The 57,671-nt window shown below is 39.7% G+C and carries 53 protein-coding genes and 1 pseudogene (1 of these 54 running past the window's edge); 23 read left to right on the top strand and 31 right to left on the bottom strand.

Annotated features, from left to right (window positions below; translation table 11 throughout):
• Window positions 1-476: the 5' portion of a type 1 glutamine amidotransferase gene (locus tag G9371_RS13695; RefSeq protein WP_000835293.1), read on the bottom strand. The gene continues 253 nt to the left of window position 1, outside the view; 476 of the gene's 729 nt are visible here — the first part of the coding sequence; its start codon is at window positions 474-476; its stop codon lies off the left edge, out of view.
• Between the two features lie 167 nt (window positions 477-643).
• On the opposite strand from G9371_RS13695, the gene G9371_RS13690 reads away from it, so the two are divergent.
• From G9371_RS13690 to G9371_RS13660, 7 genes and pseudogenes are all read left to right on the top strand, one after another.
• Window positions 644-1,834: a PLP-dependent transferase gene (locus tag G9371_RS13690; protein WP_029424135.1), complete on the top strand. Its 1,191-nt coding sequence runs from the start codon at window positions 644-646 to the stop codon at window positions 1,832-1,834.
• Window positions 1,835-1,877: 43 nt separating this feature from the next.
• Window positions 1,878-3,425 carry a helicase HerA-like domain-containing protein gene (locus G9371_RS13685; protein WP_000537113.1) on the top strand — a complete coding sequence of 516 codons (1,548 nt, stop codon included), beginning with the start codon at window positions 1,878-1,880 and terminating at the stop codon, window positions 3,423-3,425.
• A 21-nt stretch (window positions 3,426-3,446) separates the two neighbouring features.
• Window positions 3,447-3,568: pseudogene (locus tag G9371_RS13680) on the top strand (hypothetical protein).
• A gap of 2 nt (window positions 3,569-3,570) precedes the next feature.
• Window positions 3,571-4,335, top strand: a complete 765-nt coding sequence (locus tag G9371_RS13675; protein ID WP_000188888.1) for a globin domain-containing protein — start codon at window positions 3,571-3,573, stop codon at window positions 4,333-4,335.
• Between the two features lie 85 nt (window positions 4,336-4,420).
• Complete coding sequence (locus tag G9371_RS13670; RefSeq protein ID WP_001176606.1) at window positions 4,421-4,858, top strand: RrF2 family transcriptional regulator; 438 nt, start codon at window positions 4,421-4,423, stop codon at window positions 4,856-4,858.
• A gap of 108 nt (window positions 4,859-4,966) precedes the next feature.
• Entirely contained in the window at window positions 4,967-5,743 is a 777-nt protein-coding gene (gene yihA / locus G9371_RS13665) for a ribosome biogenesis GTP-binding protein YihA/YsxC (protein ID WP_001254462.1), read from the top strand.
• A 123-nt stretch (window positions 5,744-5,866) separates the two neighbouring features.
• Window positions 5,867-6,817 (top strand): metal-dependent hydrolase, encoded by a 951-nt coding sequence (locus G9371_RS13660; protein ID WP_016653507.1) that lies wholly within the window; start codon window positions 5,867-5,869, stop codon window positions 6,815-6,817.
• A gap of 42 nt (window positions 6,818-6,859) precedes the next feature.
• On the opposite strand, the gene G9371_RS13655 is transcribed toward G9371_RS13660, so the two are convergent.
• Together G9371_RS13655 and G9371_RS13650 are read right to left on the bottom strand one after the other, a co-directional pair.
• Window positions 6,860-8,125 (bottom strand): dicarboxylate/amino acid:cation symporter, encoded by a 1,266-nt coding sequence (locus tag G9371_RS13655; RefSeq protein ID WP_002000599.1) that lies wholly within the window; start codon window positions 8,123-8,125, stop codon window positions 6,860-6,862.
• Between the two features lie 106 nt (window positions 8,126-8,231).
• Window positions 8,232-9,104, bottom strand: a complete 873-nt coding sequence (locus G9371_RS13650) for an acyl-CoA thioesterase (RefSeq protein WP_000993136.1) — start codon at window positions 9,102-9,104, stop codon at window positions 8,232-8,234.
• A gap of 275 nt (window positions 9,105-9,379) precedes the next feature.
• On the opposite strand from G9371_RS13650, the gene plsB reads away from it, so the two are divergent.
• The gene (plsB, locus tag G9371_RS13645; RefSeq protein WP_000045408.1) at window positions 9,380-11,953 is read left to right on the top strand and encodes a glycerol-3-phosphate 1-O-acyltransferase PlsB; all 2,574 of its coding nucleotides are present in this window, start codon (window positions 9,380-9,382) and stop codon (window positions 11,951-11,953) included.
• 43 nt (window positions 11,954-11,996) lie between these two features.
• Here the strand turns inward: plsB and adeT2 are convergent, their stop codons facing one another.
• Window positions 11,997-12,983, bottom strand: a complete 987-nt coding sequence (gene adeT2 / locus G9371_RS13640) for a putative multidrug efflux protein AdeT2 (RefSeq protein ID WP_000712907.1) — start codon at window positions 12,981-12,983, stop codon at window positions 11,997-11,999.
• Window positions 12,984-13,062: 79 nt separating this feature from the next.
• Window positions 13,063-13,878, bottom strand: a complete 816-nt coding sequence (locus tag G9371_RS13635) for an NAD-dependent epimerase/dehydratase family protein (RefSeq protein WP_000547774.1) — start codon at window positions 13,876-13,878, stop codon at window positions 13,063-13,065.
• Window positions 13,879-13,898: 20 nt separating this feature from the next.
• Between G9371_RS13635 and recG the strand changes: the two genes are divergently transcribed.
• On the top strand, window positions 13,899-15,944 hold the full coding sequence (gene recG, locus G9371_RS13630) for an ATP-dependent DNA helicase RecG (RefSeq protein WP_000204961.1): 2,046 nt from the start codon (window positions 13,899-13,901) through the stop codon (window positions 15,942-15,944).
• Complete coding sequence (locus G9371_RS13625) at window positions 15,937-16,572, top strand: ComF family protein (RefSeq protein WP_017815938.1); 636 nt, start codon at window positions 15,937-15,939, stop codon at window positions 16,570-16,572. Before recG ends, G9371_RS13625 begins: the two co-directional genes overlap by 8 nt.
• A gap of 2 nt (window positions 16,573-16,574) precedes the next feature.
• Here G9371_RS13625 and G9371_RS13620 read toward each other — a convergent pair whose 3' ends face one another.
• Both G9371_RS13620 and G9371_RS13615 read right to left on the bottom strand, forming a co-directional pair.
• Window positions 16,575-16,976 carry an NUDIX hydrolase gene (locus tag G9371_RS13620; protein ID WP_000849701.1) on the bottom strand — a complete coding sequence of 134 codons (402 nt, stop codon included), beginning with the start codon at window positions 16,974-16,976 and terminating at the stop codon, window positions 16,575-16,577.
• A gap of 14 nt (window positions 16,977-16,990) precedes the next feature.
• On the bottom strand, window positions 16,991-17,572 hold the full coding sequence (locus G9371_RS13615) for a TIGR00730 family Rossman fold protein (protein ID WP_001084310.1): 582 nt from the start codon (window positions 17,570-17,572) through the stop codon (window positions 16,991-16,993).
• A 157-nt stretch (window positions 17,573-17,729) separates the two neighbouring features.
• Between G9371_RS13615 and G9371_RS13610 the strand changes: the two genes are divergently transcribed.
• Entirely contained in the window at window positions 17,730-18,743 is a 1,014-nt protein-coding gene (locus G9371_RS13610; protein WP_000888321.1) for a CorA family divalent cation transporter, read from the top strand.
• 69 nt (window positions 18,744-18,812) lie between these two features.
• On the opposite strand, the gene G9371_RS13605 is transcribed toward G9371_RS13610, so the two are convergent.
• The 9 genes from G9371_RS13605 to dxs form a co-directional block, all read right to left on the bottom strand.
• Window positions 18,813-19,100: a lipid asymmetry maintenance protein MlaB gene (locus G9371_RS13605; protein WP_000250997.1), complete on the bottom strand. Its 288-nt coding sequence runs from the start codon at window positions 19,098-19,100 to the stop codon at window positions 18,813-18,815.
• Window positions 19,101-19,111: 11 nt separating this feature from the next.
• Window positions 19,112-19,753 carry a phospholipid-binding protein MlaC gene (locus G9371_RS13600; RefSeq protein WP_001093907.1) on the bottom strand — a complete coding sequence of 214 codons (642 nt, stop codon included), beginning with the start codon at window positions 19,751-19,753 and terminating at the stop codon, window positions 19,112-19,114.
• A gap of 26 nt (window positions 19,754-19,779) precedes the next feature.
• A complete protein-coding gene (locus tag G9371_RS13595; protein ID WP_000842362.1) occupies window positions 19,780-20,460 on the bottom strand; it encodes an outer membrane lipid asymmetry maintenance protein MlaD in 681 nt (226 codons plus the stop codon).
• Window positions 20,460-21,236 carry a lipid asymmetry maintenance ABC transporter permease subunit MlaE gene (gene mlaE, locus G9371_RS13590; RefSeq protein WP_001091949.1) on the bottom strand — a complete coding sequence of 259 codons (777 nt, stop codon included), beginning with the start codon at window positions 21,234-21,236 and terminating at the stop codon, window positions 20,460-20,462. The genes G9371_RS13595 and mlaE overlap by 1 nt, the downstream gene beginning before the upstream one ends.
• Window positions 21,233-22,051: an ABC transporter ATP-binding protein gene (locus G9371_RS13585; RefSeq protein WP_002019647.1), complete on the bottom strand. Its 819-nt coding sequence runs from the start codon at window positions 22,049-22,051 to the stop codon at window positions 21,233-21,235. Before G9371_RS13585 ends, mlaE begins: the two co-directional genes overlap by 4 nt.
• A 126-nt stretch (window positions 22,052-22,177) precedes the next feature.
• On the bottom strand, window positions 22,178-22,363 hold the full coding sequence (locus tag G9371_RS13580) for a hypothetical protein (protein ID WP_000471151.1): 186 nt from the start codon (window positions 22,361-22,363) through the stop codon (window positions 22,178-22,180).
• A gap of 91 nt (window positions 22,364-22,454) precedes the next feature.
• On the bottom strand, window positions 22,455-24,302 hold the full coding sequence (locus G9371_RS13575; RefSeq protein ID WP_000047395.1) for a DEAD/DEAH box helicase: 1,848 nt from the start codon (window positions 24,300-24,302) through the stop codon (window positions 22,455-22,457).
• 409 nt (window positions 24,303-24,711) lie between these two features.
• The gene (locus G9371_RS13570) at window positions 24,712-25,542 is read right to left on the bottom strand and encodes an inositol monophosphatase family protein (protein WP_000433617.1); all 831 of its coding nucleotides are present in this window, start codon (window positions 25,540-25,542) and stop codon (window positions 24,712-24,714) included.
• A 122-nt stretch (window positions 25,543-25,664) separates the two neighbouring features.
• Window positions 25,665-27,569 carry a 1-deoxy-D-xylulose-5-phosphate synthase gene (dxs, locus tag G9371_RS13565; protein ID WP_000967377.1) on the bottom strand — a complete coding sequence of 635 codons (1,905 nt, stop codon included), beginning with the start codon at window positions 27,567-27,569 and terminating at the stop codon, window positions 25,665-25,667.
• A 303-nt stretch (window positions 27,570-27,872) separates the two neighbouring features.
• Here dxs and ribA point away from each other — a divergent pair, with 303 nt between their 5' ends.
• The 3 genes from ribA to aroE all read left to right on the top strand — a co-directional run bounded on the left by ribA (window position 27,873) and on the right by aroE (window position 30,515).
• Entirely contained in the window at window positions 27,873-28,475 is a 603-nt protein-coding gene (ribA, locus tag G9371_RS13560; RefSeq protein WP_001121174.1) for a GTP cyclohydrolase II, read from the top strand.
• A 127-nt stretch (window positions 28,476-28,602) separates the two neighbouring features.
• The gene (gene hemF, locus G9371_RS13555) at window positions 28,603-29,553 is read left to right on the top strand and encodes an oxygen-dependent coproporphyrinogen oxidase (RefSeq protein ID WP_001164616.1); all 951 of its coding nucleotides are present in this window, start codon (window positions 28,603-28,605) and stop codon (window positions 29,551-29,553) included.
• Window positions 29,554-29,726: 173 nt separating this feature from the next.
• Window positions 29,727-30,515: a shikimate dehydrogenase gene (gene aroE, locus G9371_RS13550; RefSeq protein WP_000166005.1), complete on the top strand. Its 789-nt coding sequence runs from the start codon at window positions 29,727-29,729 to the stop codon at window positions 30,513-30,515.
• A 47-nt stretch (window positions 30,516-30,562) separates the two neighbouring features.
• Here aroE and G9371_RS13545 read toward each other — a convergent pair whose 3' ends face one another.
• The gene (locus G9371_RS13545; RefSeq protein WP_029424134.1) at window positions 30,563-32,866 is read right to left on the bottom strand and encodes a hypothetical protein; all 2,304 of its coding nucleotides are present in this window, start codon (window positions 32,864-32,866) and stop codon (window positions 30,563-30,565) included.
• 256 nt (window positions 32,867-33,122) lie between these two features.
• Between G9371_RS13545 and G9371_RS13540 the strand changes: the two genes are divergently transcribed.
• The gene (locus G9371_RS13540; RefSeq protein ID WP_001112080.1) at window positions 33,123-34,946 is read left to right on the top strand and encodes an acyl-CoA dehydrogenase C-terminal domain-containing protein; all 1,824 of its coding nucleotides are present in this window, start codon (window positions 33,123-33,125) and stop codon (window positions 34,944-34,946) included.
• Window positions 34,947-35,017: 71 nt separating this feature from the next.
• Here G9371_RS13540 and G9371_RS13535 read toward each other — a convergent pair whose 3' ends face one another.
• A complete protein-coding gene (locus tag G9371_RS13535) occupies window positions 35,018-35,665 on the bottom strand; it encodes a hypothetical protein (RefSeq protein WP_025470149.1) in 648 nt (215 codons plus the stop codon).
• A 253-nt stretch (window positions 35,666-35,918) separates the two neighbouring features.
• On the opposite strand from G9371_RS13535, the gene G9371_RS13530 reads away from it, so the two are divergent.
• Window positions 35,919-36,173 carry a PspC domain-containing protein gene (locus G9371_RS13530; RefSeq protein WP_000013717.1) on the top strand — a complete coding sequence of 85 codons (255 nt, stop codon included), beginning with the start codon at window positions 35,919-35,921 and terminating at the stop codon, window positions 36,171-36,173.
• 69 nt (window positions 36,174-36,242) lie between these two features.
• Here G9371_RS13530 and G9371_RS13525 read toward each other — a convergent pair whose 3' ends face one another.
• From G9371_RS13525 to G9371_RS13510, 4 genes are all read right to left on the bottom strand, one after another.
• On the bottom strand, window positions 36,243-37,343 hold the full coding sequence (locus G9371_RS13525) for an HPP family protein (protein WP_000111462.1): 1,101 nt from the start codon (window positions 37,341-37,343) through the stop codon (window positions 36,243-36,245).
• 132 nt (window positions 37,344-37,475) lie between these two features.
• Window positions 37,476-38,273, bottom strand: a complete 798-nt coding sequence (locus G9371_RS13520) for a TIGR03915 family putative DNA repair protein (protein WP_029424133.1) — start codon at window positions 38,271-38,273, stop codon at window positions 37,476-37,478.
• Window positions 38,274-38,275: 2 nt separating this feature from the next.
• Window positions 38,276-39,538 carry a putative DNA modification/repair radical SAM protein gene (locus G9371_RS13515; protein WP_165471281.1) on the bottom strand — a complete coding sequence of 421 codons (1,263 nt, stop codon included), beginning with the start codon at window positions 39,536-39,538 and terminating at the stop codon, window positions 38,276-38,278.
• Between the two features lie 173 nt (window positions 39,539-39,711).
• A complete protein-coding gene (locus G9371_RS13510; protein WP_029424131.1) occupies window positions 39,712-40,896 on the bottom strand; it encodes a TCR/Tet family MFS transporter in 1,185 nt (394 codons plus the stop codon).
• Window positions 40,897-41,265: 369 nt separating this feature from the next.
• Here G9371_RS13510 and glyQ point away from each other — a divergent pair, with 369 nt between their 5' ends.
• The 3 genes from glyQ to G9371_RS13495 all read left to right on the top strand — a co-directional run bounded on the left by glyQ (window position 41,266) and on the right by G9371_RS13495 (window position 45,366).
• A complete protein-coding gene (gene glyQ / locus G9371_RS13505) occupies window positions 41,266-42,243 on the top strand; it encodes a glycine--tRNA ligase subunit alpha (protein WP_000085212.1) in 978 nt (325 codons plus the stop codon).
• The gene (gene glyS, locus G9371_RS13500) at window positions 42,243-44,312 is read left to right on the top strand and encodes a glycine--tRNA ligase subunit beta (RefSeq protein ID WP_029424130.1); all 2,070 of its coding nucleotides are present in this window, start codon (window positions 42,243-42,245) and stop codon (window positions 44,310-44,312) included. Before glyQ ends, glyS begins: the two co-directional genes overlap by 1 nt.
• A gap of 223 nt (window positions 44,313-44,535) precedes the next feature.
• Entirely contained in the window at window positions 44,536-45,366 is an 831-nt protein-coding gene (locus G9371_RS13495) for a hypothetical protein (RefSeq protein ID WP_002116648.1), read from the top strand.
• A 58-nt stretch (window positions 45,367-45,424) separates the two neighbouring features.
• On the opposite strand, the gene G9371_RS13490 is transcribed toward G9371_RS13495, so the two are convergent.
• The gene (locus tag G9371_RS13490) at window positions 45,425-45,709 is read right to left on the bottom strand and encodes a YciI family protein (RefSeq protein WP_002116836.1); all 285 of its coding nucleotides are present in this window, start codon (window positions 45,707-45,709) and stop codon (window positions 45,425-45,427) included.
• 35 nt (window positions 45,710-45,744) lie between these two features.
• Window positions 45,745-46,647, bottom strand: coding sequence for a DMT family transporter (locus G9371_RS13485; protein ID WP_029424129.1), 903 nt, complete (start codon window positions 46,645-46,647; stop codon window positions 45,745-45,747).
• A gap of 108 nt (window positions 46,648-46,755) precedes the next feature.
• Here G9371_RS13485 and G9371_RS13480 point away from each other — a divergent pair, with 108 nt between their 5' ends.
• The 3 genes from G9371_RS13480 to G9371_RS13470 all read left to right on the top strand — a co-directional run bounded on the left by G9371_RS13480 (window position 46,756) and on the right by G9371_RS13470 (window position 48,716).
• Window positions 46,756-47,622, top strand: coding sequence for a LysR family transcriptional regulator (locus G9371_RS13480; protein ID WP_000355656.1), 867 nt, complete (start codon window positions 46,756-46,758; stop codon window positions 47,620-47,622).
• A 148-nt stretch (window positions 47,623-47,770) separates the two neighbouring features.
• The gene (locus G9371_RS13475) at window positions 47,771-48,190 is read left to right on the top strand and encodes a hypothetical protein (protein ID WP_000644154.1); all 420 of its coding nucleotides are present in this window, start codon (window positions 47,771-47,773) and stop codon (window positions 48,188-48,190) included.
• 94 nt (window positions 48,191-48,284) lie between these two features.
• Window positions 48,285-48,716 (top strand): hypothetical protein, encoded by a 432-nt coding sequence (locus G9371_RS13470; protein WP_001088069.1) that lies wholly within the window; start codon window positions 48,285-48,287, stop codon window positions 48,714-48,716.
• Between the two features lie 99 nt (window positions 48,717-48,815).
• Here the strand turns inward: G9371_RS13470 and G9371_RS13465 are convergent, their stop codons facing one another.
• Window positions 48,816-50,171, bottom strand: a complete 1,356-nt coding sequence (locus G9371_RS13465) for a S8 family serine peptidase (RefSeq protein ID WP_029424128.1) — start codon at window positions 50,169-50,171, stop codon at window positions 48,816-48,818.
• Window positions 50,172-50,206: 35 nt separating this feature from the next.
• Complete coding sequence (locus G9371_RS13460) at window positions 50,207-50,515, bottom strand: hypothetical protein (protein ID WP_000691034.1); 309 nt, start codon at window positions 50,513-50,515, stop codon at window positions 50,207-50,209.
• 593 nt (window positions 50,516-51,108) lie between these two features.
• Here G9371_RS13460 and G9371_RS13455 point away from each other — a divergent pair.
• Window positions 51,109-51,870: a hypothetical protein gene (locus tag G9371_RS13455; protein WP_000783286.1), complete on the top strand. Its 762-nt coding sequence runs from the start codon at window positions 51,109-51,111 to the stop codon at window positions 51,868-51,870.
• Window positions 51,871-51,932: 62 nt separating this feature from the next.
• Here G9371_RS13455 and astE read toward each other — a convergent pair whose 3' ends face one another.
• The 5 genes from astE to G9371_RS13430 form a co-directional block, all read right to left on the bottom strand.
• Complete coding sequence (gene astE, locus G9371_RS13450; RefSeq protein WP_001150823.1) at window positions 51,933-52,907, bottom strand: succinylglutamate desuccinylase; 975 nt, start codon at window positions 52,905-52,907, stop codon at window positions 51,933-51,935.
• Window positions 52,908-52,919: 12 nt separating this feature from the next.
• A complete protein-coding gene (gene astB, locus G9371_RS13445; protein WP_002058255.1) occupies window positions 52,920-54,263 on the bottom strand; it encodes an N-succinylarginine dihydrolase in 1,344 nt (447 codons plus the stop codon).
• A gap of 17 nt (window positions 54,264-54,280) precedes the next feature.
• Window positions 54,281-55,750, bottom strand: coding sequence for a succinylglutamate-semialdehyde dehydrogenase (gene astD / locus G9371_RS13440; RefSeq protein WP_002133684.1), 1,470 nt, complete (start codon window positions 55,748-55,750; stop codon window positions 54,281-54,283).
• The gene (gene astA, locus G9371_RS13435; protein WP_000973732.1) at window positions 55,750-56,781 is read right to left on the bottom strand and encodes an arginine N-succinyltransferase; all 1,032 of its coding nucleotides are present in this window, start codon (window positions 56,779-56,781) and stop codon (window positions 55,750-55,752) included. The genes astD and astA overlap by 1 nt, the downstream gene beginning before the upstream one ends.
• Window positions 56,782-56,798: 17 nt before the next feature.
• A partial coding sequence (locus G9371_RS13430) for an aminotransferase class III-fold pyridoxal phosphate-dependent enzyme (protein ID WP_165471280.1) occupies window positions 56,799-57,671 on the bottom strand: 873 nt, incomplete at its 5' end.

Raw genomic sequence — 57,671 nt, 5'->3', positions numbered from 1 at the left:
GCACCTTTAGGAATCTCAAAAGTTTCACTATGCCACTGCATTACATTTATTTTTTCTGGTAATAAAAAGCTTTCTTTAGGTAAATTCGGCACCCTTTGTACGGTCGACCATCCCAATTCTTGATAACGGTTTCTACTAACGGCGGCTCCTAGTGCATTGGCAATAAGTTGGCCTCCGAGACAAAGTCCTATCGCAGGCTTTCCCGCCGCCAAATAACGACGTATCCATCTTTTTTCTATTTTTAACCATGGATAATTTGCCTCATCATTTACACTCATAGTTCCCCCCATAATAAGTAGCAAATCCACATCTTCAATATGTGGCAATGCTTCTATTTCCAAAGGGAGATCAACTGGAAGTGCAAAAAACTCTGTAGCTGTTATCGTTGCATGGTGTGCTTTTAAGAATGAATAGCAGCTTCCAAAACCTTCGCCAGCAATATGTTGAAAATAGTGAACACGTAAATGCGACTTCATGCGCTTAAACCTATTGTTGTTAGAATGTTGGTTTGATCTTTGCAAAAATAAAGCCAAGTTTTAGTGAATGTTACACTAGTAACGAAACATCTTAGAAATAATCATAAATCTAGCAGTTAAGTAAGTTTTCTCTTAATCTAATCTCATTATGTAAAGTATAGCGCCCCATGAAAAAGCATAACAATTTCCAAACCCAACTCATTCATGCACCACGAAAAGCACCTCAATTTATTGAAACCGTGCAACCTCCCTTATTTCGTGCATCAACTATTATTTTTAAATCGACTTCGCACCTTTTTGACCGTCATTGGACCGATCCTTATGACTATAGTTATGGCACCCACGGTACGCCTACGACATTTACACTAGGCGACAATATTGCTCAAATTGAGGGTGGTTTATACTGCCTACTTGCTCCAAGCGGGTTATCTGCGATTAATCTCGTAAATTCTGCTGTGTTAGCAACAGGTGATGAAGTTTGGGTGCCAGACAACATATATGGTCCGAATCTGGAACACCTAAACTACTTAAAAGATCAATATGGAATTAATGTTCAAGTTTATAACCCGATCGATGTCTCAAGTTTCCAGCCTTCTGATAAAACCAAGTTGCTATGGTTAGAAGCAGCAGGTTCTGTCACTCTTGAATTTCCAGATCTCAAAGCGCTAGTAAAAAAAGCAAAAGTACATGGCGTTTTAACTGCACTCGATAATACTTGGGGAGCTGGCCTCGCCTTTAATGCTTTTGATTTTTCCGATGAGCATTTATCAGTGGATTTAACCATTCATGCGCTTACCAAATATCCAAGTGGTGGTGGCGATATTTTAATGGGAAGTGTGGTAACTCGTGATGAGAAGTTACATCACCGTTTGTTCCGAATGCATGCCATTTTAGGGATTTCGGTATCTGGTGATGATACCGCCCAAATTCAACGCAGTCTTGCGCATATGTCATTAAGGTATGAGCAACAATCGAATAATGCTAAAACCCTACTGACATGGTTAAAAGAACAATCTCAGTTTGCACAAGTTCTACATCCAAGCGATAAAGCTTCACCTGGTCATCAATACTGGCAAGAAATTTGCTCAACAGGTAGAAGTGCAGGCTTAGTGAGTGTTGTGTTCAAATCTGATTATGATATTTCAGCAGTACGCCGTTTTTGTGATGCTCTTAAGCTATTCAAACTTGGTTTTAGTTGGGGAGGACCGGTGAGTCTCGTCATGCTTTATGATTTAAAAATGATGAGAAAACTTGAAAATACACATTTACAACAAGGTTTGTTGGTTCGCTTCTGTATAGGGCTAGAAGATCCACAAGATTTAATTCAAGATATCGAAAATGCTCTGAAACAAATGTAAAACGACAACATCAATAGTGGCTCACACTAAGGGATAAAAATATATGGGTACACCGATTGTTATTGCAAAAAATATTAACGACACATCAAAAGAAATTGTTTTACTTTCCCAATTTGCCAACCGGCACGGCCTGATTGCAGGTGCGACCGGTACAGGTAAAACAGTCACCCTAAAGGTGCTCGCAGAGAGTTTTTCTCGAATCGGCGTTCCCGTCTTTCTTGCCGACGCAAAAGGTGATGTTTCAAGCCTCGCAAAAGCTGGTGAAGCTTCGGATAAATTTAATGAACGCTTAAAGCTTTTACAGATCGACAGTGTTCCATTTGCAGCCAATCCAGTTGTTTTCTGGGATTTATTTGGTCAGCAAGGCCACCCTATTCGAACCACTATTTCTGAAATTGGACCAATTTTATTAGCACGTATACTCAACTTAAATGACACCCAAGAAGGTGTTTTATCTGCCGTATTCCGTATTGCAGACGACCAAGGGTTACTTCTGGTCGACTTTAAAGATTTAAAAGCCATGATCACTTTTGTAAGTGAACATGCAGCTGAGTTTAAAGCCGAATATGGCAACTTATCTCCAGCCAGCTTAGGCGCTATTCAACGTAATCTCCTTGCTCTTGCCGACCAAGGTGGAGAACAGTTTTTCGGAGAGCCAGCTTTAAATATTCTGGACTTTATACAAACCGACGCAAATGGGCATGGTTATATCAATATTCTTGCGGCTGACAAGCTCATGAATACACCTAAGCTATATGCTACTTTCCTGTTATGGATGCTTTCAGAATTATTTGAACAGCTTCCAGAAGTTGGTGATATGGATAAACCTAAACTCGTGTTTTTCTTTGATGAAGCTCACCTGTTATTCGACAACGCCAGTCAAGCTTTACAAGAAAAAATTGAACAAGTTGTACGTTTAATTCGTTCTAAAGGTGTGGGAATTTATTTTATTACCCAAAACCCGCTCGACTTACCAGAAAGTGTTTTAGGGCAACTCGGCAACCGTGTACAACATGCTTTACGTGCCTTTACTCCTAAAGATCAAAAAGCAGTAAAAACAGCAGCAGACACATTCCGCTCTAATCCCGATTTTAAAGTAGATGAAGCAATTACCGAGCTCGGTGTAGGTGAAGCACTGATTAGTTGTCTAGATGAACAAGGTACACCTCAAATTGTAGAACGTGGTTGGGTTATGCCTCCTTACTCTTCATTTACGCCTATCACTCCAGAAGAGCGTCAGACCTTAATTTCGCAAAGTATTATTGCCGGGGTTTATGAACAAGCTGTAGATCGTGATAGTGCCTATGAAATGCTCCAAAACAAAGTGGCTGAACGGGAACAGCAAAAACAAGATGCAGAACTCGCAAAACAGCAAGCGAAAGAACAGGAAACCTTAGCGAAACAACAAGCCAAAGAACAAGAGCGTCTAGCACGTGAACAGCAAAAAGAAGAGGAACGTGCGGCGCGTGAAAGAGCTAAACTTACTCAAGATATTGTCGGAACTTTTGCAAAAAGTGCTGCTCGCAGCTTAGGTGGTAGTACTGGCCAAAAATTAGTACGGGGGCTACTCGGCTCATTATTTGGAAAATAAAATTTATTTTTAAATCAGTATATTAATTTAGGGGATTTTATATCCCTTAAATTTTTTAAGGTTTTTATTAAAAAGCTATTGCTACAATTATTTTAAAGATGTATTTTAAATACATCTTATATAGCCAGATAATTAAGGTCTAGCCATGACTCCACAACAAATTGAACTCGTTAAATCTACTGTACCTGTATTGCGTGAACATGGTGTTACTCTAACTACATACTTCTATAAGCGTATGTTGAATAACAACCCAGAATTAAAAAATGTTTTTAATCTTGATGATCAGACCAGCCTGCGCCAACCTCGTGCTCTTGCAGCAGCTGTACTCGCGTATGCTGAAAATATTGAGAATCCTACGGTGCTTGCCAAAGCGGTTGAACGTATTACCACTAAACACGTGAGCTTAGATATTCAACCAGATCAATATGCAATTGTGGGCGACAACTTGCTTCATTCAATTAGTGAAGTTTTAAATGTTCCATTTGAATCAGAACTCATTGAAGCGTGGAAACAAGCTTATTTACAGTTGGCAGATATCTTAATTGGTGTTGAAAAACAAAAATATGAACAACTTGAAAGCTTGAAAGGTGGATGGGCTGGCTGGCGTTCATTTGAAATTACGCAAATTGACCCACTTGAGTCTGGCAAACGCTTTACTTTAAAGGCAACTGATCATGAAGATGTACTCACCAGCCCAGCAAATGCTTTTATCTCTGTAAAAGTTCAAGTACCTAACCAACAGCTTGAACAACCAAAAGCATTTAAGTTCACAGAGGCTCAAGAGGACAATACTTATCATTTTGATGTTCAACCAGAAGAAGACCATACAGAGTTCTCTGTTTCAAACATTTTGCTTGAGCACTATAGAGTTGGTGATCAAGTACAAGTTTCAGCTCCTTTAACGCTGTAACTTAAAAAGCTCTAGCCTGAAAGTTTTATTCTTTAGACTTTCAGGCTAAGATGATCAACCTCTTAACCTTTAGTTTTTGGTGATCATGCAACTTAATAAATTTACCGATTATGCTTTGCGAATATTAATGTATGTCGCTCGTCCAAGTGATGCGCCGTACACGATTGCAGAAATCGCTCAAGATTTATATGTTTCGCAAAATCATCTTGTGAAGGTTGTCCATTTTATGGGTAAACAAGAGTGGATTATTACCATTCGCGGCAAAGGTGGTGGAATTCGATTAAATCCAAAAGCTTTAGATTTAAAACTTGGAACAATTGTCCGAATTTTACAAGGTGACCACCAAATTGTTGAATGCAATACACCGCCTTGTGTTTTGCGCTCCCATTGCGGTTTAAAAGGTATTCTTGATCAAGCTTTGGAAAGCTTTTATCAAAGTTTAGATCAATATACGTTAGGTGAAGTTTTACAACAGCCAAAATCTGCTTCAGATCATTCCCCTATCGCCTTTTTGCAACTCTAGAGCCCGTAATTCTATTTATCTTTTTAAGCAAGCTTACTGAACATTAGCAAGAATAACCAAGCTCCTTTATACTAGGCGCGAGCCCTCTCATTTAAAAAGTTATTTTTTATGCGTCGTAGTGAAAAATCGAAAGACACCAAAGCCAGACTCGCACCCAAGCAAAAGATCAGTTATGAAAAGAAACCGGATCCAGCGATTACAGCTTATGCTGTGCAATCTCTAAACTGGTTACGCCAAGCTGAATTTTTAATGAGTGCTCCGAAATTGGCACTATGTGTTGAAGATAGTGGCTACGAGATTGCGTTTGCCGGACGTTCAAATGCAGGAAAATCTAGCGCAATTAATGCATTAACAAACCAGAAACAGCTTGCACGTGCCTCCAAAAAACCTGGGCGCACACAAATGATTAACTTTTTCAGCCTAGGTAATCCAGATCAACGCTTAGTTGACCTTCCTGGTTATGGTTATGCAGCCGTACCAGAAGATATGAAACGTGTATGGCAAAAAGAATTAGAAAACTATCTAATCCATCGTAAAAGCTTACAAGGTTTGGTTTTACTCATGGATATTCGCCACCCTTTACAGCACTTTGACATGATGATGCTAGAGTGGGCTTATTCACGCCATTTATTTGTTCATATTCTTTTAACTAAAGCAGATAAACTGAACCGCGGTCCAGCGAACAAAGTCTTGCTCGAAGTTAAACAGCAACTGAAAAAAATGAAGCTTGATTTCTCGATTCAGCTTTTTTCTTCATTAAACAAACTAGGTTTAGAAGAGCTAGCAAGCGTGATGGCTGGACGTCTGCACTTTACGCTTAATCAAGAGCCAGAATTTGACGTAGATGCAATCCCAGAAGCAAGCGATGAGGATGCAGAAGAGTAAATCGTCAAAACAGATACAATTTCTTCATTAAATTTATATTCAATTGGCCCCTATTGCTAAACACAAATGTAGGGGCTTTTTTTATACTCATCATAACTTCATCGAGTTAAAAATCAGGACTAAATGATGAAATTGCTATCTTTTTTGAAGAATAAGGCTTTAGGTTCTTCTATTGATTATAAAATTCTTCCACGCAAGGTAAAATTTGACTGGAAAGATACCCCTGTAGACTGGATTCCAAACCAACCATTTGCAAGTTATTTTATTAATGAAATTAACAATATCTTGCCTGCTGGAGAGTTCTGGTTTTGCCGGCTCTATAACAAGGTTTTACCTCGTATTACTGATGAAAAACTTAAACAGGATGTACAAGCATTTATTCGCCAAGAAGCAATGCATGCAAACGCACACACTTCTGCCAATAAAGAATATTTAAGTGCACGCAATATTGATATCCAGAGAAATCTGGACATTATGAATTATCTATTTACTACTGCTTTGGCAGATAAGCCTTTTGACAAAGAAGTTCCGCAATTCCTGCAAGAGCAATGGGATTTATTTCGTTTAGGTGTTATCGCGACAGTTGAGCACATGACATGTGTTCTAGGTAAATATGCGCTTTATAACAAACGCTGGGAAGAGTTAGGTGCAGATCCAGAAATGGTAGACTTGGTAAAATGGCATGGTTCAGAAGAAATTGAACACCGCACGGTTGCTTTCGATTTATATCGCCATTTAGGAGGCGGTTATATTCCACGCTATTATTTAAGTCTTGCGGTGATTGTGCTTGTGTTAGGGCTATGGGTAGACGGCGCTGCACATATTATGAAGCAAGATCCACGTTTTGCTGATGCTGCCAAATCTAGATTTTTCCCAGCTTGGGTTGCTCTAGAATGGTATAAAATTAGCCGAAAAGATAATCAAGTTTTACCAAACCCAATCTGGCTTATTGCTCAGCAAATTGACTACCTCATGCCGTGGTATGATCCAGTTAAAGAAGGTAGCACTGAAGATGCGGTAAGTTATTTATCGCAGTCGCCAGCAGCCAAAAGAGCTGAATTACAAGCAGCTTAAAATAAAAAAGCAGGATATAAATCCTGCTTTTTTATTTAGAGATTAGATACTGATATCTTTATCTTTGGTATATCGATCTACTACCACACTAATCATCATATCTCCCTGCACATTTACAACCGTTCTTACCGTATCGAGTAAACGATCGATTGGAAGTAAAATCGCAATTGCTTCGGCAGGTAAACCCACAGACTGTAATACCATAATCATGGTAACCATACCCGCACTTGGAATTCCTGGTGCTCCAAGTGATGCGATCATTGCGGTTAGGCACACTACAATTTGTTGTGTCAGGTTTAAGTCTAGTCCAACTAGATTTGCCACAAAGAGCGCGGCAGCAGCTTCATATAAAGCTGTGCCATCCATGTTGAGCTGTGTACCCAATGGAATCACAAAACCCGCGGTTTGAGGACGAACGCCTAAGTTTTCCTGTGCGCATTTCATACTCAGCGGCATAGTGGCAGAGCTAGAGCTCGTTGCGAATGCGGTAATTAAAGCTGTACGTGTGCCTTTGAAGAAAGTCCAAGGGCTCATACGACCAAAAATCCAAAGCAGTAGCGGTAAAACAACAGCGCCATGAAAAATAGTAGTACCTGTTACCACAGCAGCAAACTCCGCCAATCGGCTTAATACTGAAATGTCTTCGGTAGCCATTAATTTAGCGAGTAAGGCAAAAATACCTAACGGCGCCAATTTCATTACCCAACCTACTAACATCATCATCATTTCAAAAAACTGATGACTCAATACCCGAATACTTTTAAAACGTTCGCCACCATGAACTAAAGCAACACCCACAAATAGAGCAAACACGACGACAGCTAAAACATTCCCGTCACTAAAAGCTTTAAATGGGTTAATTAAAGTATTTTGAATAAAATTAGTGAAGAAAGTTGCCGGGTTTAAACTATCTGGTGTTTGATAGCTTTGCATAGATGCCTGAAAAATTGAAATATCTACACCTCGCCCGACCTCAAACAAATGAGCACAGCTAATACCTAAAATTAAGGCCAAGGTGGTGGTGGTGATACAACACAAGAATGTGATTTTCCAAACTGGGCCTAATTGTCCACCTGCCTGCAAATTTGAAACTCCAACCACAATGGAACTAAAAATTAATGGCACCAACAACATTTTAAGTAGCCCAATAAAAACACTACTTAATATGCCTAATCCATATAAACTGTGCTTTACAAAAGCAGTGTCCGGATACATGGTAAGTAGGAAGCCAAAGGCTAAACCTAAAATGGCAGCAATCAGAATTTGTGTATTTAAGTTCATATCAACATTATTTTTTTCAGTAGGCAATCCTTTTGTAAATATGACATGAGCTTGCTTTTCATTCGAGCAATTTTTTGTCACATCGTTTCAATTAAAAATAAAAAAGCCATCTTTTCAGATGGCTCATCGTTATTTATTGAGTTTCAATTTCCCGTAAACGCATCAAACCCTCTTGCACCGTACTACATACGAGTTGGCCATTTTGCCACATACGGCCAAAGTTTAAACCGCGAGAAGCCGCACTAACTGTAGCTTCCATGTCATAGAGCATCCATTCATCAGCACGAAGTGGGCGATGGAAATAAATCGCATGATCAATACTGGCACATTGCAAACTTGGAGAAATATAACTTAAGCCATGTGGTCTTAAAGCTGTTGTCATCAAAGTAAAGTCTGAGTAAAACGCTACAATTGCTTGATGCAATGAAATGTCATCCAGCTGTTTTGGAATACGGTCATGGGTACGGATATAGTGCGCATTAAAAGGCGCTTCCGGTTGTGGTTGAAATGGATTGACTGGATCAATCGGACGGATTTCAACATGACGCTCACGCATAAAACTTGCACGAACATTTTCCGGTACAAAATTCAGGATACCTTCTTTCAACTCACTTTCCGATTTTAGCGCTTCAGGAGCTGGGTAATCTGGTTCTGGATGCTGATAGTTCAAGCCTTCTTCAGGGTTAGCAAAAGACACCATTGCCGAGAAAATAACTCGTCCATGCTGAATTGCCCGAACTTGACGGCTGACAAAGCTTTTGCCATCACGCAAACGGTCTACTTCATAGATGATTGGAGCATTAATATCACCACCATATAAAAAGTAGGCATGCAGAGAATGCGCAGGACGATCAGTTGTGTAAGAAGCAGCACGTAATGCTTGACCGAGAACCTGACCTCCAAAAACACGTTTACCGACCAAATTACGGCTAATTCCACGGTAAATATTTTCTTCAAGCTTTTCTAAAGTGAGCAGCTCAACCAGTTCTTGGGTTAACGCATTCATGAGAGATACCTTCATATTGCAGGCAAAATTGGTATTAAAGGACAGATGTGTAGAATCTATTGTGCCATAAAAAACTATTTGTACATGGAACAATCAGTCAACTTCTGACAAACATTGCCTTTAAAACAGCTAAAAATACGATTTTTAACGATAAAAAATGCCAAAAGAATTATAATTTATCAGAAAATAGCATATTGTTTTTTTTAATAAATACCGCAAAATATTTACCCTCTGCCTTTGGTGCCGGGATTTGTCTTTAAGAAGTAGGAGTTCTTATGTCCAAGAGTGGGTTTGGTCAAATGTATCGTCGGCTTTCGAGTAAACTACTTGACCTCGTGGTAACACCACATGTTCTTGGGGAAGTTCCTACTGAACCAGTATCAGAAACAACAGAAACAGAAGCAAAGACCGAGCGCCAAAAAGTAGTGTGCTATGTCTTGCAAAATCATTCTCGCAGTAATGCTTTAGTGGTGGATGGAGAAACTCGTCGCTTAAATTTAAAGCCAGCGCTAGATCCATTAGTCATCGGTACTCATCAGGAAAAAGCTTCAGTTTTATTTTTACAACACAATGATGAAAATAACCTACTGAATCCCCCTCCTCATGCTTTTCCGCCACGTTTAATTAAACTGATCGAAGTTTTACAAGCAAATCCTGAACTCGACATAGAACTGGTTCCGGTAACCGTTTTATGGGGCCGTTCTCCAGATAAAGAAGACTCTTGGTTTAAGTTGTTATTCTCAGATACATGGGCAACACCAAGTACAGTTAAACAGCTTGTAAATATTGGTTTGCATGGTCGCCAATCTTATTTGGAATTCCATGAACCACAGTCTTTACGTGACCTCGTTGAATATGCTCAGAAGCATTATCCGAACCTTTCGCCAGCGACTTATATTGTTAGCACTTTAAATGACTACCTTGATCGTCAACGTGAAGTTGTTTTAGGCCCTGACTTATCTGACCGCCGCAATGTCATGCAGTCGGTATTAAAGTCTCGTGATGTTCAAGAAGCCATTCGACGCGAAAGTATTCGCGGTAAAATCAGCATGCTTGAAGCAGAGCGCCGTGCGATTGGTTATGTGAATGAAATCGTATCTGATTATTCTCACTCAGCAGTACGTTTTGCAGATTTGGCATTAACACGTCTATGGACTCAGCTTTATGACGGCGTAGAAGTTCATAACTTCAGTACTGTCCGAGAGCTTGCAAAAGACTATGAAATTGTTTACACACCATGTCACCGTAGCCACATTGACTACTTACTACTGTCTTATGTGATTTATAAACGTGGCTTGATGGTTCCGTATATTGCTGCGGGCGACAACCTAAACTTACCTTTCGTTGGTCAGCTTTTACGTGGTGGCGGTGCCTTCTTTATTCGCCGCTCTTTCCGTGGTAATGGTCTCTATACTTCTGTATTTAAAGAATATTTATATAGTATTCTTTCTCGCAACACACCACTTGAATACTTTATTGAAGGTGGACGTTCGCGCACAGGCCGCTTATTACCACCGAAAACCGGCATGCTCGCAATGACAGTCCATAGCCATTTACGTGGCCGTGCCAAACCAATTGTATTTGTGCCAACTTATATTGGTTATGAGCGCCTTATGGAAGGTTCCACCTATGTAGGCGAAATGCAAGGTAAGCCAAAAGAAGCTGAGTCTATTTTTGGTATTTTAAAAACACTCCGAAAAATTGAACGTATTTTCGGTAAAGTACACGTTAACTTTGGTGAACCTGTTTTTCTAGATGACTTGCTTAAACAGCATAATGCTGAGAACGTTTATATTGAAAAGAACGATGACCCAGTGCCACCGGCTGTTTCAGAAGCAGTAAACAGTTCTGCAAATGCGATTTTAGAAAATATTAACCGTGCGGTAGTGATTAATCCGGTTTCTTTACTCTCAATTATTTTGCTTGCAACACCAAAGCATACGCTTGATGAAGAAATCTGTATTAAGCAGCTTGAAGCTTACCGCAATTTAGCATCAAATTTCCCTTACGATCAGCGTACAGAAGTGACGCCGCTCTCTGGTAAGGAAATTATTGCTTATGGCTTAAAGCTTAAATTGATTAAGCGTGTACAGCATGCCCTTGGTGACATTATTGCGATTGAAGATAACCAAGCGGTTCTCCTCACCTATTTCCGTAATAACATTTTGCATGCATTCGTTTTACCTTCATTGATTGCATCTCTTGTTGAACATAACGGGAAAATTAGCCGTGCTGACTTAAGCAATGTTATCTATACGCTTTATCCATTCTTAAAAGCCGAACTATTCCTTAAATGGAAAAGTAGCGAACTTAAAGAACAGATTGAGCAATATGCAGATGCATTAGTTCAATCAAATCTTATTCAACAAGATGACGAAGGCAATTTAATTAGCTCTGCACCAAATACTGAAGAGCATAATCAGCTTGTTGTATTAGCAACACCTGTTAAACAAAGCCTTGAACGTTATTACATGACTTTAGCTTTAATCACTCAGCGTGGTTCAGGCAATATTTCAGCAAAACAAGTTGAAGAATTAAGTCATTTATTAGGACAACGTTTATCAGTTCTATATGAGTTTAACTCTCCTGAATTCTTTGACAAAGCATTGTTCCAAAGCTTTATCAAAGTTTTAACTCAACAAAACTACATTCGAACGAATGACCAAGGCCAAATCGAGTTTGATGATAATTTCCGTCAAATGGCAGCAGGCGCACAGTTGGTGCTTGATGAAGTGACATTACAAATGTTGCAACACATCACAACCTTTACTGATGAAGAGTTAAAAGAAGCTCTTGAAGCAATGGCTTCTCAGCAAGCTAAACGCCGTTTAAAACGTAAAAAAGCTTAAAATCTTCATGCAAAATAAAAGGCAACTTAAGTTGCCTTTTATTTTATCTACTCATTGGACATTCAAAGTAACGCGGATCATCAATACAACGTAAGCGTTTCATTAGCTCCACAAAGTAGGCATCGTAATAACCGGAGCGAACATATTGATTGCGTATTTTTGCTACCATAATGTCATAGCTCTGCTTTTCGTAAAAAGAAACGTCAACCCAATAATAGGCTGGTAAATGATTTTCCCATTGTATAGCTCGATTTGTTAATAATTGACTATTTTGGACAAACCAAGCCCGAATTTTTCGTCCAAAGTTGGCTGGATAAGCTTGGGGCTTAATAATTATATTTACCCCGAAATACGCCAAAGGAAAATTAATCACCTGAGTATCTGGCCCAAAATCTTTCTGTAGGTTATAAGGCAAAAGACCATAAACAGGCGCTGGCATAATATCGATTTTATTTTGTTGAAACTGCGCAATCGCATTCGATAAATCAACATATACTGGCTGCGCACCTACACTTCTCACCAAAGCTTGTTGTGGCGGATTATTGGCCAGAACTCCAATTCGTTGACCTCTAAGCTGTGCCACTTTTGATATTTTTTTGGTTTTCATGACCATATTTGCAGTTCCAACCGGAATCATACCGACTGCTTCATAGTCTTTATTAATTAATCTTTTCTCAATTGTAGGATGATTTAAAAGCTGCAATAGATTTCGTGCAGTCCGGTTATTGGGTATAAGACCAATACCTGAGGTACTACCCATAAAATGATTATACTGATAAGTATTAAAGTTACTGGCTGCTAAGCCTGAGCATTTACCCTCATCAAAGGCTTGAATGGCTTGCTGCTCTTTTTGATAACTAACGACTTTGAATTTGACTTGATATTGCTGAGCATATAAACGAATGTCATTTAGTCGACGCGTAATATCCCCTTGGGTACCCGCTGGATCATATGCACACCACACCTGATCCCCAGCCCAACTCGTAACTGACGTTACACTCAAAAAGAGAGCTAAACAAAATTTTTTCACTTTTAACCTTTTTATCTTTATCGGCAATTTAACTGCCTCATCAGGTATTTCTGTTGTTATTTAAAGTTTAGTCTAAATTTTAATTTGTACCATGAGCATTTAAACATAATAAATAGTCATTAAAGCAAATTGGATGCTCAAGTTGAAAACCCGTCTCAAACAAATGTTTCGCATAAATTTTTTTGCCTGAAACATGAGCTGAATCTAAGGTAAGTAGCGGTAAATCTAACTGACTTTGAAACCACAGTAAGACTTCATGCAAAGGTACAGGTGCATTATTAGCAACAAGATAACTTTTATGGGGTTTTTCAAAATCGGCTAAAAATGCCAAAAACCTTGCCAAATCATCAATATGAATACGGTTACTATAGTGAATATTTGGATAGGTTTGCGTGTGCTCAGCCATTCGTTTTAGGCGATCAATAGAAGCCCCATAAATCCCTGTAGGACGCACAATCACGCACTGTGACGGAAAATACTTTTGCCATAGCAATTCCATATTGTGCAAGATATGCCCTTGGGCATCGTTTGGGTGAATCTCACTATGGTCATCAATTGTTTCACCAGAATTTTCACCATATACCCGCGTAGATGACACCACAATTAATCTTTTAACCGGATGCGATTTTAAAGCCTGACGAATAGGCTCAATACTATCCACATAAGTATGCTGATAACCTTCAACAGTACTATCGTCTGGAGAAAGTAAAATATACACTACATCTACAGGTGCAATTTCGCTTAAATCGAGCGTAAAAATATCCTGTACGAGATGTGTCCCATAAGGATCTGTCTTTTCACTACGGCTAATTGTGGTAATTTGATGTCCTTTCTCAAATAGTTGTTTAGCAACACGCTGAGATGTTTTACCATAACCGATAAATAATATATGCATAGAGAACTCGTTGAGGGGACATGACTTCAGTCCATCAGTTACAAGGCGTTGGATCGGCTTCAGCAGCCCTACTCGAAAAACTAAATATTTTTACCACAGATGATTTGCTGTTTCATCTGCCCCGTGATTATGAAGATCGCAGTACCATTATTCCTATGAATCAATTGGTGGTTGGTCGTAGTTATTTACTCGAGGGTGAAGTCAAATCTGTTGATTTCCCTCCAGGTAAACGTAAATCTATGGCCGCATTAATACAAGATGAATTTGGTAAGGTGACTTTACGCTTTTATCATATTTATAAAAATTTAACCGACAAAATAAAACCTGGTAACCGTTTACGTATTTTTGGTGAAGTTCGCGTAGGTGCGCGAGGGCTTGAGCTTTATCATCCAGAAATTCAACTTATTAATGAACATACACCACTACCAAAAACACAGCTCACTGCAATTTATCCAAGTACCGATGGCCTAACACAGGCTAAATTACGCGAATATGTTAAACAAGCGTTGAAGCATCATAGTGATGCTTTACCCGAGTTACTCCCTAAACAATATACAAATGGGTATGTACTCAAAGAAGCTTTACATTACATTCACGAGCCGCCAGTTGATGCCAATATGATCCAACTGGCTCAAGGCTCTCATCCGGCGCAGCAACGTCTTATTTTTGAAGAGCTGGTCGCACATCAAATTAGTCTTCTCACTCGACGTGCTTATATTCGTCAAATTGCTTCACCTGCTTTTCCGAGTAGTAAAGTGCTTGCAAAAAAGCTGCTAGAAGCTTTACCTTTTCAAATGACCAACGCACAAAAACGTGTATCAAAAGAAATTTTAAACGACTTAAAACAACATCAACCTATGCTGCGTTTGGTACAAGGTGATGTAGGGGCTGGAAAAACTTTAGTTGCAGCGGTTGCAGCATGTCACGCATTGGAAGCAGATTGGCAAGTTGCGTTAATGGCACCCACCGAAATTTTAGCAGAGCAGCATTATTTAAATTTTAAACGCTGGTTTGAACCTTTAGGTATTACGGTAGCTTGGTTGTCGGGTAAACAAAAAGGGAAAGCGCGGGCACACGCTGAGCAACAAATTAAAGAAGGCCATGCTGAACTGATTGTGGGTACTCATGCCTTATTTCAAGATAACGTTGAGTTTGCAAAACTAGGACTCGTGATTATTGATGAGCAGCACCGATTCGGGGTCGATCAACGATTAGCCTTACGTAATAAAGGCGCCGAACAGCTCACCCCACATCAACTGGTCATGACTGCAACGCCAATTCCTAGAACACTGGCAATGAGTGCTTATGGCGATTTAGATACATCAATTATTGATGAATTACCGCCAGGTCGAACTCCAATTCAGACCGTCACGATTCCGCTAGATCGTCGTGAAGAAGTACTGCATCGAATTGCTTCAAACTGCCGAGAAGGTAAACAAGCCTACTGGGTATGTACTCTGGTTGAACAGTCCGAAACTTTAGATGCTCAAGCCGCCGAAGCCACTTATCAAGAAATGAAAGAGCGCTTTCCTGAACTTAATATTGGTTTGGTTCATGGCAAAATGAAAGCCGATGAAAAACAGGCTGTCATGCAAGCATTTAAAAACAATGAACTACAGCTGCTAATTGCCACAACCGTTATTGAGGTTGGTGTAGATGTACCCAATGCGTCAATTATGGTCATTGAGAATGCTGAACGATTAGGGCTTTCACAGCTACACCAATTACGAGGGCGTGTAGGACGAGGTGCAAAAGCCAGTTTTTGTGTTCTTCTCTATAAACCACCACTTTCACAAAATGGGCAAGAAAGACTTTCAATTTTAAGAGAAAGTAATGATGGCTTTGTTATTGCTGAAAAAGATCTTGAGCTAAGAGGCCCGGGTGAGTTATTAGGAACAAAACAAACAGGTGATATGGGTTTCCGTGTCGCACGTTTAGAGCGAGATGATCATTTATTGAGTCAAGCACACTACGTTGCACAACAAGTTCTAAAAGATTACCCTGAGCAAGCTGATGCCTTATTGAAGCGCTGGCTTCCCGAAGCTCCTCGATACGCATATGTTTAAGTTTTTAAACCCACAGTATCTTTTTCAGTTGCTGTCCCCTTGCCTACTTTGCGAAATAGGAACACGGGAAAAATATTCTCTTTGTAAAGAATGCTGGGAACAGCTACCGTGGCTTAAGCAAACCGTTCAGCGCAATGATCAGTCTGTTCTTGTGGCCTGTCACTACGCCTATCCAATTAACCGGATTATTCAGCAGTTTAAATATGAACAAAAATTACATTACCAAACCTTACTCGCTGAAGTTTTACAGCAATTAAAATTTCCTAAGGTACAAGCGATTGTACCCATGCCTATTTCTAAACAACGTTTAACTGAACGTGGTTTTAATCAATCCTTATTACTCGCCAATCTTTTGAGTAAGCAATTAAAAATACCAGTTTGGCAACCTGTACAACGCTTAAATGAGCATTCTCAAAAGGGATTATCTCGACTCGAAAGATTTGAAAATATTGAACAGCAATTTGTTGCGCTCACTCAAGAAAAACGGCGTTATCGTCGTGTACTGATTATTGATGATGTAATCACAACAGGAAGTTCAATTCACGCTTTAAGTCAGGCGCTAAAACAGCTAGGGTGTACATCTATTCATGCCAGTTGCCTAGCTGCTGCTTCATCTACATCATATTAAAATTATAGAGTTATAGATAAGTTCTGCTCACACCACGGAATTACAATTTCTTTGGTTAATGGTGCGAGTTTTGTCTCGGAATCATTAAATTTCACCCACTTCATTTCAGCAATTTCAGCTGCAATTTGTGGGGATTGTTTTAATCGAACCAAATATAAATGGCTAATAAGCTTGTGATCCGGTTCATTGGCAGCTGCTGTCTCAAAACGCCCTATAAACTGTTCTATTACACACGGGCTGCCTATTTCTTCCAAGATTTCACGCTGTATAGCACTTTCCGGAGCCTCATTCGGCTCCAGTTTACCGCCTACCTGCATAAAAGCTTGTGTATTACGCTTTCTGACAAGCAATAATTCATTTTGTTCATTTAAGATCACCGCAGCGGCGACCGTAATTGTTTTCACCTATTTAACCTCATTTATGGTTGAACGTCGGCATTTGTCCATTTCGGAGCAGGAGCCTGATATTGCTCAAATTGTTGAAGAATATCTTCAATTTTGTCTGAGGCAATCAATTTATCAACAAACCGTGCTTGGCTAAATCCGTTATCTACAGTTCCTTGAATCATTTTAAGCAAATCTTCATAAAAGCCAGCTACATTTAAAAAAGCACACGGCTTTTGATGAATACCTAATTGTGCCCATGTCCATTGTTCAAAGATTTCTTCCAATGTACCTGCCCCACCTGGTAAAGCAATAAAACCGTCCGACAGATCTGCCATTTTGGTTTTACGCTCATGCATATTTTCGACGACATATAATTTTGTCAGTCCAGGATGAGCTAACTCGCGATCAACTAAAGCACGAGGAATTACCCCAATGACCTGCCCGCCGGCTTGCAAAGCACTATCAGCAACAACACCCATTAAACCAGAACGGCCACCGCCATAAACGAGTGTTTTACCTTGTTTAGCAATAGCTTCACCGGTTAATTGAGCAATTTGTTGAAAGATTGGGTTTGAACCAAGAGATGAACCACAGAAAATACAAATTGAATTCATAGTATAAAAACCGTTTTATTGAACTGTCATGCTGACAAACTAGACTATCGACAGAGTTTTTTTTTGCAAAATAGCGTATTGGCAAGTGTTTTTCGGCAAATCCTTGTCTAAAATACACCCATCAATTTCCATCAGACTGCGTAAGGAAAAAAGACACATGCTTGAAGCCTTTTATGCCACAGAACGCGGAAGTCTGGAAGATGCCACCATCAATGGTGGATTTGATCTACATCCCGAATTAGTATGGCTTGATCTTATTGCACCCTCTCAAGAAGAACAACAATGGGTCTTAGATGCTTACAATCAGAACTTACCCACACTAAAGTCATTAGAAGACATTTCATCTTCTGCTCGATTCTACCGTGATGATGACGGTATTTTGCATATCAGCACCTATTTTTTAACGAAAAATAAAAATTATCAGGTTGATGGGGATGCCGAAGATTCTTCCCATATGCTTGCCATGGTGCAGACTGTTGCATTCATCTTACATAAAGACCGCTTATTTACTTTACGTGGTGAAAAGTTAGTTGCCTTTCGTGCTTTTCGTGCTCGAGCTCGTCGTAATGACTACGAAATGGATTATAAAGATCCAACATGGATTTTATTGGGTTTACTGGAAGCAAAGCTAGATGAGCTTGCGGATATCTTGGAAGATATCCACAAGGATCTAGAAAAATACTCAACCGAGGTTCTCAATAACCATCAACGTGAACAGATTTTAGATCTTGATGACATGATTACCCGCTTGGCACAGCAAGAAGACATGCTTGGGAAAGCACAGCTCTGTTTAATTGATTTGCGCCGTGTTTTAACGTTCTTGTCTCGTCCACGTGCTTTAGGCAGTCATATCTACGATGCAGATATTCGAGAACTTAGTGAGGATGTTCGCTCGCTTGTCGAACATGATGCTTTCTTATTCCAAAAAGTACGATTCTTGCTTGATACAACGTCAGGATTTATTAACACTGAACAAAACGATACGATCCGTCGATTCTCGATATTACCAAGTATGTTGGCACCACCTATGTTGATCGCCAGTATCTATGGTATGAACACGGATGTACTTCCTTTCGCACACGGTACAACTAGCTTTATTATCGTTTTATTAATTATTATTGGTTTCTTTATTGGACCTATCATTTATTTCCGCTGGAAAAAATGGATTTAAAGAGATTACTCCCGCAAATTTTGTATATAAAAAAGCACCTAAATTTAGGTGCCTTTTTATCTTTGCTCATCAAACCAAATGTAGGTCTTCTTGCAAATGGCAGGCTTGAATGATTTTCAGCATCTTCTCCGGTACATTTTTAAAATGTAACCCAGACTTTTGTGGAGTTTGACGTAGCCATTGCACTAAAACAGCCAAGGCTAACGTATTACCATGCTCAAGCTGCTTTAAATCAACAATTAAAGGAAAGCTTGTTTGCTTTTTAATAATTGCCAATCCAGCTTGGTATTGTTGTTCAGCATTTTCAAAATCAATTTTGCCTGAAACAACTAACTCTTGGTTAAGATACTGAACCACTCTTCACCTACTTATTTTTGTTTATTCTGATTAACAGCAGCATCTGCATCAGGTTGGAACGTAGCAATTGCTTTATTCAAATCACCACCATTACGTTTCACAGTTGCAGCAAACTGGTTACGGAACTGCAATCCTAAATCAATACCAGAAACATTGATGTTACGGATTTTCCATTGCGAACCTTTGTCTGCCAACTGGAACGACACAGGAATTTTTTCACCATTGTGATTAAAATCTAAAGTCACAACAGGGTTTTTACCAGCTGTCGCCTTATATGGACGCATCGTGTAAGTTTGGTTTGTATACTTAGCAAATGCACTACCGTAATTCTCAATTAATGTATTACGGAAGTTCGTTTCAAACTGAGCACGCTGTGCAGCAGTACTATATTGGTTTGTTGCATAAGTACCCATCACAATACGAGTAAACGCTTGTGAATCAACATACGGGTCTAAGTTTTGGCGTACAATTGTTTTTACTAATGCTGGGTTATTTTGCAATTTAGCATGATCGGCTTTTAAACGAGAAATCAAGCCATCAGCAACACGCTTAATAAAGTCAGGTGGTGCTTCTGAAGGTGCAGCAAAAGCTGTACCAGCAATCATAGTAGACAAAATACTTGCTGTAAGGGTTTGTTTAAACAACGTATTCACCTGGAACCACTCCTTCAAATAATCTCTTACTCAACAAATGACGGCTGTGCACTGCTGTCAGTACTTGCAGGAGCTTTTTCTTCTGCTGAGGATGAACCAGCGGCAACCTTACCTGCGCCACCACCAGTAATAAATTTACTAATAAGATCTTCTAGATCCATCGTTCCTTGGGTATTAGAAATAGTATCGCCACGTTTAAGGTAGTTTAGACCACCACCCGGTACGATTTTTAAATATTTCTCACCCAATAAACCATTGGTTGCAACCATTATATAAGCATCTTCATCAATACTTGTGATGGAGTTCATGTTACTGATCAGTTGCTGTTCCATTGTTTTTTGTTGCGCTGGAGTCGCTTGCGTATAATCAGAACTATAACGTAATTCGTCTAAAGCATTTTTTTGAACTTCTTTTAACTGTTCAGCATTAAAGCTTGTCAGTTTTCCATCAAGATCAAAAGTAACCGTAGCCAAACGTGTAACCGGATCAAGCGTGATTGAATCAACGCGGCCAATTGTTACACCGCTCATCGTCACTTTAGCACGAGGCTTTAAACCATTAACGTTATCAAACTGAGCTTTCATGGTGTAGCCATCGCTCAAGTTCGTGCCCACTAAACCACTCACTTTCATTGCTAAAAAGAATAAAGCAATACCGAAGATAATGACAAAGATACCTACGGCCAGCTCACTAGTACGTGATTTCATTAAATCCCTCCGAACATGACCGCAGTCAACACGAAATCAAAACCTAAAACACATAATGAAGAATATACAACCGTGCGGGTCATTGCCGTTGCAATGCCTTCAGGTGTCGGATCACATGCATATCCTTGGAAAACAGCAATCCATGTACACAGCAAAGCAAATACAATGCTCTTAATAATGCCATTTACGACATCGTGGCCAAATTGAACATTATTTTGCATACCACTCCAAAAGGAGCCTTCATCAACGCCAAGAAAGTCAACTCCAACCAATTTACCGCCAACAATACCAATCGCAGCAAAAATAACGGTTAACATTGGCAAACTGACTATACCAGCCCAAAGACGTGGTGATACGATTTGCTTTAAAGGATCAACACCAATCATTTCCATACTGGCAAGCTGTTCACTTTGTTTCATCGAACCAATTTCAGCAGTCAATGCAGAACCTGCTCGTCCAGCGAAGAGCAAAGCTGCAACGACCGGTGCAAGCTCACGCAATAAAGTTAAAGACACCATTGTGCCTAGCATTGATTCACTACCAACATTGACTAATATTGAGTAGCCTTGCAATCCGAGTACCAGACCAATAAATAAACCTGATACCGTGATAATGAGTAAAGACATTACCCCTACACGATGCATTTGATAGACGAAACGTCCAAAACCGCCCGCTGAAGGTAATGAAAAAATAATCTGTAAGAGCATCAATGCCGCAACACCAATCCCTCGAATCCGCTCAATAACGAGTCTACCTAACCAGGCAATCGTATTCATGGACGAACCTCGTTATCTAAATAAGCTTGGTGGCTAAACTGGTATTCAACCGGACCTTCTGCCGAGCCGGTTAAGAACTGTTTTACAAATGGAGAAGCATAAGCTTGTAATTCTTCTGGCGTTCCTTCCCCTTGAATCTTCCCTTCCGCTACAACATAAATGTAGTCAGCAATAGATAGGGTTTCAGGAACATCATGCGAAACAATAATCGTTGTTAGATCTAAAGCTTCTCGCAATGAACGAATGAGACGTGTTAAAACACCCTTCACAATCGGGTCTTGCCCCGCAAAAGGTTCGTCATACATAATTAAATCGGGATCAAGCGCAATTGCACGAGCTAAAGCGACCCGTCGGTTCATACCACCTGACAACTCAGTAGGCATAAGCTGTTCTGTTCCACGCAAGCCCACCGATTCAAGTTTTAAAGCGACCAGTTCTGCAATGAGATTTTCAGAAAGCTTAGTATGCGCACGAATTGGAAAAGCGACATTTTCATAAACCGACATATCGGTAAATAAAGCTCCACTCTGGAACAGCATTCCCATACGCGCACGTGCTGCAAATAATTCCTGACGTGACATTTGAGCAATATCTTTGCCATCAAGCAAAACTTCGCCCTGATCGGGAACAAGCTGTCCACCAATCAAGCGTAATAAAGTCGTTTTACCTGTACCAGATGGTCCCATAATGGCCGTGATCTGGCCTCGACGTATATTTAAACTAATATTGTCATAAATGACGCGTTCCCCTCGGTTAAAACTCAAGTTTTTCACTTCAATCAGTGATTGAGTCGAGAGAGGAGTTTTATTATTCATAATGGCAATCATTCCTGCACTTTTATGCCCGCATACTATAACACTGAATTTTGGGAATCTTGTTGTAATTTTGACAAAAGCAAAACAAGCTAATATAGGAATATGAGCTAGATTTTGAAAAGAAATTTATTGATCGAGAACTTGAAACTGGTCTACGAAATGGCCAGTTAATAAAGCATAGGCAAAGTAGATTCCATTGCACAAAGCAAGTGCAATAAAAAGATATGGCAAACCACGTTGAAATAAAAATTTACTCAACCATGCCAAAGGCGACTCTTTTCGCTTACTTTTACGCATTATTACAATAAACATTGAACTGTTTCACACTTTGTTATTTTATAACAAAACTAAAAAATAAAAAAGGCCAGTATGTAAACTGGCCTTTTTTTAAATCTCTTAAAGATTAACGGTCGAATTTACGACGGCGCTCACCACGAGATTCTTGATTAAAGTGTTCTTCGCGAACTGCGCGACGTGGACGGTCTTCACCACCGAAGCTACGTTTTGGACGATCACCAAAACCACCTTCACGACGTGGACGATCTTCACCACCAAAGCTACGTTGTGGACGGTCACCGAAACCGTTTTCACGACGTGGTTTATAGTCTACGCGGTTACCACGATTGTCATCATTTGAATCAAAACGAGGCTTATCATTAAAACCACCTTCACGGCGTGGACGATCTGAGTTGAACTCGCGACGCGGACGATCTTCACCACCGAAGCTACGTTTTGGACGGTCTTCAAAACCACCTTCACGACGTGGACGGTCTGAGTTGAACTCGCGACGTGGACGATCTTCACCACCGAAGCTACGTTTTGGACGGTCTTCAAAACCACCTTCACGACGTGGACGATCTGAATTGAACTCGCGACGTGGACGGTCTTCACCACCGAAAGCAGGACGCTCACCACGAGGCTTATCATCAAAGCTACGACGTGGACGATCATCACGACCACCTTCACGACGTTTGAAGTTACCTTCACCCTCGAAACGACGACCACCACCGAAACCGCCACCACGACGACCATCACGGCCACCGTTACCACCACGACCGCCTTCACGACGTGGACGAGCTGGAGGTGGAGATGGCTCTAAACCTTCAATTTCAGAAACATTTAAACGAGCTTCTAAGTAATCTTCAAGCGCACGGATTTTACCGCGTTCACGATAAGTCGCTAAAGTAATCGCTTGACCTGTACGACCAGCACGACCTGTACGACCAATACGGTGTACATAATCTTCATGCTTCATTGGTAAGCCGAAGTTAATAACGTGTGAAATTGTTGGAACGTCAAGACCACGTGCAGCAACGTCAGTAGCAACTAAGATTTTCGCACGACCTTCACGAATACTACGTAAACGACGGTTACGAACTGTTTGCGGCATTGCACCGTGAAGTGCAACAACTGAATGACCTGCTTCTGCAAGTTCTTCAGCCAACATATCTGTATCTTCTTGTGTGCTCGCGAATACAACAGCTTGGTCAAGTGTTTCATCAGCCAACCAGTGAGTCAGAAGTTTCTTCTTGTGTTCGAAACCATCTGTCCAGTGTAAAGTTTGGGTGATGTCAGTATTGGTGCTGTGACCAGTTTCAATTGCAATACGCTCAGGTTCATTCATCATGCGCTCAGCAAGACGAATAATACGGTCAGCAAAAGTTGCAGAGAACATTAACGTTTGACCACGATTCGCAGCCAAATCACTGATCGCTTCTAAGTCTTCAGAGAAACCAAGGTCTAACATACGGTCAGCTTCGTCCACGATTAAAGCATCAACTTTGTCTAGCTTTAATTGACGACGGTTAACTAAGTCTAATAAACGACCTGGAGTCGCAACTACAACTTGAGCACCTTTAAGCTGCTGAATTTGTTTACCAAAAGGCATACCACCCATAATTGCAGCAATACGAACACCTTTCATGTGACGTACAAAAGCAATTGCGTCTTGGCTAACTTGTTGAGCCAATTCACGTGTTGGGCATAAAACTAAAATGCTAGGCTGAGTCACTGCTTTCATACGTTCTTTGAACGGAACGAAAGTATCTTGACCTGCCAAATTATGTAATGTCGGTAATAAGAATGCAGCAGTTTTACCAGAACCAGTCTGGCTAGAAACAAGAAGGTCTTTACCTTCTAAAGCAGCAGGAATAGATTGTTCTTGCACAGGAGTTGGGTTAGTAAAACCTAAACCTTCAAGAGCTTGTTGTAAGGTTTCGTGCAAAGAAAATTCGGCAAAAGTTTTGCTCATAGAGAGTTCCACCCCAAAGGGTGCTCCATTTTTAATAAATACAAATAGACATCGGCAAAAGCGGCAAAGCAAATATTAGCTGAATCTTATTATTCAGCAGCAATCCGAGTAACGACGATGTGGACTAAACGCACGCTTGATTACGGCCGCAACCTGAAGAATCGCTGAGCGATTGGGGCGCAAGAAATGGTCCTCTCTATGGACAGCGTGCGCTTACAATGAATAGAACAGAATGTTCAGGTAATGAACGGAAATTTAAGTGCGTGGGCGGATTATAGCAGAAAGAATTTAAAAGTCATGTGTTTTAATCAACTTTCTCGGTATTTCTACTGTTATTTGTATTTTACCGACCATTAAAAAGTAAAACCCTCTATAAAAAGAGGGTCTTACTCAGAAATAATTTTTTAAATTATTTTGCAGCTTTGTCCCAAGCAGGAACTACAGTTTGCATTAATGGCTTTAACATTTTCAGTGAGCATGCAATCACTTGACCATTTTCAAGTGAATCATTACCACCACGTGCGTCAACCACAACACCACCAGCTTCCTTGATAATAAGCTCACCAGCAGCGATATCCCATGGTTTTAAGCCAAGTTCAAAGAAACCATCAAAACGACCAGCAGCAACATAAGCTAAGTCGAGAGCAGCTGAACCACCACGACGGATTTGAGCACCCGCTTGTGTTACCGCCAAGAGTGATGCGAAATGTTGTTCTGCATAAGACACAATTTCACCAGCACGTTTAGCACGGTAAGGGTGACCTACTGCCAAGAATGTATTTTCTAGGCTGTCTTTTACATTTACGCGAATACGACGCTGGTTCATCACTGCACCACGGCCACGACTTGCAGAAAACAATTCGTCACGTACTGGATCGTAAATTACGCCGTGCTGAGTAACACCTTTGTGCTGAACAGCAATAGAAATACAGAAATGAGGGAAACCATTAATAAAGTTTTGCGTGCCATCAAGAGGGTCGATCACCCAGCACCAGTCTGCATCGTGGCCTTTGCCCTCTTGCAAACCGAACTCTTCACCTAAGAAGCTATGGTTTTTATAACTTTTACGTAATGTATCAATCGTCAATTGTTCTAAATAACGATCTACACGTGTTACAGGACCATCAATGCCTTTCTCTTCAACTTGCAAATCGAGCTTATGACGATTTTGATGCGCTTTTAAAAGCTCTTGACCAACTGTTTGAGCCGCACGCGCAGCCATCACCACCATAGGTTCCATTGAACACCCACTACAATACAAATTTGAAGATTTTGACAAAGAATAATGCATAAAAGCGTATCCATTTTAGCAAATGAATACGCTTTTTGGGAAAAAATGTTTCGAAAAATTTTATTGAGGTATTAAACCACCTGATTTACCTTAAGCCATGCTCGCTCAATCGAGTTCAAAATACCCTTAGCATCTAAACCACAATCTTGTAGCATTTGATTATGTGTCGCCTGATGCAAGAACGAGTCTGGTAGACCTAAATTAATGATAGGTTTAACAATTTGTTCTTGAGCCATAAACTCATTCACTGCACTACCCGCACCACCCATAATCGCGTGTTCTTCAACTGTCACGAATAAATGAGTATGCTCAGCCAAGTCTCGAATCATTTGTTCATCAAGCGGTTTTACGAAGCGCATATTTACAACACACACACTGACTTCATGTTTTTGCGCAAATTGCTCAGCTGCTTCCAGAGCAACCATGACACGACTACCAAATGCTAAAACCGTAATCTGCTCATCACTGTTTGCTTTAATTTCTGCAACAATTTCAGCTTTACCCAATTCAAGAACAGTCATCTCTTTTTGGATTTCGACGCCCACACCTGCACCACGCGGATAACGTACCGCAGCCGGGCCATTATAGGCATAGGCTGTATGAAGCATTTGACGGCATTCATTTTCATCTTTCGGTGCCATGATCACCATATTAGGCACAGTACGCATATAAGCATAGTCATATGCACCTGCATGCGTTGGACCATCTTCACCAACCAAGCCTGCACGGTCAATACCAAAAGTCACGTCAAGATTTTGCAATGCGACATCATGAATAAGCTGATCATAACCACGCTGCAAGAATGTTGAATAAATGGCGACAACAGGTTTTAGCCCTTCGCATGCCATTCCTGCTGCAAGTGTTACAGCATGCTGCTCTGCAATCGCGACATCGAAGAAACGCTGAGGAAATTGCTTCGCAAATTTAACCATACCCGAGCCTTCACACATTGCAGGCGTGATTGCGAGCAAACGCTCATCTTGTGCAGCTTCATCACACAACCACTCACCAAACACATCAGAGTATTTTGGTGGTGTTTTCCCGCCCGAAGCAGCATTAATTTTGCCAATCGCATGGTAAGTAATCGGGTCTGCTTCAGCAGGAGCAAAGCCTTTACCTTTCTTGGTATAAACGTGAACTAAACGTGGACCTTTGCGTTTTTTGAGCGCGTTGAACACCTGAACCAACTGAGTGACATCGTGTCCGTCAAAAGGCCCGAAATAATCAAAACCAATTGCTTTAAATAAATTATCTGCCGCATCGGTTGCCGATTGGTGTAATCGAGAGTTATATGTCCATTTTGGGTGTGGCTGGATATAAGCTTCACCATGTTCATTGACATTAACTAAATGACCTTTTTCCCAAATTGCAGCTAAATGTTTGGCAAAGCCACCTGTACTGCAAGAAATCGACATATCGTTGTCATTGAGTACAACAATTAAATCTGCATCATGAGCAACAGCATCATTCATTGCTTCAAATGCCATGCCCGCAGTCATTGCACCATCACCCACAATACAAACGACTTCACATGGGTCTTTCTGATAGCGACGTGCCAAAGACATACCCAAACCAGCTGAAATAGCAGTTGAAGAATGCCCTACTCCAAAGGTATCAAAAACAGACTCTTCTCTGGCAGGGAAAGCAGCCAATCCATTTTTAGCGCGAATGGTCGTAATTTGTTCACGGCGTCCAGTCAGGATTTTATGTGGGTATGCTTGGTGTCCCACATCCCAAACTAAACGGTCATTTGGTGTATTAAAGCAATAATGCAGCGCTACCGTCAGCTCAACCACGCCGAGGTTAGCACCGAAATGGCCACCACTCTGGCCTGCTGCATATAAAATATATTGACGCAACTCATCAGCCACTTGTAGTAATTGGCTATGCTCGAGCTGACGTAATTGTTGAGGATGATCAATCGCATCTAACAATGGCGTAACAGGGCGTTGAGTTGGAATTTCGGTATACAACATATGTGGCAAAGCCTTTATAAGCCTGGCAAATCCTAAGCTGGGTCAAAATGGGTCGATCATACAATCGAATGAAGTCACCTTCAATCAGCCACATTTGCGAACGAGATCATGCAAAGCAGTCTCTCATACAGTATGGGTATGGTTGGCAGATTATCCTGAATAATCTGACTATTTATCAACTATTATCGTCTTCTTTATACAAAAAAGAAAACCTTAGTGTGCAAAATGATTATGACAATTCGACCAATCTCCCAGCATTACGCTATACTTTAAACCGTTTTCGGTTAAAAGATGAGTTAATCTGTGCCTATAGAGTTCATTGCAACATCAAAACTCCCGACCGCTTTTGGTGAATTCAATATTTCTGTGTTTCAAGATCCCGTAACAGGTGAAGAACATGTGGCACTTTCCAAAGGGTTAGAAAATCCGCCAACGGGTCCTGTTTTGGTCCGCGTACATTCTGAATGCTTAACGGGTGATGCGTTTGCATCATTGAAATGTGACTGTGGCCCACAACTACAAGCCACTCAGAAACTCATCAATGAAGCAGGACAAGGTGTAATTTTATACTTACGCCAAGAAGGACGCGGTATTGGTTTAACCAATAAAATTCGTGCTTATGCCCTGCAAGATCAGGGGCACGATACAGTAGATGCCAATTTACTACTGAATTTACCCGCCGATGCACGTCGTTACGATATGTGCAGTATTATGCTCGACCACTTAAAAGTGAAAGAAGTTAAATTAATTACCAATAATCCTTTAAAAATTCAGGCACTCAAAGATCAAGGTATTAATGTCGTAGACCGTGTACCTTTAACTGTCGGCCGTAACCCTTTTAATGAACAATATTTAAAAACCAAACGTGAAAGAATGGATCACCTTTACCAAAAAGATGATTTTTGATTTCGAGTCCAAAATTTAAAAATTATATTTAAGGGATTTTTTCAGGAATTAGAAAAAATCCCTTACTTTTTTTATGGATTTATGTTTTGATGTATCTAATCTATTTCGATCATCTTTGAGGGTCATTATGCAACATCCGACTTCAACAGATATTCAACGTGTCCGCGAATTTCTCCTCGATTTACAAGCCCGTATTTGTGCCGGTTTAGAACAACAAGAAAAAGCTGGTGGTGGGACAGCAGAATTTATCATTGATGATTGGGAGCGCCCTGAAGGCGGTGGCGGCCGTTCACGTGTACTGCAAAATGGTACAGTGATTGAAAAAGGCGGTGTGATGTTTTCACATATCAACATTAGTAAACTGCCTGCTTCTGCAACAGAACGTCACCCTCAAATTGCAGGGGCAAAAGCTCAAGCGCTAGGTGTGTCTTTAGTCATTCACCCTAAAAACCCGAATATTCCAACCTCGCATGCGAATGTCCGCTTATTCGTTGCAGAGCGTGAAGGTCAAGATCCGATTTGGTGGTTTGGTGGAGGTTTTGACTTAACGCCATTTTATCCAGATGACCAAGATGTTTTAAATTGGCACCAAGCTGCTTATGACCTGTGTAAGCCTTTTGGTGACAATGTTTATGCTGAACATAAAAAATGGTGCGATGACTATTTCTATTTAAAGCATCGCGATGAACAACGTGGTGTGGGCGGTTTATTCTTTGATGATTTAAATTGCTGGGATTTTGAAACCTGCTTTAAATATATTCAAGCCGTAGGTAATGGCTATTTAAATGCGATCTTGCCAATTTTCGAAAAACACCGCGAACAGCCTTATACCGAAGCTCAACGCGAATTTCAGCTTTATCGCCGTGGCAGATATGTGGAATATAACTTGGTGTATGACCGCGGTACGTTGTTTGGATTACAAACAGGTGGCCGTATTGAGTCGATTTTAGTTAGCTTACCTAATCTAGCTGCATGGTCTTATCGCCCTGAATGGGATGAAGACTCTCCAGAGAAGCGTTTAACTGACTACTATTTAAAACCTCGTGATTGGTTAGGTTTAGAAGAAAAAGTCGCCTAATTTTTTGTTTTGGGGATTCTTTGGCTTCCACCCTAAAGAATCTCCTTTTTTGATTTCTATTTGCCTTCATTCAAATATTTTTTCTTGTGCTATTTTGACTTATAGTGAGGCCTGCTGAATATTCAGTGCAGGCTCTATCTGCTTTATGCCATTTTAAAATTTTGGATACAAGAATGACCAAACAGTTTGCAGTAATTGGCAATCCGATCGAACAATCACGCTCTCCTGAATTGCATCATGCTTTCGCTGAAAAAACAGGTGTTGATCTAAACTATCAAAAACGACTTGCTCCTCTTGACGGTTTTGAATCGAGCATGCGAAGTTTTTTTGCAGAAGGCGGCAGTGGTATGAACGTTACTGTTCCTTTTAAAGAGCAAGCTTTTGCTTTATGTGATGTGTTAACCGAGCGTGCTCAAATTGCTAAAGCTGTAAATACCTTATGGATGGAAAATGGCAAATTGCATGGTGACAATACAGACGGCCAAGGCTTAGTTGCCGCAATTCAAGCTTTAGAATGGAATCTTGAAAATACAACTATTTTAATTTTAGGAGCTGGTGGCGCAACGCGTGGTGTTATTTATCCCCTTGTACAGGCTGGTGCCAAAAAAATCGTCATTGCAAACCGAACTTTAGCTCGTGCAGAACAACTTGTAGATGACTTAAAAACAGCAGTTCCACAAGCCCAATTACAAGCAATTTCCCTAAATGATTTAGAAGGCGATTTTGATATTGTGATTAATGCAACTTCGGCAAGTCTTTCAGGCGATGCTTTACAACTACCTGAAAAATTAAAATTTAAATATGCCTATGAAATGGCTTATGGCAAACCTTCTAGTTTCCTTGATCAAGCGAAACAGCGTAATGTGCCTTATGCGGAAGGTTTTGGCATGTTAGTAGGCCAAGCTATTGAAGCCTTCTCTATTTGGAATGGTGTACGACCACAATTAAAAGATTTTCTATAAACCAAAAAAAGAACCTACATATGTAGGTTCTTTTTTTATCTTACTCATTATTTTTTAGCGGCAACCATTTGCTTATAAACTTCTCGGAAAATTTCATAATCGATAAATTCATTATGTTCAGGTTTTAAGTTCTGAATTGTTTTTTCCGAAAGCTGTTTTTTACGAGCAGCCACATAAACATTCCCTAAAATATCAGCCGTTTCTGATAACAGATGCTTTTCTTCAGCAGAAATACCATTTTGTTTTTCAAACTCTGACTGATACTGTTTTGAGAAAAGTTGGGCTGGCTGTTTATATTGCTTCTGTAGCTTCTGCCAAGCTTCACGCCCTGTTTTACCTTGTATAGTCGTTAATACAATATGATCTACAGCACGTCCTAACTCGTGGTCAAACTGATCATCTTGTTCAAGATGATGTTTTTTCTGTAAAGCGGTAATACGCTCTAAGGCTTTTCCTTGAGGATTATATGTATCTTCATCAGAGAACCAGTAAGCATAAACCTCAGCAATTTCTTGGAGTTGTTGAACTGAGTAATACTTAATATATGACGGTTTTTCGGCAGTCAATTTGGCAATAAATACTGCTTTATAAGTTTTGTCATAAGCATGCATTGCATCATAGGTTTTATCTGCAAGTACAGCCAGATTTGCATCTAAATCTTGTACATCACTATGTGTGCCCACAGGGTGCTCTGAAACATCACTTTGCCCAAGCTTTTCACTAAAACCTTTAATAAAGTTTTCCAGCATAGAACCTTTACTTGCTTCAGCCACAGATTTAGCTTGTTTAAGCTGCTGCTGATCAATTGAAGTCGCTTTCCCATAATTCAGAATTTGCATATCCGCTTTAATATTGAAGCGGTGCTTAAACTCAGCTGGCGTATAATCAACATCGTAATCCATATTGACTGCACGGCCTTTGTCATCTAAAGCCACATCAATTGTGATTGGGTTTCTTTGCTTCGGTAAAGCTTGTTCAATTTCATCCTTATGTTTTAACCAAAGAGCTTTGAATGCTTCATCATTAATAAACTGGTTTTGGTTATAAGCTTCAAAAGTTTGCTTTAAAGCGTCCTGACGAGACTTGATTTGCGCTTTTTGAATACTTGTATCGCTCTGATCCAGGACATCAATACCGTAGATTTGGCAATAATTAATATCCCCTAAAGCGACCGGGTTTTTAAGTGATTTTAATTCAATACATTGATCTTCCGTCAGTGCAACTACTTCTTCATTTTCTGAAGTTTGTTCAGTCTCTGCTACAGCTACATCACTCGCCTCTTCACTAGAAGCAGACTCTACTTCCTCATCTTCAGAAGTAGAGGTATTACCTAAATGAGCATTAACAAGGGAGTACAACTGTTGGCTAACAGCAGCGGCGTCATCAGAAGAAACCTTTTGTTCTTCTTTACCTGCAGTGCCTTTTTTCGCATCAGAAGCAGCAATCTCTGCGGCAAGCGTTTCAGCAAGTTTTTCCTCATCAAGACCTAAAACACTTTTTTGAAGATATTTTTCATTAACTTGCCCAAACAAATCTACTTCTAAAAGTAGTTGCTCAACCGTCGTCTTTAAACGAATTCTTTCAACCGCCCCTGCTTTACGATCAGCCTCAGTCAACGATACACGTTGTAGGTTTTGCGGTTCAGCTAATCGGTATGAAACAGCACTTGAAGCTTTAAGGTATTCAATAAACTTCTTCTGATCGACATTTTTAAAGAAGGCTTTATATTTTGAGAAATCAACATAAGCTAAATTATTTTGATTATCTTTATTGACCAAATATGGCATCAAACCAAAATAATTTATGTAGAACTTATAATTCTCAAGATCAAGCACCATTGGCAATTTTGCCTGAACTAAAAGTGTCGGTTTTTCATATCTAGCAGTTAAATTAAATGAACCCATTTTTTGACGATAATGTATCGAGCCGTCATAACTAAACTGAAGATCATTTAACAAATTAAATAATACGGTATTAATTTTTTCAGAACGTGCTGATGAAGTCAGTCCCCAATCACCTTGTTCATTTGCAATCGCCGCATATAAGGTTTGTTTCTGTGCTTTACTTAAGGCAACTTTTTGCTCACGTAAATATTGATCAACTTTCTTTTGTAATTCAGCATCTAGCTTAGCAGTATTCTCAGCTTTTACATTTTGCTTTATTTGTGAAGGATCAACGGTAATTTTAAAGTTTCCGCGATAATCATAACTTGGGTATTCATACATCGCATTAACACTTTGAATGGCTTTTTGCTCTAAACTCGCAGATGCCACCTGTGGACGCACGCCGTGTTGTGCACATGCCGTCAAGCCCAAACTAAATAAACATAAACTGAGATATTTTAAATGCATAACCTTTTTTAAAACCTTATCGCTTTATCTTTTTAACAAAACTTGCTAAAAATAAAAAATTAGTTGTTTTTTCACATAAAAGTATAAGTCCCGACTTTAGCAGAAATTATAATTTCAGGTGTATTTATTTTCGACAAAATTCGCTTTTCTGACATTCCTTTCGGGTGCGATTAACATTGTATTTTTATCATGCGAGTGAATAATCAAATCATCGATTCAGATAATCCCACAATGATTCAAAATTAGGATTAAAGCCATGCCAGCATATAAAGCTCCGCTACACGATATCCGCTTCTTAATGAATGAAGTACTAGACTATCCTGCTCACTACAAAACTTTATCAAATGGTGAAAGTGCAGATCCTGATACAGTAGATATGATTCTTGAAGGTGCAGCAGATTATTGTGAAAATGTACTGTCTCCACTTAACCAATCTGGCGATGAAGAAGGTTGCCATTTTGACAACGGCGAAGTTAAAACACCAAAAGGTTTTAAAGAAGCTTATGACCAGTTTGTAATGGGTGGCTGGCAAGGCCTTTCTTATCCTGAAGAATTTGGTGGTCAAGGCCTACCAATGTCTTTAAATCTGATTAAATCAGAGATGATGGGTACTGCGAACTGGTCATTTACCATGTATCCAGGTTTAAGCTCAGGCTGTATGAATACTATTTTGCAATTCGGTACAGATGAGCAAAAACAAACGTATATGCCGAAACTTGTTGAAGGTACATGGAGCGGCACAATGTGCTTAACCGAACCTCAATGTGGTACAGACTTAGGTCAGGTAAAAACCAAAGCTGAACCACAAGCTGACGGCACTTATAAAATTTCTGGTACAAAAATCTTTATTTCTGCCGGTGAGCATGATTTAACAGAAAATATTATTCATATTGTGCTTGCACGTCTTCCAGATGCACCAGCAGGTACTCGTGGTATTTCATTATTTATCGTCCCTAAATTTATCCCAACTGCGGATGGCGGCGTAGGTGAACGTAATACTGTAAGCTGTGGTTCAATCGAACACAAAATGGGTATCCGTGCTTCTGCAACTGCTGTATTGAACTTTGATAATGCAACAGGTTACCTCATTGGTGAAGTAAACAAAGGCTTACATGCCATGTTTACCTTTATGAACACAGCGCGTATTGGTACTGCGGTTCAAGGTATTGCCCATGCAGAGTTATCTTTCCAAGGCGCTCTACCATATGCCAAAGAACGTATGTCTATGCGTGCCCTTTCAGGTAAAAAAGATCCAGATAAAGTTGCTGATGCAATCATTCACCATGCTGACGTACGCCGCATGTTATTAACTCAAAAAGCAATCGCTGAAGGTGGTCGTTCAATGATCTACTACGCAGCACAGCTTGCTGACAAAATGACAGATGCTTTGACACGCGGTGACCAAGCTGCATTTGAAGATTATGACGATAAACTTGGTTTCTATACACCAATTTTAAAAGGTTTCTTGACCGAGCTTGGCCTAGAAGCTGCTAACCACGGTATGCAAGTGTACGGCGGTCATGGTTACATCAAAGAATGGGGTATGGAGCAAATCGTACGTGATGCCCGTATCTCTACTCTGTATGAAGGAACAACTGGTGTTCAAGCACTTGATTTGATTGGTCGTAAAGTGTTGTTAAGCTCAAAAGGTAAAGTAGTTCGTGAATACACTGCTGAAATCTTAAAGTTCTGTGCTGCACATGCTCGTAATAAATACTTACGTCGTTTTGCTTGGGACTTAACAAAGCTTTGTGCTCAGTGGAACACTTTAACTGTTCGTATCATGCTTGCTGCACGTAAAGACCGTGACATCGTATCTTCTGCTTCTGTAGATTTCTTGATGTTCTCAGGCTATGTGATGATGGCTTATTTCTGGGCACAACAAGCAGTTGTCGCTTCTGAAAAATTAGAAGCAGGTAATGGCCAAGAAACTCCTGAGTTCTATAAAGCAAAAATTAAAGTTGCAGATTTCTACTTTGACCGTTTATTACCACGTGCTCAAGGTCATGCAGAATCAATGGTAACGACTTCTCGTACGCTGACTTCATTACCAGCGGAACACTTTAGTTTCGACTACTAATGATGTATAGACTCTAAAATCAAAAGAGCGCAATTGATATTGCGCTCTTTTTTATTTTGCTAAAATTGGCTTTACTCTTTATCAAGTACATAAGCTTTTGTAGGAACAAAATAATTTTGTTCCAAAAACTCACGGTTTTTACCAAAATCGCTATAAAATAATTTTTCTAAATTTACGACTAATCTTTGTTTTGCATCAATATCAAAATAGAAGTTAACATCTGATAAAGGACATTGAATCGTTAACTCATGAGCGGCAGGTTCGACCTTCCATTTCAAGGAAGGACATAATTGATTGATGACTGCGCTTTTTGAGCCATCTTTACTACCAACACGACCAAAATGAACAACATTCCAATACGCAGTTCCATCAGGTAATAAATTTAAAATATATTCTGCCTCGCCTGTTTCACAATCGGCAAAATTATCTTCACATGAAATACGAGTGTGATAACGGCCTGCATATTGTTGGTCTGCTTCGGATAGTTTTGAGCTTTGACCTGGGACGCCCTCAGGCAAGAAAGTTCGCCCCGCTGCATCATCTAAAGTTTTAACCTTCGTGGTGCTTTTAATCAAACTATCTTCATGTCTAGAAGTCGTTGCTACCGCGGAGTGATCTTTAGAGTCGGCATGATTTACATCGCAGGCACTTAACCCCATACACAAGATGGCTGCCACACCCAAATGTTTCATTAAAAGACCAGACCACTTCAAAGACATATACATCATTCACATACAACAGCAATGCTACAGTTCAACCTTATTGTTCAGGAACGATATCATCGCTGCTACAAACACTTTCAGCCCCGAAACAGTGCATTTTAGTAGATGTTGCTTTCATTGATTTAAACCATTTACATATTTTAACCATTTTTAGTTTTGTGAACCTTTAATTCATTCGGATTGGCTCCATATTCTTATTAACCAAGTGAATAAATGATTCCTTGTAACTTATATATTTGAGGAGACTTAGATGGCCAATTCTGGTTTATATCGCTCGAACCGACAAAGCATGATCGCCGGTGTAATGGGCGGTATTGCTGAACGTTTTGGTTGGAATGCAAATTTATTACGCATTATTTTTGTGTTAGTTTCGATAATGAGCGCGGCTTTTCCAGGGATTTTAGTGTACTTAGTTTTATGGTTGGTAATTCCTAAAAAACAGCCAGAACAAGTGCAAGGTTATCAACAACCTGTTCGCACTGTACGAGAAGAACAAATACATTAAATAACTTAGTTTATTTTGGTCGCTACGGTTGCATCCCCTAATCAACCGTAGCTTTTTTTATGTTTAAAATTACAATTTACGATTTAACTGCTGTTGTAAAGCCGCAATCATATCTGCACGGCTAATGATTCCAATCAGTTTTCGTTCCTCAACCACCGGAATATAGTTAAAAGACTTCTCAACAAAGTAAGGTACAAGGTCTTGAATCGGCTGAGTTGGCAGTACAGTGACTACTCGACGACTCATAATTTGTCTTACGTAATGCTGCCATGAGTTTCTTGGATCTGTTGCCCCTTTAAACCATTCCACAACTTCATATAGCGCCAAAGTACCCACTAAATGGTTGTCTGCATTAACTACAGGCAAACTCATGAGATTTTCTTGTTTAAATTTATCTAATGCCTGATGAATATCATCATTTTCATGCAATTTAATCACATCTCGGCTCATAATATCCTGACAGGTATATTGGTTCACCATGCGTTCATTGGCATGTTCTTGCGCTTCTAAAATGATTTTTTCTAAGTCGTACTGGCTGATATCTAACAATTCAGTATGATGTTCTAATGCATACTCAATATCTTTTGGCTGAATTGATACTTTTTGAGTGGGAGTTGGATCTTTACTACGCTCATTTAAATGTGCAGTAACCGGATAATGTCGCCCAATCAATCGATTAAAAAATACAGCAAAACCGAGTAGAAGTAATGAGTTGAGCAGAACCGGATAAAAAACGAAATAAAAGCCTAATTTATGAATAGCAGCACCGCCCAACACAGCCGTAATCGCAACTGCCCCACTAGGTGGATGCAAGGAGTCGGTAGTCATCATCAAAAATATGGCAAAACCCACAGCCACGCTAAAAGCCGTGGTTAAATCCGGAATCCACTGTGCACAGGCGACCCCAATAATTCCGGCTAATGTATTACCGACAATAACATTCCAAGGCTGAGCCAATGGACTGGTAGGTACAGCAAATAAGAGAACAGATGAAGCCCCCATTGGTGCAATGTACCAAGCATTAATTCCGCCTAAAACATACCAGCTAATTAATGAGGAAATTGCTAAACCACATAGCGCTCCAACGCCACAAAGCAACCGTTCTTTTAGGGGTAAAACCTTAAAATTCGGTTTTAAAATCTGTAACCATTCTGGCTGTATAACACTCACAGTACACCTTAGGGGATATGCCGTTATTTATAACGGGCAAAAGTATACGCCCAAAGCCACATAAAGTGCATTTAAATTATATCTTTCAATTATCAGAAAACCTGTTGAATGTACTCTTACTATTTTAATGTTTTAATATTCAATTAATTTTTCATTTAAATAGCGCCAGTAACGTTTAGGCAAATATTGCACATGAAGCTTAATATTTTGGCGTTCCGTAATATTAACGCTTTTAAAATAATCCTTCCAAAGCTGGTCATATAAGACTTCTTGCTCATCTAGCTCAAGCTGAAAACTTTGACTCATTCCATTTTTTAAATTGCGGTCAACTTCAGAAGCTTCGAGTGAAACTTCATGTATCTCCCGTAAATCATAATACAGCCCAAACTTGCGTTGCTCATCATAAATCAGCCAACGCTGATCTTGATAACGCCGTTTAAAATGCGGCTGAATGAGTGGTAAAACATTAAAGTCAGGACGAACCAGACTTAAAAAAAGCTCATCTTTGGTTTTCTTAAACCGAATAAAAGCCTCCATTCGATGCTTCTCTCGCCCGACCTTTTTTGTCCACTGTGCAATCGCTAAAACACTGGGATGTGAATAATCTTTTTCTACAGAAGAATGACTACTAAACACATAAATACAATAATTAAATAAATGCTGATAGGCATCTAACGATTCAGATAAAGAGGCAAAATAAAATTGTTTTAAGGAAGAAGATGAAAGCTTTTTTTGTAGCGCGGACCAAACACGCTCGGCGTGTTGCTCGTTATTTGAAACCTCAATTTTATCAGCAAATAAGCCATGTTGAGCTGCATCATTCAAACAGAGCCTGACCTGTAATTCTTTAAATTGAAATGCACGAAACACACAGCTCAGCAGCCCAACCATTGAACCATCAAAATAGTAAGCGACTTCATCATTAAACATAGCTAAAACCCAAGGCTTAATTGTGGCGAGAGTTGCTGTACATATTTCGATGAGCCTTGCGTTAAAATCTGCTGCCGAATAAAACTTGAAGACAATTCTTTTTGGAATTTTGGACTGTCTTCACAGCGAATAAAGAATTTTGCTCGTTGGTAGGCCACACCGAGTTTTTTAAGTAAATCGATATGGATTTTTCCAAAATGGCGAGCCTGCACAATTTTCTTGGCTGATTTCACACCAATGCCCGGTACACGCAAAATCATTTGATAATCTGCACGGTTTAAATCTACCGGAAACTGTTCAGGATGCCTTAAGGCCCAGCTTAATTTTGGGTCTACATCAAGGTCTAAATTAGGGTGTTTTTCATTGACGATTTCATTGACTTCAAAACCGTAAAAACGCATCAGCCAGTCACTTTGATAGAGTCGGTTTTCCCTCAATAATGGCGGTGCAGAGCCAACTGCGGGCAAGTAATTATTTTCAGTATTAATTGGGATATAACCCGAAAAATAGACACGTTTGAGTTTAAATTCTTTATAGTGTTTGTCAGCCATAAACAAAACATCTTGGTCTGACTCTTGATGAGCGCCAACAACCATTTGCGTAGTCTGCCCTGCTGGTACATATTTCGGCACGCGCTTAATAATTTGTCGCTCATCTTTAAGTTGAATGAGTCTGTCACGAACTAAACCTAAATCTTTTTGTACTTCCTGATGTGATTTTTCTGGCGCAAAAGTTTTTAACCCAATTTCGGTCGGCATCTCTAAATTAATACTCATCCGGTCAGCATATAAACCTGCTTCATGAATCAGTTCAGGCGATGCTCCCGGAATTGTTTTTAGGTGAATATAACCATTAAAGTTTTCTTCAAGACGCAACTTTTTCACGACTTGAAGCATACGCTCCATCGTGTGATCTGCCGATTTAAAAATGCCTGAGCTTAAAAATAAGCCTTCGATATAATTACGGCGGTAAAAATTAATAGTTAAGTCTACAACCTCTTGCACCGTAAATGCTGCACGCTGAACGTCATTAGAACGGCGTGAAACACAATGGGCGCAGTCAAAAATACACACATTGCTAAATAGAATTTTTAAGAGAGATACACAGCGGCCATCTTCGGTATAGCTATGGCAAATACCCGAATGACTGGCATCCCCCAGACCTTTATCTTTATTTTTACGGTCACTGCCACTTGATGAACAAGACACATCATATTTAGCAGCATCAGCAAGAATCTGTAGTTTTTCCCGAATGCGATCAGACATATCAAACGACTCATTTATGGCATCGTTTAAAAAATATCATTTCGCATTCTTAAATTTAATCTAGGGAAGTACGCTCGGCGTCATGAAGTGACGTTTTAAATTAGAATGATCTAGGAGTCATTTAGCTATAGAGTATTTGTTTAAGTATAAATAAAGAGCCCAACTCCACTTTGCTATCTTTGTTGTTCGACCGGTTGGGTACTATACAAAATGATAGGTAAAGTAATCAGGTAAATTAAAATTACACTTAACCAAATTGCTCCCGGCCATTTTTTCTGAAATTGAAAATAAAGAGTTGAGAAAAACAAAGGGGCTATCATAGAGGCCAAGCTTACCGTAGAAGTTATCACTCCCTGGAACTGTCCTTGCTGGTCAGCAGAAACCTTTTGAGAAGCTAATGCTTGCAATGAAGGTGTACCCATACTCCCTAACGCAAAAATAGGCATAATGGCAAAAATCATCCAACCACTTTGAGCAAAAGCCATTACTGCTAAAGCCAAACAGGAACAAGCAATACCGATTAGCACGGCATTACGATTACCCAGTAATCTTGAAGCATGACTCGGAATAAAAATCTGTACCAACATTTGACATAAACCAAATGCGCCTAGAGAAAGCCCTACCCAGAAACCGCTCCACTGAAATGTGTCATGTCCCCATAATGCCCAGCAAACTCCATACACCTCCCCTATCGCACTAAAGATAAAAAAGGTCATAACAAATGGAAGTACGCCGCGAATTGAACTAATTCCAGCAAATATTTTAAAAGGATTTAATGTAGATAATTGCTTACCCTCTGATGTCACCCGTCGGGTTTCAGGCAAAATAAAATATGCAAATAAAAGATTAAGCCCTGTCAATATAGCTGCTACAAGGAAAGGAAGCCTCAATCCATATTCACTCAAGAATCCGCCCAATACAGGGCCAATAATGAAGCCTGCACCAAACATAGCATTGATTAAACCAAAATATTTTGCGCGGTTATTTTCTTGAGAAACATCGACAATGTAAGTACTTGCAACAGCCATGTTGGCACTAGTGATTCCAGCAATAATGCGACCTACTAGCAATAGAATTAGGCTATGTGAAAAAGTTAGAAAGAGATAATTAACTGCCGAACCAGCCAGTGAAATAAGCAAGACCGGTCTACGCCCCCATCTGTCACTTAACGCACCTAATAAGGGAGAGAAGATAAATTGCATGGCCGCATAGAGACTGGCCAATATACCCATATATATAGCAATATGAGTGCTATGCGTCATATCTTGTAATAATAAAGGAAGAATCGGAAAAATAAGACCGATACCAATAGCATCTAAAGCAATAGTTGCAAAAATAATAAATAGAGATCGATTCATAAAGCGTCCTATCGAAAAGTCAGGCACAGTAAATGTGAAAACCTGTTAACGATGCTTGATAACAACTCAAGCCCTGATGAACGCTGGCCGAATCTTAAAGATTGGGATATGTGTCGACTGAGTATTCTCTAGTGGAAGAGAAATGAAACTTAAGTCGATTTTTCGCGATTTTTTATCGTAACAATAAAAAAGATTACGGGTGGATATTATCATTAAAATGATGTGGCTAACAATTACTCCAACAGGATTATGGAAATATTAAAGTTCTAGTTACCGCCTCAATAATTTCCTCCGCATTAAGCCTTTGCCACTCCCCTACAAAATCCTTATACTTAGGGGCAATTTTTCTCATAAATTCGTGGATGCTACATGAGTCGCGCCATCTCGCACATTGATACATTTCAGGGCTTAATTCTTGCCCTACAAAACTATTGGGCCGAACAAGGCTGCGTCGTACTACAACCTTACGACATGGAAATGGGCGCTGGAACATTCCACACCGCAACATTCTTACGTGCTTTAGGGCCAGAGACTTGGAACGCGGCATACGTTCAACCTTCACGTCGTCCAAAAGATGGCCGCTACGGTGAAAACCCGAACCGTTTGCAACACTACTATCAGTTCCAAGTAGTACTTAAACCAAACCCAGACAACATTCAACAGCTTTATCTCGATTCTTTAAAAGCAATCGGGATTGATACGCTTACTCACGATATCCGTTTCGTAGAAGACAACTGGGAATCTCCAACTCTTGGTGCTTGGGGCTTAGGTTGGGAAGTTTGGCTTAACGGTATGGAAGTAACTCAGTTCACTTACTTCCAACAAGTTGGTGGTGTTGAATGTTACCCAGTAACAGGCGAAATCACTTACGGTTTAGAACGTCTTGCGATGTACCTACAAGGTGTAGACTCGGTTTATGACCTTGTTTGGACCAAAGGCCAATTCGGTACGGTAACTTACGGCGACGTATTCCATCAAAATGAAGTTGAGCAATCGACTTATAACTTTGAATACGCTCCAGTTGACAAACTATTTGAACTATTTGATTTCTACGAGTCAGAAGCTAACCGTTTAATGGAAGCTAAACTTCCACTTCCAGCTTATGAGCAAGTCGTTAAAGCGTCTCATACCTTTAACTTGCTTGATGCACGTGGCGCAATTTCTGTAACTGAGCGTCAACGCTACATTTTACGTGTACGTACTTTAGCGCGCGCTATTGCACAAAGTTATGTACAAGCACGTGCAGAACTTGGCTTCCCAATGGCAGAACCACACTTACGTGATGAAGTATTGGCACAGCTAAAAGCACAAGCTGAAAGTGAAGCAGCAAAGGCGGAGAAAAACTAATGAGCAAACATACTGTTTTATTCGAACTTGGCTGTGAAGAGCTTCCACCAAAAAGCTTAAAAACGTTACGTGATGCATTACAGGCAGAAACGATAAAAGGCTTAAAAGATGCGGGTTTAAATTTTGCATCTATTGAAGCTTATGCTGCTCCACGTCGTTTAGCGCTTAAAATTGTCGATATCGATGCTGCTCAAGCTGATACACAAAAACGTTTTGACGGCCCTGCTGTTCAAGCGGCTTACGATGCAGAAGGCAAACCGACTAAAGCACTCGAAGGCTTTATGCGTGGTCAAGGAATTACTGTAGACCAACTTTCTACTTTCCAAGCAGGTAAAGTTGAAAAAGTTTGCTATTTAAAAGATGTGAAAGGTCAAAGTCTTGACGCTTTACTTCCACAAATTTTACAAACTGCATTGGACAATTTACCAATTGCTAAGCGTATGCGTTCTGCTGCAAGCCGTACCGAGTTTGTGCGTCCAGTTAAATGGGTTCTTTTACTCAAAGACGACCAAATTGTTGACGCAACGATTCAAGATCACAAAGCTGGTAATGTGACTTATGGCCACCGTTTCCATGCACCAGAAGCTGTGACTTTAGCGCATGCAAATGACTACTTAGCCGCTTTAGAAAAAGCGTATGTTGTTGCGAACTTTGAAAAGCGTCAAGCAACTATTAAACAACAAGTAAAAAAGCTAGCTGATGAAGTTAACGCAACTGCGATTGTTCCGGCTGACTTACTTGATGAAGTAACAAGTCTGGTTGAATGGCCTGTAGCTTTACGTGCAACCTTTGAAGAACGCTACTTAGCTGTTCCTCAAGAAGCTCTTATTACGACAATGCAAGACAACCAGAAGTATTTCTGTTTGATCAATAACGACGGTAAATTACAGCCTTACTTCATTACTGTTTCAAATATTGAGTCTAAAGATCCGACTCAAATTATTGAAGGTAACGAAAAAGTTGTTCGTCCTCGTTTGTCTGATGCTGAATTCTTCTTCTTACAAGATCAAAAGCAACCGCTTGCATCTCGTAAAGAAAAATTAGCAAACATGGTATTCCAAGCACAGCTTGGTACGCTTTGGGACAAATCAACACGTATTGCAAAACTTGCAGTTGCATTATCTTCAATCACTGGTGCAAACCCAGCGGATGCTGAAAAAGCTGCATTACTTGCTAAATGTGACTTAACTTCTGAACTTGTAGGTGAGTTCCCCGAACTTCAAGGTATTGCGGGTACTTACTACGCACGTATTGAAGGTGAAAACACTGAAGTTTCAGAAGCTTTAGGTGAACAATACTTACCAAAATTTGCTGGTGATGTTTTACCAAAAACCAAAACAGGTACAACCATTGCTCTTGCTGACCGTTTAGATACGCTGGTTGGTATTTTCGGTATTGGACAAGCGCCTACAGGTTCTAAAGACCCGTTTGCTCTTCGTCGTTCAGCAATTGGTATCTTACGTTTAATCATTGAAAATGAATTAGATGTAACGATTGAAGAGTTAGTAAATCTTGCGCTTCAAGGTTATGGTGATATCGTTAAAGACCACGACAAAACTCGTGCTGACGCGGTTGCATTCTTGGAAGGTCGTTACCGTGCTAAGTATGAAGACCAAGGCGTTGCTGTTGACGTACTTCAAGCGGTTCAAGCACTTGCACCAAAATCTCCACTCGATTTTGACAAGCGTGTAAATGCTGTTAACCACTTCCGCACATTACCTGAAGCTGCTGCACTTGCTGCTGCAAATAAACGTGTTGCTAACATTCTTGCAAAAGAAGCAGCACCAGAAGGTTCTGTAGTTGAAGCGAACTTAGTTGAAGACGCTGAAAAAGCATTATTTGCTGAGCTTCAAGCAGTGACTCCTGTAGTTGAACCATTACTTGCAGCAAAAGACTACACAGCTGCCCTTTCTAAGCTTGCAACACTTCGCGCGCCGATTGATGCATTCTTTGATGGTGTAATGGTAATGGCAGATGAGGCTGACCTAAAAGCAAACCGTTTACGTTTATTGGCTCAGTTACGTAACTTGTTTACTGCTGTTGCTGATGTGAGCGTGTTGCAGGGTTAAAATTATATAAAAATTAATTTTTGTATAATTAGACTTTAATAAAAACCATGTTTTCACTCTAGTTGGAAACATGGTTTTTTATTGAAGAATTTCATTCAATATAATTATAAATGATTATTTTACATTCAATTAATAAATAAGAATTATTTACTTCCTTCACTTTTTATCCACAATTCAATAAACTAAAACAAATAATTACCAAACTTAACAAAGTATCATTGCAATGAAAAACTTAAATTTATTACTCATATCAACATTACTATTTACTGGATGTGCAACGACCAAATCGATTCAATATCCAGCAGCGGGTAAACAAACCTCTCTTTCTGTTTCTTCAGAACAACTTTCTTCAATGACTGAATCAGGTGCAGGTGATTACTTTGTAAAGGAAAGCCAAATATTAGTTGGTGATGCAAGTAGTGCTTCAGCCAGTCCAGTTTCTGGAATGTTTGGCCTTATCGGAGTAGGTGTTGCAATGGCAATTGATAAAAATGCAAATAGTTCAGCCATTGAAAAAAGCTCTCTCAATCAACCTATTAAATTTGATCAGTTAATACATCAAAAAATTACTGACTCTCTCACCCAAAATAAAACAGATCCTACTCTCAAACTTCTAAGTTTAAATCAGGCATCTGAAATTAAAATTGTGCCTTATTCACGTCTCTCTTTCCGTGAAAAACCAATTGTAAAAGTAAATTTTGGATTAAAAACACAATTTAAAAATGCAGCGGACAATAATGCAGATACAAAACGCTTATATCACTATGTAAGTAAGGATCGTATTTCTTTATCTGAATGGGAAGCTCAAAATAATTTATTATTTATGAAAAAAGCAGATCAAGCATTTAGCGCTCTTAGCCAAGTATTCACTTTAGATTTACAACATCAATTAAATTTAAAAGCATTTGATGAGAATAAGCAAAAAAACTGTAAAACTAATGCAGATACATCCTTAGTTTCTTTTATCCAAACTCCTGACAATTTATGTGTTGGTGTAGTTAAAACAAGTAAAGGAGATGTATTCGAAAATAGTATTTATATTGTTGAGCAATAATAAATATTAACCAAAAAGACTAGAGAACTACTTAAATTTAAGTAGTTCTCTAATGTAATCAAACAAAATCTTTAATTTCTTCTAAACTTTTTGATGGCTCAAACCACATAAAGTCATAATCAGCCACATCATGAATATAAAATGGATCATTTTTCATGATTTCTTCAGCTTCTTGAATCGAAGAGCTTAGAACTAAAATTACCCCACCTACTCTATTTTCCCGGCGTCCCGACGCTAAAAATTTCTTTTGCTCATAGTAATGATCTAAAAATGCAATATGTTCTTTCAATACAGCATCAACTTCGGCTAACGGTTTTTTATAGGTCAAGGTAACAACAATCATTTCATTCTCTTAAAGCAAGTAGCGCATGACATAGCTTATTCGATAGTACGCCTATTCCCCCAATTCATCCATACCAAACTCCCCACAATAATTACTCCTCCCAGCAGCACCATCATTGACGGTTTTTCATTTAAGAAAAGCACTGCCAAACTCATTGCGACAATCGGCGAGCAATATAGAAAATTCGATGCAATCGTTAACTGCATATTTTTAAGAACATAGCCCCAAAGAACATAAGCCATCGCACTTGGGAAAATACCCAATAAGACAACCGACATATTGGCTTGCCAAGTAGCATGTAAAACTTCATTGGGTAAATTGGCACTATAAAATAGTAAAGGAATGGTTCCGAACCAGATGATGTAACACATCATGCTCAAAGCATCATAATTTAAAGCAAATTTCTTATATAAATTAAAGTAGAGACCCCATGCAATTGCAGCTAGAACAATCAATAAACTATAAGGACTCGGTACACCAAAACCATGGTCACCACTGACCACTAACACGGCGCCGCCCAGTCCCAACAAAATACATAACCATTGTTTGAAACTGATTTGTTCCTTAAAAAGCAAAGCTGAAATAATAAATGTAAATAACGGAATAGATTGACTTAAAATGCTGGAGGCAACCGCAGTCACATATTGCTGCCCTGTATTTATCAGCAAATGATGCAGAGTTACAGAGAAAAAACCTAATACAGCAAGTGCAGGAGCATCTTTCCACTTTAAAGGCTGAATGCCTTTTTTCATGACCAAAAGCAGCAAAAAAAACGAAGCAATCAAAAAGCGGAGCAAGGCAATGTGCTGCGGTGTATATGAATGCAAAGCACTATGTACTCCAATAGGTGAATAGCCCCAACAAAAGACGGTCACAGCAATACATAAATAGAGCTTAAATGCGGGAGGCTGGGTTTCGGCAGCAAGAGAAATTGCCATGTTAAATCTGCACTAATGAAATGGAACTCTTTCATCATATGCGCATAGATAGTTGAATAAAATTAACTTATATTGAGTCAAATATTCATTAAAAGTGAATGATTAAACATGGATATTACCCAGTTAAAAATGTTCCAAACCGTGGTTGAATGCGGAACCATGGCTAAAGCATCACTACAACTACATTGCGTACCCTCCAATATCACTACACGCATTAAGCAACTTGAAGAAGAACTAGGCGCACCGCTGTTTTATCGCGAAGGAAAAAGCTTAAAACTCACCCCATCAGGAGAAATCTTTCTCGATTATTGCCATAAAATTTTAGCGCTATGCGATGAAGCGAAACGAAGTATTCATCCAGATGCACCGCCCTCTGGCCCGCTCAAAATTGGAGCTATTGAATCTTCTGCTACAACTCGCCTGCCCAACTTACTTGCAAAATATCATCAACGTTATCCAGAAGTTTCTATTCAAATTATTACTGGCACATGGAAACAGCTACTAGTCGATATTTCTCAGCACAAACTTGATGGTGCAATTGTTGCAGGCAATATTGAGTTTCCTATGTTAAATAAACTCAGTATTTATCAAGAAGACATGGTCTTAATTGCATCTCATTCTTTAGGAGAAATTCATTGCCAAGAAGATTTGATTGGTAAAGAAATTTTCATGTGGACTGAAGGCTGTCCTTACCGTGCAGCTCTTGAAGAATGGCTTAAACTGAAGAATATCTCTCTCCCTATCACCAGTATTACCAGTTACGCCACCATTATTGGGTGTGTCAGTGCGGGTTCTGGCGTGGCGTTAGTGCCTAAGAGTATTTATGAACAATATAAAAATTTAGCGCATATTCAAAGTTATAAATTTGAATACCTTGCCTTTATGCAAAATCATTTTTTCTGGCATAAAAATGTGAGTAACCATAAAGCGAGAGACATGTTTATAGAATTGATAAAGTCGGAGTTTTGTTTATAAAGCATTTGGGTAATGATGCTATTCCCTTCAAATGATGATTTCTCGTAATCAAATCGTATGGGTTTTATCTCATGTCTGCACAAGATTTATTTTTAACAGTAAGATCAGCTATCCATATTTTGATAGTCATTGGGGAGATTAATCCAAAATGAAAGCCATAAAAATTTTATGTATTACAAGCTCTATCTTGGTTTCATCATCTCTCTTTGCTGAAACACCTCAACCTCAACAAGTGAATGAAGCAACTTCTAAGACAATGCCTTATGGTGATAATCCAAGCTTAGGCCGCGTACTGTTATATAAAACCGGAAAAGGCATACAAAACTTAGGAGATTCTATTCAAGGCGCCTCTGAAAAAACCTCAAATAAAATTAGTGAAAAATGGAAAGATACGAAAGAATTTACCGCTGAAAAAGCAGAAGTTGTTCAACAAAAAGCGGATACAGCCAAAGTATTTACTGAACAGAAAATAGAACAAGCTAAGCAAAATATCACCAGCAGTAGAAACGGTGAAAATATTCCAATCGAACAAGGTGAGCTAAGTAAATCTAGTACGACTGCCAATTAAAATTAAATCAGAGTAGCGCGATCATATCGTGCTTCCAAAGAAACACACTTTAAAAAAGACATACATCCACTACAAAGAGCTAGGAACCTGCCTTATGAACAGTCAAAAACTTCTCTTTTCTACCCTGTGCTGCTTAGCATTAACAGCATGTGCAACTACCGCACCTCTTTCTTCTTATCCTCAGGCACAAGTTTTAGAACAAGATACCAATATCGAAGCTTATCCAACCACTACAGGCAATGTAGCCAAGCTCATTAAACACGATAAGCAAGCTTGTATGATTGAATTTACGGGTTATTTAGGTGGTGGACAAGTAACTGAACATTGGATTTTTAATAATAAAGGTCTGATTTCAGCTCAATCATTTACAGAGCAATATCCAGACTCTTCTGGCATATTAAGTCAAGCGACCAATTCGACAACCAAAAGCTCTACCACTTTTAATATCCAAGATCCCGAAATTCAAAATAATTTCAAAAAACTTCAAAGTAATTTTAGTAAAGACAACTTAGCAAAGTGTGATTAAAGCTTTTCATAAAAAAAACTCGTTGCAGAAGTTATCTTTTGCAACGAGCCATAGCCATTTAAATTTTTTGGACCTAATAAAAAATTATAAATATGCTATTTAGTTAACGGTTAAACCATTGGTTGCCGCCAGTAAATCAATCCGTGGGAAAACCAAGCCCGTTCTTGAGTCAGTAATAGGTTTACCCGTAGCTTTTAACCGGCTAATGGTTTGATCGATACTTTCTGTTGGACTCACACTATTCGCTCTCAATAGAGCAATCGCGCCTGCCACATGTGGTGTCGCTTGAGAGGTACCACCCATGGTATAGCCACCTGCGGTAATCATTGCACCCGGCGCCAATAAGGTCACAAGGCTTCCCCCATTACTAAAGCAGGCTACCTTATCTGCTGCTGTAGTTGGGTCAGAACATTTCACGGGGTTACCCCATGACACACCACCAATATTACTATCATAAACAGCACCTACCCTGACTGCCCCTGCCACACAAGCAGGAGATGAAATTCCGTCAGGGAAGGCATCATTACCAGAGGCTACAACCGGAACCACGCCAGCAGCTCTCGCATTGGCAAATGCTGTTCCATAACTGCTATCGCTACACTCAGAGGTATATTTGACTCCCGGCACACCAAGGCTCAAATTCACCGCTTTAATATTATAGGTTTGTGCATTGTTTACAGCCCAGTTAATCCCCGCGAGAATATCACTATCATAAGCGGTGCTTACCCACTTACCTTGCGATCTGACCTTTCTAAATACATCAATACCAATAATTTTAGTTTTAGTAGCGACTTTCGACACAATAGCGGAAACGTTACTACCATGCCCATCATCATCCAAAGTGCCATCATCTGGTGCACTATCAAAAGAATACACCACACGGCAAGTACTTGATGGAGTATTCACAGCGGTACATCCAAAATCTGAATGTAGATAATTTACCCCTGTATCCAGCACAGCAACACTCGATCCCTCCCCCGTAAAACCATTGGTATTGGCTTGTGGTTGATTAATCAAAGGCAAACTTTCAGTAGTTGTAGTACGGTTAATACGGTTTGGATAAACTGCTTTAACGTTCGGATCATTTAATAAAGCTACTAAAGCCTCACGGTTACTAATCCGATAAAAAGCCAAAGGTAGGTTATTGTAATCCCGAAGTACTTGTACACCGCCGGCACGATTAAACCTTGTCTGAAGATTCTTTTTATTTGTAGCAATATAACTTCGCCGTTCTAAACCTGAAGGTACGCTCGATGAAGGAATATTGTATTCGACAATTAAATCGTTTGAATCATTACTAACCAAGGCATCTAAATCTATTTTACCTTGGAACACTTTTTGTTTTGCTGCCTGACTTAACCGCTGTTTGGCCCCTTTGGAATCCAAAGGAAGAGCGGACACAGTTGTACTGAAAATTGTACATAGACCTAATAGAAACAACGTTTTACTTTGCATTATTTTTCTCCGTAGTTTTTCAACTAACAATTTGCTTATTTCGCTTTTATTTCATTTGCTGGATCTTTTTCTGGATCAATCGGTTGAATCGAAGGATCACTTTTTGTGTCATAAAAAGGAACGGTATCTGCTGATACCGATTGAGAGTGGTTTGAATTTAAAGATACGTTTTTAGGTTGAGTAGGCTCCTTAAGTTTAGAAAGAGAAGATGAAGTATCTGGTTGTGGAGAATTCGTCTCATGTAAAGCAGAATTGAACACATCAGATGCACCGCTTGTGGGTTTGAAATAAAGAACAACGGCGATCAAGCCGACTATTACAAGTAGGGAAGCTATAATTTTCATCATTTAAGATCTCTGTTCTTTTGTTTATAGACATCTATATTTATTTTTGATTATTCGAAATAAAGAGACATTTCTTGAGTTACATTTCATGTGAAATTTCTATTTCATAAAATGTATAAACATGAGAAAAGCTAAAATATCTTTTCTCGAATAAGCAAAAATACAGTTCTGCCCTTTACGTTTATATTTCTGGCAGAATAAGGTTCAAAAAAGTGCTAAAAAAGCACCCTATTCTCATAATAAGCAATTATTATGCCGTTTCCTCTAATAAATAACGAGAACTACATCACATTTAGAGATATAGGCATGTATCACATGAACAACGATAGAAAAATTTAGGAGATGAAGGTTAAAAAGCTGTAAGATGAAAATAGGACCAGCTTAATAAGAATAACTAAAAAATAAATGTTCTTTTTCACTTTATTATTAATTTTTATTAATCTTCACAATTTATCCCTAGTCTGTTTACTCAATGTAACACTGTTGTAACGTTTTGATGAAGTGAGTTCCCAAGCTCATATTTCCTTAGCTATGATGCGATTGCGTTTATGAAATACCTCACTAAAAGGGTATATTCTTTGAAGGATATCGCAATGAAAATGATGAAAACAGCTATCGTTACTGCAAGTGTACTTGCTTCTGCCTCTATTTTTGCACAAAGTGCGGGCGTTAATGCAGGTGCATCTGCTCAAGTCAACGTACAACCAGGTGGTCTTGTTAGTGGCGTAGCCAATACAGTCAAAAATACTGCACATACTGTAGGGAACACAGCAAAACATGCTGGTCACGTAGCTGCTGACACAACCGTTAAAGCTACAAAAAAAACAACAGGTAAAGTAACTGAACTTTCTTCTAAAGCTGCTACTGGCACTAAACATGTAGCAAGTGAAGCTGTAACTGGTACTAAACATTTTGCTACCGAAGCAGCTACAGGTACAAAAAATTTAGCGACTAAGGCTGCAACTGGCACTAAAAACCTAGCAGTTGAAGCTAAAGCAGATACAAAAGCGCATCTTGATGCTGTAAAAACTAAGGTAGCAGAAAAACAAGCTGACCAAAAAGAATTTACTGCTGAAAAACAGGCCGATGCTCAAGCACGTGTAGATGCTGTTAAAGCTCGTGTAGCACAAAATCAAGCTGAGCAAAAAGAATTCGTTGCTGACACTAAAGCGGATGCTCAAGCAAAATTAAATGCAGCTCAACCGGCTCATGGAGTTAACGCTCAAACAGGTGTAAACGTTGGTGTTAATGTTGCTGGTATTAATGCAAATGCAAACGTAAATGCAGGCGCTCAAGCGTCTACACAAAAAGGCGAAAAGAAATCTTTTATTAAAGGTCTTTTCGGTACTAACTAATTAAAGGTAGCAATAAAAAAGGGCGATTCATCGCCCTTTTTTATTTCCCTAAAATTAACTATTCAGATTGTTTCAGTTAAAACCAAGCCTGCACGTAAACCGATCTTCACATTCGGGTTTGGGAATAAAATCCAGACCTGATCTTGTTCAACTACATAGTTACCAGAAGGCTGAGTCGCTATGATTTCGCCTTTAGTAAAAGTTGAAAAGTTGGGAGCCTCAGCAGATAAATTCATGTGGAACTCTTCATCTTTTTTTATTAAAGAGTCAGATACCTGAAACACACGAATTTTTGGTTTATTCCGCACTGGTAAAGCTTGCTCAGAAACCACGTTACGAATGACTTCATCAATTGAAGCAAATTGACTCAAGTCATTTTGTCCAAATGGCAATGCTTTGCCTAACTCTAAAGTTGCACTCGCCGCCTTAAAATTCTCACTCGTAAAATGGGTAAATGTTTTACCTACCGCATTATGATAAACCAAAGCATCCAAATCAGCTGCTTCAAGACTTGCCGTTAGATCAGCATCATAGCTATGCGTTTGATATGGAAATAAAGCAAATGTTGGTAATAATGAAGCCCGAATTGCTGTGTGCAAATCATAATGATAACGTTTTGCCTGACTCAAACTTTCCTGAAAGAAAGTGGCAACAGTCTGCTCTAAAACCTTAGCACGCTTAGATTCTTCAGTTACAGGCAGATTTTTATACCCACCACAGAACATACGGTTTACATCGTCATGTACATAACGCTTGCCTTGACGCATCGCATAGGGATTGCCCAATACAAGCAATAATCTCACCGCAAGCTTTAAACGCCCAGCAAATAAATCGGTGCAAAGATGAGATAGCAATTCAATTGGTGCCGTTTCATTCCCATGTACTCCAGCTGACAGTACGACAGCTTTGTCGTACTGCGCATGTGGTGTACATTCAAGAAGTCCCTCACCTAACCAACGCCAAGAAAAATTTGCTTGTTTTCCCTCGCGCGTTGCAGGTTGCTCACCTTGTAAGGTTAATGCTAGAAAATCTTGCATGTCACCTCCTCATTATTTTTGGAAAGGATAAACCGAACCTAAACCTAAAATTTTAGTCAGTTCATCAAGTGCCATACGGCTTTCCATGAGTAAATGCGGATCTGCCAAATCTTCTTGTGCTAAACGATCACGATAGTGTTTATCTACCCACTGATTAAGCGTTGTAAACAATTGATCATTCATGAGAACTTTTGGATTTACGGCATTTAATTCGGTTTCATTTAATGCTACACGTAAACGTAAACAAGCCGGACCACCACCATTACGCATACTTTCACGCAAGTCATAAACCTGAATTGCATCAATTGGTGTACCCATTTGAATCATGTCATTCAAATAGCTCCATACCGCAGCATTTTGACGAGACTCTTCTGGCACAACGATGGTCATTCCGCCATCTGGACGAGTCAAAATCTGACTATTAAATAAATATGTTGCAACAGCATCGTCCACCGTCACACGGTTTTCAGGCACTTCAATTGAAATAAAGTCTTCACCGATGCTTGCCATTTTCTGACGAATTTCGGCAAATGCCTGATCTTGATTTAAAAATGCATGTTGATGGTGGAATAAAACCTGCTGGTTACTTACCGCAATTACATCATTATGGAAAACGCCCTGATCAATCACATCCGGGTTTTGCTGAACAAAAACAGTATGTGCTTCATCTAAACGGTGTAAACGTGCAATGGCCTCGCTCGCTTCACGTGTCTGACGTGCAGGATAACGTTTTGGTCCCGGTAAGCCGTTATTTAAATGTTGTTGACCATAAACAAACACCTGAACACCGCGTTTAGCATAATCACCACCTAAACGATTGTGATTTGCTGCCCCTTCATCACCGAACAAAGCCACTTGCGGTAAAGCTTCATGGTGTACAAAATGACGTTCATTTTTAAAGATCGCTTGTAAAACTTGGCTTGTAGTTTCAGCTTCAATTGAACGGTGAAATTTATTGTTCAGGTTAGCCGCAGTAAAATGCACACGCTCATCTTGGCTATCAGCCGAAGGTGAAACTGTCGCAGCATTTGCAGTCCACATTGGAGAAGCTGAGCTTAAAGATGACAGTAGCTCTGGTGAATAACGCATTGCTTGAGCCACAACACTAATGTCATCTCCAGTAAAACCTAAACGGCGTAACATCGGAACATGTGGACGCTCATGCGGAGCAAGTACACCTTGTTTCATGCCCATATCAGCCAAAGCTTTCATTTTTAATAAGCCTTGTTTCGCCGCCAATTTTGGATTAGACAAATTATTGCGGTTTTTGGTCGATGCTTCATTACCAAAAGACAAACCCGCATAGTGATGTGTTGGTCCCACTAAACCATCAAAATTTACTTCATATCCTTTCATTTTTTCTTTCCCTAGTGTTAAGGCAACACAATCCCTGGAGATAATTTTTCTGGCAACGTCAAGCTTTCACTTTCGAGTGAAGCCATTGGCCAAGCACAGTAGTCAGCAGCATAAAATGCACTTGCACGGTGATTACCTGAAGCTCCTACACCACCAAATGGTGCTGCACTCGATGCTCCTGTTAATGGTTTGTTCCAGTTCACAATTCCGGCACGTGCTTCAATGAGTAAGTCATCAAACAATTCACGTTTTGGAGAAACTAATCCAACTGACAAGCCGAAACGAGTTGCATTGGCAATTTTTAATGCTTCATCAAAACTGTCATAACGCTGAATAGTGGTAAGCGGACCGAAATATTCTTCATCTGGAATACCCGCCACACCTGTTACGTCAATAATGCCTGGAGTAAGTAATGAGCTGTCTTCTTGAGGACGTGTCATTGGCAACAAGCTTTTTGCACCAAGCTCAAGCAACTTTTGCTGGGCATTCATCATGTTTGTTGCAGCAGCCGATGAAATTACGCCGCCCATAAATGGTTGTTGCTCATCATTCCAACGACCAACTTTTAAGTTTTTAGCAACCTCAACAAAACGTTGAATAAATGCATCGCCTTGCGCACCATTTTTTACCAAGATACGGCGCGCACATGTACAACGCTGCCCTGCCGAAACAAATGCAGATTGAATAGTGAGATTAACAACAGCATCCATATTTTCGATTTCATCGATAATCAATGCATTATTGCCGCCCATTTCAAGCGCAAGAATTTTCTCAGGAGCACCCGCCATTTGTTTGTGTAGGTGATAACCTGTGTTTGCACTTCCAGTAAACAAGAGGCCATCAATTTCATGTGAGGCAGCTAGCGCTTCACCCGTGGTACGACCACCTTGCACCAAATTCATTACACCATTTGGCAAACCGGCTTGTTGCCAAAGTTTTACAGTTTCTTCAGCAGTCCAAGGCGTTAATTCACTTGGTTTGAATACAACTGTGTTACCAGCAAGTAACGCAGGAACAATATGTCCGTTCGGCAAGTGGCCCGGGAAGTTGTATGGACCAAAAACTGCAAGTACGCCATGTGGGCGGTGACGTAAAGATGCCACACCATCTGCCATTTCAGTTGAGCTTTCACCGGTACGTTGGTGATAAGCACGAATCGAAATTGCAACCTTGCCAATCATTGACTGAACTTCAGTTAATGTTTCCCAAAAAGGTTTACTGGTTTCTTGGCTAATCACTTCCGCTAAATGCTTTTTATTTTCTTCAAGCAAAGCTGCAAACTTTTCTACAATCGCCACACGCTCAGCAAAAGGTAAACGCGCCCACGCTGGGAATGCTGTACGAGCAGCTTGGCAAGCTTTCTCAACATCACTAGCCGTAGCTTCAGCACCTGACCATACAGTTTGGTTATCAATCGGGTTTGTTTTTACAAATGTTGTACCGCTGCCTTGTAACCAGACACCGTTTATAAATAAAGAGTTTGACATCAGGATACTTCCATAGGATTTAGTGATAACACACGAACAGCGTGACCTTCTTGTACACCGAGTTTTTCAGCTTGTTCATGCGTTAAATTTAAAGTGTTATCTACGAGATCAAGCTTCAATAACATGGCCCGATAGTCGTGGTAATTATCATTGGCAACAAGGTATTGTGTTTTACCTACTGTTGCTTCATTGGTAATTTTGACGTTTAAGAGTTGACTTTCTTTGACTGCACGCAACTCATCAATATTCGCTTCAATAGTTGGACCCGCATCAAAAATATCGACATATCCTTGATAACGTAAACCTTCTGATTCAAGCACATGATAAGCAGGCAAAGTATGTGGATGCATTTTTCCAATCACTTCTTGCGCATCTTTTGGCAAAAGGTCAACATAGACTGGAAAACGTGGCATCAGCTCGGCAATAAAAACTTTTTGGCCAATACCACTTAAATAGTCTGCAGTTGAGAAATCCATATTGAAAAAATGGTGCCCAATCGCATCCCAAAAAGGTGAACATCCATTTTCATCAGAGTAGCCACGCATTTCCGCAATTAATTTTTTCTCAAAATATTGCTTAAATGCTGCGATAAACATAAAACGGATTTTCGATAAAAATTTACCGTTTTGATTTTCACGGCGTTCCGGATCTAAAAATAATGTACAGAGCTCACTACTTCCTGTTCTGTCATTACTTAAAAATAAAGTCGGTAATGACTTATAAACGTTTAATGCTTTTGAAGCATGTACTTGTGTTCCCACATGAAAGTTGTACCAAGGTTCAATTAAACCTACAGCAACCTCAATTGCACTTACACCAATAACACGTTGAGCTTCGGTATCTTCCAGAACAAACAAATATCCCTGCTCACTCTTATGAACATTGCCATTTAAAGTATTGCGAGTACGTGAAATTCGAGCCGAAAGCGTATCCATATTTTGTGGCAAAGAAGTCAGGCCAACACCTGACTTACCTGCTAATTTATAAATATCTTCAAGGTCTCGAAACTCGGCATGACGGACAATCATCATGGCTAGCTTCCCTTTTTTTATTTAGCCAACTTTGCCAAAGCTCTTTTTAAACGAGCAATCCCTTCATCAATATCTTGTTCAGGAATAATTAGAGAAGGAGTGAAACGAACCACGTTAGGTCCTGCGATTAAAGCGAGTAGTCCTTCTTCGCCTGCCCATGTGGTAATGTCTTTCGCTTTACCTGCATATTCAGCTTTTAGTACACAGCCAATCAATAGACCTTGACCACGGATTTCATCAAATACTTGATATTCAGCATTTAAAGTATTTAATGCATCAAGGAAATATTGATGACGGTGTTTCACGCCTTCAAGTACTTCTGGTGTATTAATAAACTCAAAAACTGCACCTGCAACTGCACTTGCTAACGGGTTACCACCGTAAGTTGTACCATGTGTACCTACAGAAAAATGCGGTGCGAACTTATCAGTTGTTAACATTGCACCGACCGGGAAACCACCGCCCAATGCTTTTGCAGTCGTAAGTACATCCGGAATCACACCGTAGTTCATGTAGGCATAAAGTGCACCTGTACGGCCCACACCAGTTTGTACTTCATCAAAAATAAGTAAGGCACCGAACTGATCACACAGTTCACGTAAACCTTTTAAAAATTCGATTTCAGCCGGAATAACTCCGCCTTCACCTTGTACAGGCTCTACAATTACTGCACAAGTTTGTTCATTTATGACTGCTTTAGCTGCTTCTAAATCATTATAAGCAACATGGCTAATACCGTTTGGAAGTGGTGCAAAGTCTTGTGAATATTTTGGCTGACCACCTGCCGAAACGGTAAATAAAGTACGGCCGTGAAAAGCATTGTTAAATGCAACGATACCGCTTTTACCAGCTATACCACTGTCTAGCCCAACTTTACGCGCAAGTTTTAA

Origin of the sequence: Acinetobacter sp. EKM10A (assembly GCF_011075215.1) — a bacterium.
In the GTDB taxonomy this organism is placed as follows: domain Bacteria; phylum Pseudomonadota; class Gammaproteobacteria; order Pseudomonadales; family Moraxellaceae; genus Acinetobacter; species Acinetobacter baumannii.
This window is presented reverse-complemented; position numbering and strand designations above follow the sequence as displayed.

Coding starts and splice junctions, on each gene's coding strand:
- G9371_RS13690 (WP_029424135.1), top strand. CDS start 644: ATGAAAAAGCATAACAATTTCCAAACCCAACTCATTCATGCACCACGA.
- G9371_RS13685 (WP_000537113.1), top strand. CDS start 1,878: ATGGGTACACCGATTGTTATTGCAAAAAATATTAACGACACATCAAAA.
- G9371_RS13675 (WP_000188888.1), top strand. CDS start 3,571: ATGACTCCACAACAAATTGAACTCGTTAAATCTACTGTACCTGTATTG.
- G9371_RS13670 (WP_001176606.1), top strand. CDS start 4,421: ATGCAACTTAATAAATTTACCGATTATGCTTTGCGAATATTAATGTAT.
- yihA (WP_001254462.1), top strand. CDS start 4,967: ATGCGTCGTAGTGAAAAATCGAAAGACACCAAAGCCAGACTCGCACCC.
- G9371_RS13660 (WP_016653507.1), top strand. CDS start 5,867: ATGATGAAATTGCTATCTTTTTTGAAGAATAAGGCTTTAGGTTCTTCT.
- G9371_RS13650 (WP_000993136.1), bottom strand. CDS start 9,104: ATGAATGCGTTAACCCAAGAACTGGTTGAGCTGCTCACTTTAGAAAAG.
- plsB (WP_000045408.1), top strand. CDS start 9,380: ATGTCCAAGAGTGGGTTTGGTCAAATGTATCGTCGGCTTTCGAGTAAA.
- G9371_RS13635 (WP_000547774.1), bottom strand. CDS start 13,878: ATGCATATATTATTTATCGGTTATGGTAAAACATCTCAGCGTGTTGCT.
- recG (WP_000204961.1), top strand. CDS start 13,899: ATGACTTCAGTCCATCAGTTACAAGGCGTTGGATCGGCTTCAGCAGCC.
- G9371_RS13625 (WP_017815938.1), top strand. CDS start 15,937: ATGTTTAAGTTTTTAAACCCACAGTATCTTTTTCAGTTGCTGTCCCCT.
- G9371_RS13615 (WP_001084310.1), bottom strand. CDS start 17,572: ATGAATTCAATTTGTATTTTCTGTGGTTCATCTCTTGGTTCAAACCCA.
- G9371_RS13610 (WP_000888321.1), top strand. CDS start 17,730: ATGCTTGAAGCCTTTTATGCCACAGAACGCGGAAGTCTGGAAGATGCC.
- G9371_RS13595 (WP_000842362.1), bottom strand. CDS start 20,460: ATGAAATCACGTACTAGTGAGCTGGCCGTAGGTATCTTTGTCATTATC.
- mlaE (WP_001091949.1), bottom strand. CDS start 21,236: ATGAATACGATTGCCTGGTTAGGTAGACTCGTTATTGAGCGGATTCGA.
- G9371_RS13585 (WP_002019647.1), bottom strand. CDS start 22,051: ATGAATAATAAAACTCCTCTCTCGACTCAATCACTGATTGAAGTGAAA.
- G9371_RS13580 (WP_000471151.1), bottom strand. CDS start 22,363: ATGTTTATTGTAATAATGCGTAAAAGTAAGCGAAAAGAGTCGCCTTTG.
- G9371_RS13575 (WP_000047395.1), bottom strand. CDS start 24,302: ATGAGCAAAACTTTTGCCGAATTTTCTTTGCACGAAACCTTACAACAA.
- G9371_RS13570 (WP_000433617.1), bottom strand. CDS start 25,542: ATGGAACCTATGGTGGTGATGGCTGCGCGTGCGGCTCAAACAGTTGGT.
- dxs (WP_000967377.1), bottom strand. CDS start 27,569: ATGTTGTATACCGAAATTCCAACTCAACGCCCTGTTACGCCATTGTTA.
- hemF (WP_001164616.1), top strand. CDS start 28,603: ATGCAACATCCGACTTCAACAGATATTCAACGTGTCCGCGAATTTCTC.
- aroE (WP_000166005.1), top strand. CDS start 29,727: ATGACCAAACAGTTTGCAGTAATTGGCAATCCGATCGAACAATCACGC.
- G9371_RS13545 (WP_029424134.1), bottom strand. CDS start 32,866: ATGCATTTAAAATATCTCAGTTTATGTTTATTTAGTTTGGGCTTGACG.
- G9371_RS13540 (WP_001112080.1), top strand. CDS start 33,123: ATGCCAGCATATAAAGCTCCGCTACACGATATCCGCTTCTTAATGAAT.
- G9371_RS13535 (WP_025470149.1), bottom strand. CDS start 35,665: ATGTCTTTGAAGTGGTCTGGTCTTTTAATGAAACATTTGGGTGTGGCA.
- G9371_RS13530 (WP_000013717.1), top strand. CDS start 35,919: ATGGCCAATTCTGGTTTATATCGCTCGAACCGACAAAGCATGATCGCC.
- G9371_RS13520 (WP_029424133.1), bottom strand. CDS start 38,273: ATGTTTAATGATGAAGTCGCTTACTATTTTGATGGTTCAATGGTTGGG.
- G9371_RS13515 (WP_165471281.1), bottom strand. CDS start 39,538: ATGTCTGATCGCATTCGGGAAAAACTACAGATTCTTGCTGATGCTGCT.
- G9371_RS13510 (WP_029424131.1), bottom strand. CDS start 40,896: ATGAATCGATCTCTATTTATTATTTTTGCAACTATTGCTTTAGATGCT.
- glyQ (WP_000085212.1), top strand. CDS start 41,266: ATGAGTCGCGCCATCTCGCACATTGATACATTTCAGGGCTTAATTCTT.
- glyS (WP_029424130.1), top strand. CDS start 42,243: ATGAGCAAACATACTGTTTTATTCGAACTTGGCTGTGAAGAGCTTCCA.
- G9371_RS13495 (WP_002116648.1), top strand. CDS start 44,536: ATGAAAAACTTAAATTTATTACTCATATCAACATTACTATTTACTGGA.
- G9371_RS13490 (WP_002116836.1), bottom strand. CDS start 45,709: ATGATTGTTGTTACCTTGACCTATAAAAAACCGTTAGCCGAAGTTGAT.
- G9371_RS13485 (WP_029424129.1), bottom strand. CDS start 46,647: ATGGCAATTTCTCTTGCTGCCGAAACCCAGCCTCCCGCATTTAAGCTC.
- G9371_RS13480 (WP_000355656.1), top strand. CDS start 46,756: ATGGATATTACCCAGTTAAAAATGTTCCAAACCGTGGTTGAATGCGGA.
- G9371_RS13475 (WP_000644154.1), top strand. CDS start 47,771: ATGAAAGCCATAAAAATTTTATGTATTACAAGCTCTATCTTGGTTTCA.
- G9371_RS13470 (WP_001088069.1), top strand. CDS start 48,285: ATGAACAGTCAAAAACTTCTCTTTTCTACCCTGTGCTGCTTAGCATTA.
- G9371_RS13465 (WP_029424128.1), bottom strand. CDS start 50,171: ATGCAAAGTAAAACGTTGTTTCTATTAGGTCTATGTACAATTTTCAGT.
- G9371_RS13460 (WP_000691034.1), bottom strand. CDS start 50,515: ATGAAAATTATAGCTTCCCTACTTGTAATAGTCGGCTTGATCGCCGTT.
- G9371_RS13455 (WP_000783286.1), top strand. CDS start 51,109: ATGAAAATGATGAAAACAGCTATCGTTACTGCAAGTGTACTTGCTTCT.
- astE (WP_001150823.1), bottom strand. CDS start 52,907: ATGCAAGATTTTCTAGCATTAACCTTACAAGGTGAGCAACCTGCAACG.
- astB (WP_002058255.1), bottom strand. CDS start 54,263: ATGAAAGGATATGAAGTAAATTTTGATGGTTTAGTGGGACCAACACAT.
- astD (WP_002133684.1), bottom strand. CDS start 55,750: ATGTCAAACTCTTTATTTATAAACGGTGTCTGGTTACAAGGCAGCGGT.
- astA (WP_000973732.1), bottom strand. CDS start 56,781: ATGATGATTGTCCGTCATGCCGAGTTTCGAGACCTTGAAGATATTTAT.